This is a genomic window from Pseudomonas sp. 22490, from assembly GCF_052044465.1.
GTDB lineage: Bacteria > Pseudomonadota > Gammaproteobacteria > Pseudomonadales > Pseudomonadaceae > Pseudomonas > Pseudomonas aeruginosa.
The window spans coordinates 57110-110605 of sequence record NZ_JBQENS010000014.1 but is presented as its reverse complement, the minus strand read 5'-3'; the positions used below and the strand labels follow the sequence as shown (position 1 = coordinate 110605).

Annotated in this window: 56 protein-coding genes (1 of these 56 running past the window's edge); 30 read left to right on the top strand and 26 right to left on the bottom strand. The window is 66.8% G+C overall.

The features are described 5' to 3' along the window. The first annotated feature begins 352 nt into the window (after window positions 1-352). The 6 genes from ACTJJX_RS17370 (at window position 353) to ACTJJX_RS17345 (ending at window position 7791) form a co-directional block, all read left to right on the top strand. A complete protein-coding gene (locus ACTJJX_RS17370) occupies window positions 353-2386 on the top strand; it encodes an ABC transporter permease subunit (RefSeq protein ID WP_077688114.1) in 2034 nt (677 codons plus the stop codon). A gap of 19 nt (window positions 2387-2405) precedes the next feature. Beyond that, window positions 2406-4082, top strand: a complete 1677-nt coding sequence (gene pstA / locus ACTJJX_RS17365; protein WP_003096667.1) for a phosphate ABC transporter permease PstA — start codon at window positions 2406-2408, stop codon at window positions 4080-4082. A 15-nt stretch (window positions 4083-4097) separates the two neighbouring features. Further along, a complete protein-coding gene (gene pstB / locus ACTJJX_RS17360) occupies window positions 4098-4931 on the top strand; it encodes a phosphate ABC transporter ATP-binding protein PstB (protein WP_003096663.1) in 834 nt (277 codons plus the stop codon). Between the two features lie 95 nt (window positions 4932-5026). Beyond that, a complete protein-coding gene (gene phoU / locus ACTJJX_RS17355; protein ID WP_003096661.1) occupies window positions 5027-5755 on the top strand; it encodes a phosphate signaling complex protein PhoU in 729 nt (242 codons plus the stop codon). Between the two features lie 118 nt (window positions 5756-5873). Further along, window positions 5874-6776 carry a response regulator gene (locus ACTJJX_RS17350; RefSeq protein WP_016852268.1) on the top strand — a complete coding sequence of 301 codons (903 nt, stop codon included), beginning with the start codon at window positions 5874-5876 and terminating at the stop codon, window positions 6774-6776. A gap of 115 nt (window positions 6777-6891) precedes the next feature. Further along, window positions 6892-7791 carry a peptidoglycan DD-metalloendopeptidase family protein gene (locus ACTJJX_RS17345; RefSeq protein ID WP_003096656.1) on the top strand — a complete coding sequence of 300 codons (900 nt, stop codon included), beginning with the start codon at window positions 6892-6894 and terminating at the stop codon, window positions 7789-7791. A gap of 34 nt (window positions 7792-7825) precedes the next feature. Here the strand turns inward: ACTJJX_RS17345 and ACTJJX_RS17340 are convergent, their stop codons facing one another. From ACTJJX_RS17340 to phoB, 3 genes are all read right to left on the bottom strand, one after another. Continuing rightward, the gene (locus ACTJJX_RS17340) at window positions 7826-9166 is read right to left on the bottom strand and encodes a hemolysin family protein (RefSeq protein WP_003096655.1); all 1341 of its coding nucleotides are present in this window, start codon (window positions 9164-9166) and stop codon (window positions 7826-7828) included. A 102-nt stretch (window positions 9167-9268) separates the two neighbouring features. Further along, entirely contained in the window at window positions 9269-10600 is a 1332-nt protein-coding gene (phoR, locus tag ACTJJX_RS17335) for a phosphate regulon sensor histidine kinase PhoR (protein ID WP_003121316.1), read from the bottom strand. Window positions 10601-10672: 72 nt separating this feature from the next. Then, entirely contained in the window at window positions 10673-11362 is a 690-nt protein-coding gene (phoB, locus tag ACTJJX_RS17330; RefSeq protein ID WP_003096653.1) for a phosphate regulon transcriptional regulator PhoB, read from the bottom strand. Between the two features lie 176 nt (window positions 11363-11538). Here phoB and ACTJJX_RS17325 point away from each other — a divergent pair, with 176 nt between their 5' ends. Continuing rightward, complete coding sequence (locus tag ACTJJX_RS17325) at window positions 11539-11922, top strand: COG4315 family predicted lipoprotein (RefSeq protein ID WP_003096652.1); 384 nt, start codon at window positions 11539-11541, stop codon at window positions 11920-11922. 23 nt (window positions 11923-11945) lie between these two features. Here ACTJJX_RS17325 and ubiA read toward each other — a convergent pair whose 3' ends face one another. From ubiA to glcC, 3 genes are all read right to left on the bottom strand, one after another. Continuing rightward, window positions 11946-12836 (bottom strand): 4-hydroxybenzoate octaprenyltransferase, encoded by an 891-nt coding sequence (gene ubiA, locus ACTJJX_RS17320; RefSeq protein ID WP_003104612.1) that lies wholly within the window; start codon window positions 12834-12836, stop codon window positions 11946-11948. 26 nt (window positions 12837-12862) lie between these two features. Beyond that, window positions 12863-13399 (bottom strand): chorismate lyase, encoded by a 537-nt coding sequence (locus tag ACTJJX_RS17315; RefSeq protein ID WP_003114374.1) that lies wholly within the window; start codon window positions 13397-13399, stop codon window positions 12863-12865. A gap of 79 nt (window positions 13400-13478) precedes the next feature. Then, window positions 13479-14234 carry a transcriptional regulator GlcC gene (gene glcC, locus ACTJJX_RS17310; protein WP_004352288.1) on the bottom strand — a complete coding sequence of 252 codons (756 nt, stop codon included), beginning with the start codon at window positions 14232-14234 and terminating at the stop codon, window positions 13479-13481. 204 nt (window positions 14235-14438) lie between these two features. Here glcC and glcD point away from each other — a divergent pair, with 204 nt between their 5' ends. The 9 genes from glcD (at window position 14439) to ACTJJX_RS17265 (ending at window position 21519) form a co-directional block, all read left to right on the top strand. Then, entirely contained in the window at window positions 14439-15938 is a 1500-nt protein-coding gene (gene glcD / locus ACTJJX_RS17305; protein ID WP_003104603.1) for a glycolate oxidase subunit GlcD, read from the top strand. Further along, the gene (gene glcE, locus ACTJJX_RS17300) at window positions 15938-17017 is read left to right on the top strand and encodes a glycolate oxidase subunit GlcE (protein ID WP_016852267.1); all 1080 of its coding nucleotides are present in this window, start codon (window positions 15938-15940) and stop codon (window positions 17015-17017) included. Before glcD ends, glcE begins: the two co-directional genes overlap by 1 nt. 9 nt (window positions 17018-17026) lie before the next feature. Then, on the top strand, window positions 17027-18253 hold the full coding sequence (gene glcF, locus ACTJJX_RS17295) for a glycolate oxidase subunit GlcF (RefSeq protein WP_003136271.1): 1227 nt from the start codon (window positions 17027-17029) through the stop codon (window positions 18251-18253). A 4-nt stretch (window positions 18254-18257) separates the two neighbouring features. Continuing rightward, window positions 18258-18659, top strand: coding sequence for a heme-binding protein (locus ACTJJX_RS17290; protein WP_003098332.1), 402 nt, complete (start codon window positions 18258-18260; stop codon window positions 18657-18659). Between the two features lie 133 nt (window positions 18660-18792). After that, on the top strand, window positions 18793-18960 hold the full coding sequence (locus tag ACTJJX_RS17285) for a rubredoxin (protein ID WP_003098330.1): 168 nt from the start codon (window positions 18793-18795) through the stop codon (window positions 18958-18960). Between the two features lie 183 nt (window positions 18961-19143). Continuing rightward, complete coding sequence (locus ACTJJX_RS17280; RefSeq protein ID WP_003098329.1) at window positions 19144-19311, top strand: rubredoxin; 168 nt, start codon at window positions 19144-19146, stop codon at window positions 19309-19311. Window positions 19312-19362: 51 nt separating this feature from the next. Further along, the gene (gene alkT / locus ACTJJX_RS17275; RefSeq protein ID WP_009877267.1) at window positions 19363-20517 is read left to right on the top strand and encodes a rubredoxin-NAD(+) reductase AlkT; all 1155 of its coding nucleotides are present in this window, start codon (window positions 19363-19365) and stop codon (window positions 20515-20517) included. Between the two features lie 201 nt (window positions 20518-20718). Then, window positions 20719-20991: an HU family DNA-binding protein gene (locus ACTJJX_RS17270; RefSeq protein ID WP_003096630.1), complete on the top strand. Its 273-nt coding sequence runs from the start codon at window positions 20719-20721 to the stop codon at window positions 20989-20991. Window positions 20992-21126: 135 nt separating this feature from the next. Continuing rightward, a complete protein-coding gene (locus ACTJJX_RS17265) occupies window positions 21127-21519 on the top strand; it encodes a hypothetical protein (RefSeq protein ID WP_016852266.1) in 393 nt (130 codons plus the stop codon). A 71-nt stretch (window positions 21520-21590) separates the two neighbouring features. Here the strand turns inward: ACTJJX_RS17265 and ACTJJX_RS17260 are convergent, their stop codons facing one another. The 3 genes from ACTJJX_RS17260 to oxyR form a co-directional block, all read right to left on the bottom strand. Next, complete coding sequence (locus ACTJJX_RS17260; RefSeq protein ID WP_003114368.1) at window positions 21591-23000, bottom strand: HDOD domain-containing protein; 1410 nt, start codon at window positions 22998-23000, stop codon at window positions 21591-21593. An 89-nt stretch (window positions 23001-23089) separates the two neighbouring features. Further along, a complete protein-coding gene (gene recG / locus ACTJJX_RS17255) occupies window positions 23090-25165 on the bottom strand; it encodes an ATP-dependent DNA helicase RecG (RefSeq protein WP_003096624.1) in 2076 nt (691 codons plus the stop codon). Beyond that, entirely contained in the window at window positions 25162-26094 is a 933-nt protein-coding gene (oxyR, locus tag ACTJJX_RS17250) for an oxidative stress transcriptional regulator OxyR (protein WP_003096622.1), read from the bottom strand. The genes recG and oxyR overlap by 4 nt, the downstream gene beginning before the upstream one ends. Before the next feature lie 137 nt (window positions 26095-26231). Between oxyR and ACTJJX_RS17245 the strand changes: the two genes are divergently transcribed. The 3 genes from ACTJJX_RS17245 (at window position 26232) to ACTJJX_RS17235 (ending at window position 28570) form a co-directional block, all read left to right on the top strand. Then, window positions 26232-27083, top strand: a complete 852-nt coding sequence (locus ACTJJX_RS17245) for an SDR family oxidoreductase (RefSeq protein WP_003121310.1) — start codon at window positions 26232-26234, stop codon at window positions 27081-27083. Continuing rightward, window positions 27083-27883 carry an AraC family transcriptional regulator gene (locus ACTJJX_RS17240; RefSeq protein WP_003114367.1) on the top strand — a complete coding sequence of 267 codons (801 nt, stop codon included), beginning with the start codon at window positions 27083-27085 and terminating at the stop codon, window positions 27881-27883. The genes ACTJJX_RS17245 and ACTJJX_RS17240 overlap by 1 nt, the downstream gene beginning before the upstream one ends. A 66-nt stretch (window positions 27884-27949) precedes the next feature. After that, entirely contained in the window at window positions 27950-28570 is a 621-nt protein-coding gene (locus ACTJJX_RS17235) for a LysE family translocator (protein WP_003096613.1), read from the top strand. A 6-nt stretch (window positions 28571-28576) separates the two neighbouring features. Here ACTJJX_RS17235 and ACTJJX_RS17230 read toward each other — a convergent pair whose 3' ends face one another. From ACTJJX_RS17230 to ACTJJX_RS17205, 6 genes are all read right to left on the bottom strand, one after another. Then, a complete protein-coding gene (locus ACTJJX_RS17230; protein WP_016852265.1) occupies window positions 28577-29308 on the bottom strand; it encodes a hypothetical protein in 732 nt (243 codons plus the stop codon). 54 nt (window positions 29309-29362) lie between these two features. Next, a complete protein-coding gene (locus ACTJJX_RS17225) occupies window positions 29363-29743 on the bottom strand; it encodes a RidA family protein (protein ID WP_003096609.1) in 381 nt (126 codons plus the stop codon). 61 nt (window positions 29744-29804) lie between these two features. Further along, window positions 29805-31910 (bottom strand): bifunctional GTP diphosphokinase/guanosine-3',5'-bis pyrophosphate 3'-pyrophosphohydrolase, encoded by a 2106-nt coding sequence (gene spoT, locus ACTJJX_RS17220; RefSeq protein ID WP_003096603.1) that lies wholly within the window; start codon window positions 31908-31910, stop codon window positions 29805-29807. A gap of 65 nt (window positions 31911-31975) precedes the next feature. Further along, complete coding sequence (gene rpoZ, locus ACTJJX_RS17215; RefSeq protein ID WP_003096602.1) at window positions 31976-32242, bottom strand: DNA-directed RNA polymerase subunit omega; 267 nt, start codon at window positions 32240-32242, stop codon at window positions 31976-31978. Between the two features lie 88 nt (window positions 32243-32330). Beyond that, entirely contained in the window at window positions 32331-32942 is a 612-nt protein-coding gene (gene gmk, locus ACTJJX_RS17210) for a guanylate kinase (protein WP_003098317.1), read from the bottom strand. Between the two features lie 58 nt (window positions 32943-33000). Then, a complete protein-coding gene (locus ACTJJX_RS17205; protein ID WP_003098315.1) occupies window positions 33001-33864 on the bottom strand; it encodes a YicC/YloC family endoribonuclease in 864 nt (287 codons plus the stop codon). A 180-nt stretch (window positions 33865-34044) separates the two neighbouring features. Between ACTJJX_RS17205 and rph the strand changes: the two genes are divergently transcribed. Both rph and ACTJJX_RS17195 read left to right on the top strand, forming a co-directional pair. After that, the gene (gene rph / locus ACTJJX_RS17200; protein ID WP_003096595.1) at window positions 34045-34764 is read left to right on the top strand and encodes a ribonuclease PH; all 720 of its coding nucleotides are present in this window, start codon (window positions 34045-34047) and stop codon (window positions 34762-34764) included. 46 nt (window positions 34765-34810) lie between these two features. Next, complete coding sequence (locus ACTJJX_RS17195; protein WP_003096590.1) at window positions 34811-35182, top strand: DUF4870 domain-containing protein; 372 nt, start codon at window positions 34811-34813, stop codon at window positions 35180-35182. Between the two features lie 58 nt (window positions 35183-35240). On the opposite strand, the gene ACTJJX_RS17190 is transcribed toward ACTJJX_RS17195, so the two are convergent. Further along, the gene (locus ACTJJX_RS17190; protein ID WP_003098313.1) at window positions 35241-36020 is read right to left on the bottom strand and encodes an exodeoxyribonuclease III; all 780 of its coding nucleotides are present in this window, start codon (window positions 36018-36020) and stop codon (window positions 35241-35243) included. 80 nt (window positions 36021-36100) lie between these two features. Here ACTJJX_RS17190 and pyrE point away from each other — a divergent pair, with 80 nt between their 5' ends. After that, window positions 36101-36742, top strand: coding sequence for an orotate phosphoribosyltransferase (gene pyrE / locus ACTJJX_RS17185; RefSeq protein WP_003096586.1), 642 nt, complete (start codon window positions 36101-36103; stop codon window positions 36740-36742). A 20-nt stretch (window positions 36743-36762) separates the two neighbouring features. Further along, window positions 36763-37380 (top strand): hypothetical protein, encoded by a 618-nt coding sequence (locus ACTJJX_RS17180; protein ID WP_003161150.1) that lies wholly within the window; start codon window positions 36763-36765, stop codon window positions 37378-37380. Here ACTJJX_RS17180 and ACTJJX_RS17175 read toward each other — a convergent pair. Further along, the gene (locus ACTJJX_RS17175; protein WP_003098308.1) at window positions 37360-37824 is read right to left on the bottom strand and encodes an acyl-CoA thioesterase; all 465 of its coding nucleotides are present in this window, start codon (window positions 37822-37824) and stop codon (window positions 37360-37362) included. The genes ACTJJX_RS17180 and ACTJJX_RS17175 overlap by 21 nt on opposite strands. A gap of 173 nt (window positions 37825-37997) precedes the next feature. Between ACTJJX_RS17175 and ACTJJX_RS17170 the strand changes: the two genes are divergently transcribed. From ACTJJX_RS17170 to ACTJJX_RS17160, 3 genes are all read left to right on the top strand, one after another. Then, complete coding sequence (locus ACTJJX_RS17170; protein ID WP_003098306.1) at window positions 37998-38387, top strand: c-type cytochrome; 390 nt, start codon at window positions 37998-38000, stop codon at window positions 38385-38387. A gap of 77 nt (window positions 38388-38464) precedes the next feature. Further along, window positions 38465-39793, top strand: coding sequence for a D-arabinono-1,4-lactone oxidase (locus tag ACTJJX_RS17165; protein ID WP_003098304.1), 1329 nt, complete (start codon window positions 38465-38467; stop codon window positions 39791-39793). Between the two features lie 82 nt (window positions 39794-39875). Beyond that, on the top strand, window positions 39876-41084 hold the full coding sequence (locus ACTJJX_RS17160; protein ID WP_003125846.1) for a DSD1 family PLP-dependent enzyme: 1209 nt from the start codon (window positions 39876-39878) through the stop codon (window positions 41082-41084). A gap of 70 nt (window positions 41085-41154) precedes the next feature. On the opposite strand, the gene ACTJJX_RS17155 is transcribed toward ACTJJX_RS17160, so the two are convergent. Beyond that, on the bottom strand, window positions 41155-42105 hold the full coding sequence (locus ACTJJX_RS17155; protein ID WP_003114361.1) for a SphA family protein: 951 nt from the start codon (window positions 42103-42105) through the stop codon (window positions 41155-41157). A 223-nt stretch (window positions 42106-42328) separates the two neighbouring features. On the opposite strand from ACTJJX_RS17155, the gene sphR reads away from it, so the two are divergent. Continuing rightward, entirely contained in the window at window positions 42329-43399 is a 1071-nt protein-coding gene (gene sphR / locus ACTJJX_RS17150) for an AraC family transcriptional regulator SphR (protein ID WP_003114360.1), read from the top strand. A 45-nt stretch (window positions 43400-43444) separates the two neighbouring features. On the opposite strand, the gene argB is transcribed toward sphR, so the two are convergent. The 4 genes from argB to coaBC are packed head-to-tail and all read right to left on the bottom strand — an operon-like array spanning window position 43445 to window position 48681. After that, entirely contained in the window at window positions 43445-44350 is a 906-nt protein-coding gene (gene argB, locus ACTJJX_RS17145; protein WP_003096572.1) for an acetylglutamate kinase, read from the bottom strand. A gap of 16 nt (window positions 44351-44366) precedes the next feature. Beyond that, entirely contained in the window at window positions 44367-46973 is a 2607-nt protein-coding gene (locus ACTJJX_RS17140) for a phosphomannomutase/phosphoglucomutase (protein ID WP_016852264.1), read from the bottom strand. Between the two features lie 36 nt (window positions 46974-47009). Then, window positions 47010-47465 (bottom strand): dUTP diphosphatase, encoded by a 456-nt coding sequence (dut, locus tag ACTJJX_RS17135; RefSeq protein WP_003098293.1) that lies wholly within the window; start codon window positions 47463-47465, stop codon window positions 47010-47012. A 7-nt stretch (window positions 47466-47472) separates the two neighbouring features. After that, complete coding sequence (gene coaBC, locus ACTJJX_RS17130; protein WP_003114358.1) at window positions 47473-48681, bottom strand: bifunctional phosphopantothenoylcysteine decarboxylase/phosphopantothenate--cysteine ligase CoaBC; 1209 nt, start codon at window positions 48679-48681, stop codon at window positions 47473-47475. A 139-nt stretch (window positions 48682-48820) separates the two neighbouring features. On the opposite strand from coaBC, the gene radC reads away from it, so the two are divergent. Further along, the gene (gene radC / locus ACTJJX_RS17125) at window positions 48821-49495 is read left to right on the top strand and encodes a RadC family protein (RefSeq protein WP_003096559.1); all 675 of its coding nucleotides are present in this window, start codon (window positions 48821-48823) and stop codon (window positions 49493-49495) included. Window positions 49496-49511: 16 nt separating this feature from the next. On the opposite strand, the gene ACTJJX_RS17120 is transcribed toward radC, so the two are convergent. Together ACTJJX_RS17120 and ACTJJX_RS17115 are read right to left on the bottom strand one after the other, a co-directional pair. Further along, window positions 49512-50060 (bottom strand): hypothetical protein, encoded by a 549-nt coding sequence (locus tag ACTJJX_RS17120; RefSeq protein WP_003098290.1) that lies wholly within the window; start codon window positions 50058-50060, stop codon window positions 49512-49514. 25 nt (window positions 50061-50085) lie between these two features. Further along, window positions 50086-51666 (bottom strand): ABC transporter substrate-binding protein, encoded by a 1581-nt coding sequence (locus ACTJJX_RS17115; RefSeq protein ID WP_003098288.1) that lies wholly within the window; start codon window positions 51664-51666, stop codon window positions 50086-50088. Between the two features lie 354 nt (window positions 51667-52020). Between ACTJJX_RS17115 and rpmB the strand changes: the two genes are divergently transcribed. Together rpmB and rpmG are read left to right on the top strand one after the other, a co-directional pair. Continuing rightward, complete coding sequence (gene rpmB, locus ACTJJX_RS17110) at window positions 52021-52257, top strand: 50S ribosomal protein L28 (protein ID WP_003096556.1); 237 nt, start codon at window positions 52021-52023, stop codon at window positions 52255-52257. 11 nt (window positions 52258-52268) lie between these two features. After that, on the top strand, window positions 52269-52424 hold the full coding sequence (gene rpmG, locus ACTJJX_RS17105; RefSeq protein ID WP_003096555.1) for a 50S ribosomal protein L33: 156 nt from the start codon (window positions 52269-52271) through the stop codon (window positions 52422-52424). 139 nt (window positions 52425-52563) lie between these two features. On the opposite strand, the gene ACTJJX_RS17100 is transcribed toward rpmG, so the two are convergent. Together ACTJJX_RS17100 and ACTJJX_RS17095 are read right to left on the bottom strand one after the other, a co-directional pair. Continuing rightward, window positions 52564-52926 carry a cupin domain-containing protein gene (locus tag ACTJJX_RS17100; RefSeq protein WP_003096551.1) on the bottom strand — a complete coding sequence of 121 codons (363 nt, stop codon included), beginning with the start codon at window positions 52924-52926 and terminating at the stop codon, window positions 52564-52566. A 66-nt stretch (window positions 52927-52992) separates the two neighbouring features. Further along, window positions 52993-53496: the final stretch of an aspartate aminotransferase family protein gene (locus ACTJJX_RS17095; RefSeq protein ID WP_004352308.1), read on the bottom strand. 831 nt of this gene lie beyond the right edge of the window; only the last 504 of its 1335 coding nucleotides appear in the window; its start codon lies off the right edge, out of view — the gene reads right to left on this strand; it ends in the stop codon at window positions 52993-52995.

Genomic DNA, 53496 nt, shown 5'->3' with positions numbered 1-53496 from the left:
ATCCGCCGGCCTTTCCCGCCAGCGAGGCTCTGCTGGCGGGCTTTGTTGCGTCATGTTGCTGTCATCTGTCTGTCATACAGAGCCTTTAGGGTGTCACCCCATGAACGACATGGCCAACTCCCCGATGAACTCCTCCCTTGCTCCCGAGCGGATTGACTTCAATACGCCAGCCCTGCAACGCAAGCGCCGCATCCGTGCCCTCAAGGACCGCCTGACCCGCTGGTACGTGCTGGTCGGCGGCCTGGCCGTGCTGGCGGCGATCACCCTGATCTTCTTCTACCTGGCCTACGTCGTGCTCCCCCTGTTCCGCGGCGCCGACCTGGAGACCCGCGAAGCGCTGACTCCGGCCTGGATGCAGCAGGCGCAGGTGCCCCTGCTGCTCAGCATCGAGGAGCAGAACCAGGTGGCCATGCGCGTCGGCGGCCAGGGCGAGATTCTCTTTTTCAACGCCAAGACCGGTGTCGAACTGAAGCGTGTCGCTCTGCCGCTTCCGGCGGGCAGCGAGATCCGCTCGATCGCCCAGGACCAGCCGGGCAGCCCGACGGTCGCCCTGGGCCTGTCCAACGGACAGGTGCTGGTGTTCCAGCACACCTACAAGGTCACCTACCCGGACAACAAGAAGACCATCACCCCGGAGATCGCCTTCCCCTACGGCGAGACCCCGATCGGTCTCGATCCGCAGGGCCGCCCGCTGGAGCATGTGAGCATCAATGCCGGCGACGACAGCCTGCTGCTGGCTGGCTCCGTCGCCAAGCAACTGCTGCTGTTGAGCATGACTCGGGAAGAGAACATGCTGACCGGCGAAAGCACGCTGGACGAGGAGCGCATCGAACTCCCGCAGATCGCCGAACCGGTGAAAGCCATCTACCTCGACCCGCGCAAGCAGTGGCTGTACGTGATCAACGGACGTGCCACCGCCGATGTGTTCGACCTGCACAGCCGCCAGTTGAACGGTCGCTACAAGCTGCTGGAAGACCCCAACGCCGAGGTCACCGCGAGCACCCAGCTGCTGGGCGGCATCTCGCTGCTGGTGGGCGACTCCAAGGGTGGCATCGCCCAGTGGTTCATGGCTCGCGATACCGACGGCGAACCGCGCCTGTCGCACGTTCGCGACTTCAATCTGGATGGCGCGCCGATCAGCGCCATCGCTCCGGAACAACGGCGCAAGGGCTTCATCGCCCTGGACGAGAAGGGCAACCTCGGCGTCTTCCACAGCACCGCGCACCGTACCCTGCTGGTCCAGCCGGTCGCCGACTCTTCCGGGGTCATCACCCTGTCGCCGCGGGCCAACCGCCTGCTGCTGGAGCAGGGTGGCAAGATCCACCGCTTCGCCCTGAGCAACCCGCACCCGGAAATCTCCTGGAGCGCCCTCTGGGGCAAGGTCTGGTACGAGAGCTACGACAAGCCGGCCTACGTCTGGCAGTCCACCGCCGCGACCACCGACTTCGAACCGAAGCTGAGCCTCTCGCCGCTGACCTTCGGCACGCTCAAGGCCGCCTTCTACGCGATGATCCTGGCAGCTCCGCTGGCCATCGCGGCCGCCGTCTACACCGCCTATTTCATGGCTCCGGCGATGCGCCGCAAGGTCAAGCCGGTGATCGAGCTGATGGAGGCGCTGCCGACGGTGATCCTCGGCTTCTTCGCCGGCCTGTTCCTGGCGCCCTACGTCGAAGGCCACCTGCCGGGTGTGTTCAGCCTGCTGTTGCTGACGCCGCTGGGCATCCTTCTTGCCGGCCTGCTCTGGAGCCGCCTGCCCGAGCGTATCCGTCTGAGCCTGCCGGCCGGCTGGGAAGCCGCGCTGCTGATCCCGGTGGTGCTTGCCGTCGGCGCCTTCGCCCTGTGGCTGAGCCCGCACCTGGAGACCACCTTCTTCGGCGGCGACATGCGCCTCTGGCTGAGCCACGACCTGGGCATCACCTACGACCAGCGCAATGCCCTGATCGTCGGGCTGGCAATGGGCTTCGCGGTGATCCCGAATATCTTCTCGATCGCCGAGGACGCCATCTTCAGCGTGCCGCGCAGCCTCACCTACGGCTCCCTGGCCCTGGGCGCCACGCCCTGGCAGACGCTGACCCGCGTGGTGATCCTGACCGCCAGTCCAGGCATCTTCTCGGCGCTGATGATCGGCATGGGCCGCGCCGTCGGCGAGACCATGATCGTGCTGATGGCGACCGGCAATACCCCGGTGATGGAAGTGAATATCTTCGAGGGGATGCGCACCCTGGCGGCCAACGTCGCGGTGGAGATGCCCGAGTCGGAGGTCGGCGGCAGCCACTACCGCGTGCTGTTCCTCTCGGCGCTGGTACTGCTGACGTTCACCTTCGTGATGAACACCCTGGCAGAGCTGATCCGTCAGCGTCTGCGCAAGAAATACGCGTCGTTGTAAGCGGCGGAGGTATAGCTCTGTGAAACAGAAACAGGAAACCGTCAAAGCCTGGTTCGGCAGCGGCTCGCCCTGGGTGTGGATGAACGCCGGCGCGGTGTCGATCGCGGTGATCATGACCATCGGCCTGCTGGCGGTGATCGCGGTACGCGGCCTCGGCCACTTCTGGCCGGCGAACGTCATCGAGGCGACTTACCAGATCCCTGGCGAAGCCGCCAAGACCGTGATCGGCGAGGTGGTCCAGGCCGAGGAAGTGCCGCGCGCGCGCCTGCGCAGCGCCGGCATGCCGGTCCCGGAGGCCGGCCCCGAATTCATGACCCGCGAGCTGCTCAAGCTGGGCAACCGCGAGCTTTACGGCAGCGATTTCTCCTGGGTCGTCGGCGAGTGGCTGCAGGACATCAAGCGTCCCGAAGCGCTGATGGTTCTCGAACGCCGCGAGTGGGGCAACTTCTACGGCTACCTGCTGAGCGTCAAGGAGAACGGCCAGGTGGTCGCCGAAGGCGACGCCGCGGTAGGCGAACTGCAGAAGCGCATGCAGCGGGTGGATGACCTCTACGCCAAGCTCTACAAGCTGGAGAAGGGCGACATCGGCGGGATCAACCACGGTCTCGAGCGCCTGCGCCTGAAAGAGCGCAAGTTGCAGTTGGACGGCAAGCTGGACGCCGCCGCCCAGGCCGACCTGGCCGCCGAGCGCAGCGAGTTGCAGGCGCGCTACAAGGTCCTGGAAGAGCAGCTCAACGGCCTGCACCAGGAGTTCAACCGCGACAGCGTGGTAATGCGCGACGCCAGCGGCCGCGAGAGCGAAATCACCCTTGGCAAGCTGGTGCATGCCTACCAGCCCAACGCCATGGGCCTGGGCACCAAGATGACGGTGTACTTCAAGAAGCTCTGGGAGTTCCTCAGCGACGATCCGCGCGAGGCCAATACCGAGGGCGGTATCTTCCCGGCGATCTTCGGCACCGTGATGATGACCCTGGTGATGGCGCTGATCGTCACCCCGTTCGGCGTGATCGCTGCGGTCTACCTGCGCGAGTACGCCAAGCAGGGGCCGCTGACCCGGGTGATCCGCATCGCCGTGAACAACCTCGCCGGCGTACCGGCGATCGTCTACGGCGTGTTCGGCCTGGGTTTCTTCGTCTACGTGCTGGGCGGTTCCATCGACCGGCTGTTCTTCCCCGAGGCCCTGCCGGCGCCGACCTTCGGTACCCCCGGGCTGTTCTGGGCCTCGCTGACCCTGGCGATCCTCGCCGTGCCGGTGGTGATCGTCGCCACCGAGGAAGGCCTGGCGCGGATTCCGCGCGCGGTCCGCGAAGGCTCCCTGGCGCTCGGCGCGACCAAGGCGGAAACGCTGTGGAAGATCGTCCTGCCGATGGCCAGCCCGGCGATGATGACCGGCCTGATCCTCGCCGTGGCCCGTGCCGCCGGCGAAGTGGCGCCGCTGATGCTGGTCGGCGTGGTGAAACTGGCACCGTCGCTGCCGGTCGACGGTAACTATCCGTACGTGCATCTCGACCAGAAGATCATGCACCTCGGTTTCCATATCTACGACGTCGGTTTCCAGAGCCCCAACGTCGAGGCCGCACGGCCGCTGGTATACGCTACGGCGTTGCTGCTGGTCGTGGTGATCGCCCTGCTGAACTTCTCCGCCATCGCGATCCGCAATCGCCTGCGCGAGAAGTACAAGGCCCTGGAAAACTGATTGAGGGAGCTTCCCATGCAAAACGAGACCGCCAGCCACGGCATCAACTTCGATGCGCTCGGCCGCGACCGCCAGAGCCTCGACCTGGCTTCCGAAAGTGTCGAACTGGAAGTGCCCGGGCTGAACCTGTTCTACGGCGCCAAGCAGGCCCTGTTCGACGTCCGGATGAACATTCCGAAGCAGCGCGTGACCGCCTTCATCGGCCCGTCCGGCTGCGGCAAGTCGACCCTGCTGCGCTGCTTCAACCGGATGAACGACCTGGTGGATGGCTGCCGCGTCGAAGGCGAGATTCGCCTCGATGGCCACAACATCTTCGCCAAGGGCGTCGACGTCGCCGAGCTGCGCCGTCGCGTCGGCATGGTGTTCCAGAAGCCCAACCCGTTCCCCAAGAGCATCTACGAGAACGTGGTCTACGGCCTGCGTATCCAGGGCATCAACAAGAAGCGCGTACTTGACGAGGCCGTCGAGTGGGCGCTGAAGGGGGCTGCGCTGTGGGAGGAGGTGAAGGATCGCCTGCACGAGTCCGCCCTCGGCCTGTCCGGTGGCCAGCAGCAGCGCCTGGTGATCGCCCGGACCATCGCGGTGGAACCGGAAGTGCTGCTGCTCGACGAGCCGTGCTCGGCGCTGGACCCGATCTCCACGCTGAAGATCGAAGAGCTGATCTACGAGTTGAAGTCGAAGTTCACCATCGTCATCGTTACCCACAACATGCAGCAGGCCGCGCGGGTTTCCGACTATACGGCGTTCATGTACATGGGCAAGCTGATCGAGTTCGGCGACACCGATACGCTGTTCACCAACCCGGCGAAGAAGCAGACCGAAGACTACATCACCGGCCGCTACGGCTAGCGGCGCGTCCGGAGGCGCGGCGATACCGCTGCCTCCGGCGCTCTCCGTAGCTCGTTGATGTCACCGGTCGCAGCGGCTCCAGAAGGATTCCCCACATGATCAACAAAGACAGTCTCACCCATCACATCTCCCAGCAGTTCAACGCCGAGCTGGAGGATGTGCGCAGCCACCTCCTGGCCATGGGCGGGCTGGTGGAAAAGCAGGTCAACGACGCGGTCAACGCGCTGATCGACGCCGACTCCGGCCTCGCCCAGCAGGTCCGCGAGATCGACGACCAGATCAACCAGATGGAGCGCAACATCGACGAGGAGTGCGTGCGTATCCTCGCCCGGCGTCAGCCGGCGGCCTCCGACCTGCGCCTGATCATCAGCATCTCGAAGTCGGTGATCGACCTCGAGCGGATCGGCGACGAGGCCTCCAAGGTCGCCCGCCGCGCCATCCAGCTGTGCGAGGAAGGCGAGTCGCCGCGCGGCTACGTCGAGGTTCGGCACATCGGCAGCCAGGTACAGAAGATGGTGCAGGAGGCACTGGACGCCTTCGCCCGCTTCGATGCCGACCTGGCGCTGTCCGTGGCGCAGTACGACAAGACCGTCGATCGCGAGTACAAGACCGCCCTGCGCGAGCTGGTCACCTACATGATGGAAGACCCGCGGGCGATATCCCGCGTGCTCAACATCATCTGGGCCCTGCGCTCGCTGGAGCGCATCGGCGACCATGCGCGCAACATCGCCGAGCTGGTGATCTACCTGGTTCGCGGCACCGACGTTCGCCACATCGGCCTGACCCGCATGAAGGAAGAGGTCGAGAACAACCGCGGCGAGTGATCTTCCGCAGGCAAGGCTCCCTTGACCTGGAGCCTTGTTTCTTCGCGCGACTGCAGCAAGGCTTGGCATCCTGCCAGCAGGGGAGGCTATCCTAGGCGGACCTGTCCAGGAGAAGTCGATGAGCAAAGTCAGCGCGCTAGTGGTGGATGACGCCCCCTTCATCCGAGATCTGATGAAGAAAGGGTTGCGCGACAACTTCCCCGGCCTTCATATCGAGGAGGCCGTGAACGGCCGCAAGGCCCAGCAACTGCTCAGTCGGCAGAACGTCGACCTGATCCTCTGCGATTGGGAGATGCCGGAGATGTCCGGCCTCGAACTGCTGACCTGGTGCCGTGCCCAGGAAAACCTCAAGACTACCCCGTTCATCATGGTCACCAGTCGCGGCGACAAGGAGAACGTGGTCCAGGCGATCCAGGCCGGGGTGTCGGACTACATCGGCAAGCCATTCTCCAATGACCAACTGGTGGCCAAGATCAAGAAGGCCCTGAGCCGCAGCGGCAAGCTGGAAGCCCTGGCGGCCCACGCGCCGCGCCGGGAGATCGCCAGCGGCATGGCCAACGATTCGCTGGCCGCCCTGACCGGTGGTCGCGCCGAGGTGATCAAGCCCGCCGCCAGTCCGGCAAAACCGGCCCCCGCGCCGAAGCCGGCTTCGGCTCCCCAGGCCAGCGCGCGTCCCGCCGGCAGCGGCAACCCGCTGGGCCAGGCGCAATTGCGCCTGCCGCAGAGCAGCATGCCCTGCGTGATCAAGGCGGTCAGTCTGAAGGAAGCGCAACTGGTGGTGAAGCGCGCCGACCTGTTGCCGCAGGTGCTGGAAAGCGCGGTGCTGGACCTCGAGGAAAACAGCGACGTGGCGCGCCTGAACGGCTACCTGCACGCCATCGCCGCGCTGGAGCCGAAGCCGGATAGCGATTGGCTGCTGTTGACCCTGCGTTTCGTCGACCGCGACCCGCAGAAGCTCGACTACCTGTCGCGCCTGATCGCCCGCGGAAGTACCCAGAAGCACTACGTTCCCGGCGCCTGAGCGGTTTTTTCCCGACGATCCGTTCACAGCCCGCTCGCTGTCGTCTCGCCCTGGCAATAAAGCGCTGCTAGTCTTGCCGATTCGGGATAACCAGAACGACACGATCCGTGCAGTCATGCTAGGGCGCCTTCTCCTTCTCTGTGGCCTGTTCGCCGCGGCAGCTCCGGCTGCGGCCCTGACCATCTACAAGTACACCGACGCCAATGGCGTGGTGACCTACTCCGACCGCGCCGTGGCCGGGGCGCAGGTGTTCGTCTTCCGCGACCGGATGGTCGAGCACCTGGAACGGGAAGTGAAGCTGGAGACGAAGAAGCACGCGGGTGGCGAGACCCTGCAGGTGCGCAACGACCTCTACGCGCCGGTCGAGGTCGAGTTGCGGATCCGCAACCCGCGCAATGCCGTTGGGGTGCCCGACGGGCCGATTCGCTGGGTGGTCCCGGCGCGCAGCCAGGTGCGCCTGGCGACCCTGGCGCCGCGCAAGGCCGGCAAGCCGATGAGCTACACCCCGAAGCTGCGTTACGCGCTCGGCGACCCGCGCCAGCAGCCACTGCTCTATCGCTATCCGCTGCCCTGGCGCGGCGGGCCGTTCCGCCTGTCCCAGGGCGCCAATGGCAAGTACAGCCACTTCACCCCCAAGGGCCGCTACGCGATGGACATCGCCATGCCCGAGGGCACGCCGATCATCGCCGCCCGCGGCGGCACCGTGGTGAAGATCGAGAACAACCAGAGCGGGCGCGGCAACAATCCCTCGGGCAACTTCGTCCGCATCCTGCACGACGACGGCACCATGGGCGTCTACCTGCACCTGATGCGCCATTCGGTACTGGTCGCCGAGGGCCAGCGGGTCCAGGTCGGCACGCCGCTGGCGCGCTCCGGCAACACCGGCAACAGCAGCGGGCCGCACCTGCACTTCGTGATCCAGCGCAACGTCGGCCTGGCGCTGGAGTCGATTCCCTACGACTTCGCCCAGCCGGTCGACAGCCTGCCGAACTTCGCCATCGTCCGCGAGCCTTGAAAAGTCGCCGGCGCCGTGGCGGCGCCGGCTCGTCTCAATCGAGCTTGACCACCTTGGCCAGGACGATCTTCGGACCGCGCATCTTCTTCACGATGATCCGCAGGCCCTCGGTGTCGAGGACTTCCTCTTCCTCCGGCACCCGCTTCAGGGTGTCGTAGACCAGCCCGGCGAGAGTGTCTGCCTCGACATGATCGAGGTCGATGCCGAGCAGGCGCTCGAGCTTGAACAGCGGTGTGTCGCCGCGCACCAGCAGCTTGCCCGGCTGGTAGGCGAGGATGCCGCGCTCGGTCTTGCGGTGTTCGTCCTGGATGTCGCCGACCAGCACTTCCAGCACGTCCTCCATGGTCAGGAAGCCGACCACCTTGTGATCGGCCTCTTCCACCACGGCGAAGTGCGCGCCGCCCTTGCGGAACTGCTCCAGCAGGCGCGACAGCGGGGTGTGCTTGGTGACGATCTCCAGCGGGCGCACCAGTTCGTCGAGGTCGAAGGTCTCCGGCAGGCTGTCCAGGGCGGACAGCGCCAGCAGCAGGTCCTTGATGTGCAGCAGGCCGATGAACTCGCCCTTGTGGCTGTCCCAGACCGGGTAGCGGCTGTACTTATGGCGGCGGATCACCGCGAGGATGTCCGCCAGCGGCGCGTCGTGCTCGAGGTAGACCAGGTCTTCGCGGGAGTTGGCCCAGTCGACCACCTCCAGTTCGCCCAGCTCCACCGCCGAGGCCAGCACGCGCATGCCCTGGTCGCTGGGGTCCTGGGCGCGGCTGGAGTGGAGGATCAGCTTCAGTTCGTCGCGGCTGTAGTGATGCTCGTGGTGCGGGCCGGGCTCGCCCTGGCCGGCGATCTTGAGGATGGCGTTGGCGCTGGCGTTGAGCAGCCAGATCGCCGGGTACATCAGCCAGTAGAAAAGGTACAACGGCACCGCCGTCCACAGCGACAGCAGTTCCGGTTTGCGGATCGCCCAGGACTTGGGCGCCAGCTCGCCGACCACGATGTGCAGGTAGGAAATGATGAAGAACGCGGTGAAGAAGGAGATCCCGCGGATCAGTTCGTCGGAATGCACGCCGATCATCGCCAGCAGCGGTTCCAGGAGTTCGGCGAAGGCCGGCTCGCCGACCCAGCCCAGGCCCAGGGAGGCCAGGGTGATGCCCAGCTGGCAGGCGGACAGGTAGGCGTCCAGCTGGTTGTGAACCTTGCGCAGGATGGCGCCGCGCCAGCCGTGCTGCTTGGCGATGGTTTCCACGCGGGTGGCGCGGAGCTTGACCATGGCGAACTCGGCGGCGACGAAGAAGCCATTGAGCAGGACGAGGAAAAGCGCGAAGAGGATCAGGCCGGCATCGGCGAAATAGGTGGCGATGCTGGTACTAGGAGAAGGGTCCATGGGGGTGTGCGGTAGCCAAAAGGCCCTTAAGAATGAGGGGCTGTGTCGTCGCTTGCAAGCCTTGGCCGTGCCGACGCCGGCGGCGCGGCACTGCGACGAGGTTCACTTCGGCGCCTTGCGCTCGGCCTCGGCGACCTGCGCCGGGGCGAAATGGCAGGTGAAGGTGCTGCCCTTGCCGGGCACGCTGCTGATTTCCAGGCGCGCGCGGTGGCGGATCAGCACGTGCTTGACGATGGCCAGGCCGAGGCCGGTGCCGCCGGTGTTGGAGGCGCGGCTGGAGTCCACCCGGTAGAAGCGCTCGGTCAGGCGCGGCAGGTGCTTGGGGTCGACGCCGATACCGGTGTCCTGCACCGACAGGTGCGCGCCCTGTTCGTCGGCCCACCAGCGGATGCGGATCTCGCCTTCGTCGGGGGTGTACTTCACCGCGTTGAATACCAGGTTGGAGAAGGCGCTGCGCAGTTCCGCCTCGCTGCCCTTGAGCTGCACAGCGGGTGCGGCGTCCAGGCTGATGCGGTGGTTGCGCCCGGCGGACAGGGCCTGGGCGTCGTTACGGATGCTGGCGAGGAGAGCGTCCACCGCCACCGGCTTGTTGTCGCCGGGGTAGTCGGTGGCCTCCAGCTTGGCCAGCAGGAGCAGGTCGTTGAGCAGGTTCTGCATGCGTCCGGCCTGCTGCTGCATCTGCTGCAGGGCGCGCAGCCAGCGCGGGTTCACATCCTCGACGTTGTCGAGGAGGGTCTCCAGGTAGCCGGCGATCACCGTCAGCGGCGTGCGCAGCTCGTGGGAGACGTTGGCCACGAAGTCCTTGCGCATCTGCTCCAGCTGGTGGACGCGGGTGACGTCGCGGACCAGCATCAGGTGCTCGCGGTTGCCGTAGAGGGTGATGTGGAATTGCAGGCGCAGGCGCTCGTTGATCGGCGAGGGGATTTCCAGCGGCTCGCGGTAATCCTCCTGGTCGAAGTATTCCTTGAAGCGCGGATGGCGGATCAGGTTGCTCACCGGCTGGCCACCGTCCTGCGGGGTCTTCAGGCCGAGCAGGTTTTCCGCGGCGAGGTTCCACCATTCCAGGTTGCCGTCGCTGTCGAGCATGATCACCGCGTCACGCAGGGCCGCGGTGGACTCCTGGATCCGGTCGATCACCGCCTGCAGGCGGCCACGGGCGCGCTGGTTGCGGCGTTGCAGGTGGTAGATATTGTCGAAGACTTCGCCCCAGAGGCCGTAGCTGTCCGGCGGTGGCTCGTCTGGCTGGTGGTTGCGCAGCCACTGGTGCAGGCGCAGTAGCTGCCAGAGGGTCCAGCCGAGGTAGAGAGCCAGGCCGAGGGCCAGGGCCCAGCCGTAATGGCCGCTGACCACGCCGAGCACGAGGCTGGCGGCCAGCACGAGAAGCAGGTGGCGGATCAGCGCTCCACGCCAGTCTTGGTTCACGACGGATTGCATCCTGTCCAGTGGCGGTCCGTCACGGACCGTCCAGGGGAAACGACTCCGGCCGCTGGGCGGCCGGGAGCGGGGTCAGCTCTTGGTGGAGAAACGATAGCCGGTCCCGCGGACAGTCTGAACCAGATTTTCGTAGACCTCGCCGAGCGCCTTGCGCAGGCGGCGGATATGCACGTCGACGGTGCGCTCCTCGACATAGACGTTGCCGCCCCAGACCTGGTCCAGCAGTTGGCCGCGGGTATAGGCGCGTTCCTGGTGAGTCATGAAGAACTGCAGCAGGCGGTACTCGGTGGGGCCCATCTCGGCCGGCTTGCCGTCGATGGTCACGCGGTGGCTGATCGGGTCCAGCAGCAGGCCGCCGACCTCGATCGGCGCCTCGCTGTCGCCAGGCCCGGTGCGGCGCAGCACGGCCTTCAGGCGGGCGACCAGCTCGCGGGGCGAGAACGGCTTGGTGATGTAGTCGTCGGCGCCGACCTCCAGGCCCTGGATCTTGTTGTCCTCCTCGCCCTTGGCGGTGAGCATGATGATCGGGATGTCGACGGTCAGTTCGTCACGCTTCAGGCGTCGCGCCAGTTCGATGCCGGAAGTGCCGGGGAGCATCCAGTCGAGCAGGATCAGGTCCGGCTTGCGGTCGACGATCACCGCGTGCGCCTGCTGGGTATTTTCCGCCTCCAGGCACTCGTAGCCGGCCATCTCCAGGGCCACGGCGATCATCTCGCGAATCGGTGCTTCGTCATCAACGATGAGGATTGTCTTGCCAACCATGGTCTTGCCTCGGGTCGATCTGTCTTGCGCCGCATTAGATAACGAAATTGTGTCAGGTATGTGACACAACGGCGTAGTTTCCGCCGACTGCCCGCGGCGGGGCTATGCTCAACAGGTTCCGGTGCCGTCCCTGCGGGCGGCGAACGCTCCACCTGAAGACACAGGAGAGAGACGCGATGAACAGAATCCACCTGGCGCTGGGTCTGGCGCTGGCCCTGCCGGCGTTCGCCGCGCTGGCCCAGGAAACGGTGGCGCCGGCCACCGAGAAGGACGGCGTGCTGGTCGATGGCAAGGGCATGACGCTCTATACCTACGACAAGGACAGCGAAGGGCAATCCGCCTGTTCCGGGCAGTGCGCGAAGAACTGGCCGCCGCTGGCAGCGGCCCAGGGAGCGCAGGCCAGCGGCGACTGGAGCCTGGTCGCTCGCGAGGACGGCACCCAGCAGTGGGCCTACTACGGCAAGCCCCTTTATACCTTCATCCAGGACAAGAAGCCTGGCGACAAGAACGGTGACGGCAAGATGGGCGCCTGGCACGTCGCCCAGCCGGACATGGACTAGATGGTCGCCGGCCTGCGCGCCGCTCAACGCAGCGCGTAGTCGGCGACCGTGCCGAGGAAGATCGCCAGGCCAGCCCAGTGGTTGTGCAGGAAGGCGCGGAAGCAGGCCTGCGGGTCGCGGTCGCGGGTCGACCAGGCTTCCCAGACGAAGCAGGCCGCCGCCACCGCCAGGCCGAGGTAGAAGCACAGGCCCAGTTCGAAGCGGTTGCCGGCCAGCACTAGCAGGAGCAGGGTCAGGCCCTGCAGGCTGCCGATGATCAGGCGGTCGGCATCGCCGAAGAGGATTGCGGTGGACTTGATGCCGATCTTCAGGTCGTCCTCGCGGTCGGTCATCGCGTAGTAGGAGTCATAGGCGACCGTCCACAGCACGTTGGCCAGGAACAGCAGCCAGGCGCTGGCCGGCAATTCGCCGCGCTCGGCGGTGAAGGCCATCAGGATGCCCCAGGAATAGGCGGCGCCCAGCACCACCTGCGGATAGTAGGTGTAGCGCTTCATGAAGGGGTAGAGCGAGGCCACGGCTACCGCGCCGAACGACAGCCAGACGGTCGTTGCATTGGTCAGCAGGACCAGGCCGAAGCTCAGCGCGACCAGGACGGCGAAGGTGATCCAGGCCTCGCGCACGCTGATCTTGCCGGTGGCCAGCGGGCGCGCCTTGGTGCGTGCGACATGGCCGTCGAAATTGCGGTCGGCGAAATCGTTGATCACGCAGCCGGCGGCGCGCATCAGGATGACGCCGAGGACGAAGATCAGCAGGTTCTTCAGTTCCGGCACGCCGTCCGCGGCGATCCACAGCGACCAGAGGGTCGGCCAGAGCAGCAGGTAGATGCCGATCGGCCGGTCCAGCCGCACCAGTTGGACGAAGTCCCAGGCGCGGGGGTGCAGGCGGGCCAGCGGCTTGATCAGGGTGACGAACATGGGGACCTCCGGAGTCGACCGGGGGATTATACGTCGGCGATTCCCGCCTGGTCCCACAGGCGCGGTAGGTACACCTCCGCCACCAGCACCCCGAGCGCGCCGCGGGAAAACCGTGAGCGACGGCCCCAGAGACCCTCGGCGCGGACCTCGGCGGGCAGACCGGCCGCCGGATAGCGGCAGACTTCGATGGGCCCGCGCTCGAAGGCGCTGTCGCTGAACAGCAACTCGCCCAGCGAGCGGGTGCCGAGCAGCGCCAGGTCGAAGCCCGAGCCTTCCAGGGCGCTGCGCGCCGCCACGCTGCGGGCGAACACCCAGGGACGGTCGTGGCCATGCAGGTAGACCTCGCGGACCCAGCCGCTACTGCCGGTAGGGACGTCGAGCCCCTGGCATTCGTCGTCGCGCAGGGTCTGCCAGCCTTCCAGCAGGGGTTCGACGCGGAACGCGCCGTCGGCCAGGGCGGTCAGGCGCCGGGTCAGCGACCCCTCGTCGAACAGCCAGTCGAGGACGGCGGGGGAGACGCTGGACAGTTGGTCGGCGCGAAGCCAGAGCGCATTGCTGGGCATGACGGGACTACGAGACGGCGGCAGAAGGCGGCGAGGGTAGCACGTTCGGCCGGCGGCCGGTCTGCGACGCGGTGGCGCGTCACCCCCAGCCGTTCAGGCGCAGGGTGGCGCGGACCAGGCGCTGTTCTTCCTGCTCGATCTCCCGCAGGTTGTCGCGGATGCTGTGGATATGTTCGCGCGCCGCCCGTTGCGCCTGGTCCGGCTGGCGCTCGCGGAGGGCCGCGTAGAGGCGCGCGTGCTGGCGGTCGATCTGGCGTTTCTGCGGCGGCCGGTGATAGAGGTTGTTCACTGAGGCGAACACCGTGCTCAGCAGCAGTTCGTTGAGCGATTGCAGGGTATGCACCAGCACCGGATTGTGCGATGCCTCGCTGATCGCCCGGTGGAACGCGTGGTCGCGGCGGGCGTGCTCGCGGGGATCGATCGGCTGGGCTTCCTCGTGGCTGGCGAGCATCTCTTCGTAGCGTCGGGCGAGCAGGACGAAGTCTGCCTCGGTGCCGCGTAGCGCTGCCAGGCGGGCCGCCTCGCCCTCCAGCAGGGCGCGGACTTCGAGCAGGTCGTAGAGGGTGCGCGGCTGGGAGCCGAACAGGTGCATCAGCGGGCTGGCGTCGGCGTTGCGGTCGAGGTCGGCGACGAACGACCCACGGCCATGCTCGGTGTCGATGATGCCGCGCCCGCGCAGCGCCCGCAGGCCCTCGCGCAGGGCCGAGCGCGAGCAGCCGAGCTTGGCCACCAGGCGCCGCTCGGACGGCAGTGCCTGGCCGACCTTGAGCACGCCGTCGACGATCAACCGCTCGATACGCTCTGCGACCTGGTCGGCCACCCGCTGTTTCTGCATGGAAGCTCCCGTTGCACTGGTAGGACCAGTTGGCTGTCGTTACTCACTATAGAAGCTCAGGGACTTTCTAGCATGCGCCTCATGCCCATGGCTCCTGGTGATACTGGTAGGACCAGTTAGACGCCTGCTGGACCCCGGCGTCCGCGCGGTACAGGCTGTGGACGCTTGCTGATCCCGCCGACAACCACAACAAGGACAGCCGCCATGAACATCCTCTACGACGAGCGTCTGGACGGTCCGCTGCCGCAGGTGGACAAGGATGGCCTGCTGGCCGAGTTGCGCCTCCGCCTGCCCGACCTCGAACTGCTGCACGCCGCGGAAGACCTGCGTCCCTACGAGTGCGACGGACTCTCGGCGTATCGCTGCACGCCGTTGCTGGTGGCATTGCCGGAACGCATCGAACAGGTTCAGGGCCTGCTCGCCCTCTGCCATCGGCTGAAGGTGCCGGTCGTGGCGCGTGGTGCCGGCACCGGCCTGTCCGGCGGCGCGCTGCCGCTGGAGAACGGCGTGCTGCTGGTGATGGCGCGTTTCCGGCGGATCCTCGAGATCGATCCGCTGGGTCGTTTCGCCCGGGTCCAGCCTGGCGTGCGCAACCTGGCGATCTCCCAGGCCGCTGCCCCTCATGGTCTGTACTACGCACCGGACCCGTCCTCGCAGATCGCCTGCTCCATCGGCGGCAACGTCGCGGAGAACGCCGGCGGCGTGCATTGCCTGAAGTACGGCCTGACCGTGCACAACCTGTTGCAGGTGGACATCGTGACCCTGGAAGGCGAGCGCCTGAGCCTGGGGTCCAGCGCCCTGGACAGCGCCGGCTTCGACCTGCTGGCGCTGTTCACCGGCTCCGAAGGGCTGCTCGGCGTGGTGGTGGAGGTCACCGTCAGGCTGTTGCCGCGCCCGCCGGTGGCGAAGGTCCTGCTGGCCAGCTTCGACGATGTGGAAAGCGCCGGGCGGGCGGTGGCCGACCTGATCGGTGCCGGCATCGTCCCGGCCGGGCTGGAAATGATGGACAACCTGTCGATCCGCGCCGCCGAGGATTTCATCCACGCCGGTTACCCGGTCGACGCGGCGGCGATCCTGCTCTGCGAACTGGATGGCGTGGAAGCCGACGTGCACGAGGATTGCGAGCGGGTCCGCGAGCTGTTCGAGGCGGCTGGCGCCACCTCGGTGCGACAGGCCCAAGACGAGGCCGAGCGCCAGCGCTTCTGGGCCGGGCGCAAGAATGCGTTTCCGGCGGTCGGGCGGATTTCCCCCGATTACTACTGCATGGACGGCAGCATCCCGCGCCGCGAGCTGCCGCGGGTGCTGCATGGCATCGCCGAGCTTTCGCGCGAATACGGCCTGCGGGTGGCCAATGTATTCCACGCCGGCGACGGCAACATGCACCCGCTGATCCTCTTCGACGCCAACCTGGCGGGCGAGCTGGAGCGCGCCGAAGCGCTGGGCGGCAGGATCCTCGAGTTGTGCGTAGCGGTAGGCGGCAGCATCACCGGCGAACATGGCGTCGGCCGCGAGAAGATCAACCAGATGTGCGCTCAGTTCAATGCCGACGAGCTGACCCTGTTCCACGCCGTGAAGGCGGCGTTCGACCCGGCCGGGCTGCTCAATCCCGGCAAGAACGTGCCCACCCTGCATCGCTGCGCCGAGTTCGGCGCCATGCACGTCCGCCACGGTCGACTGCCGTTCCCCGAACTGGAGCGTTTCTGATGAGCCAGCCGTATTTCGATGCGGACGCTGGCGCCGACCATGCCGGCGCGCTGCTCGAGCGGGTCCGCGACGCCCTGGCGCGGCGCGCGCCGCTGCGCATCGTCGGTGGCGATAGCAAGGCGTTCCTCGGCAGGCCGGTTGCGGGCGAACCGCTGGCGCTCGCCGAACACCGTGGGATCGTCGCCTACGATCCCTGCGAACTGGTGATCACCGCCCGTGCCGGTACGCCGCTGGACGAGCTACAGGCCGTGCTGGCGCGCGGCGGGCAGATGCTTGCCTGCGAGGCGCCGGGTTTCGGCGGCCGGGCGACGGTCGGCGGGGTGCTCGCCAGCGGCCTGTCCGGACCGCGCCGGCCCTGGGCGGGAGCGGTACGCGATTTCGTCCTCGGGACGCGGCTGATCAGTGGCCTGGGCACCCACCTGCGCTTCGGCGGCGAGGTGATGAAGAACGTCGCCGGCTACGACCTGTCGCGGTTGCTGGCGGGCAGCTTCGGTTGCCTCGGGGTGGTCACCGAAGTGTCCTTCAAGGTGCTGCCCATGCCGCGCTGCCAGGCCGGCCTGAGCCTGGACCTGCCGGTGGCGACGGCGTTGCGCAAGCTGGCCGAGTGGGGAGGCCAGCCATTGCCGATCAGTGCGGCCTGCCACGACGGCGAAGCCCTGCGCCTGCGCCTGGAGGGCGGCGAGGGCTCGGTACGCTCGGCGCGCGACCGCCTCGGTGGCGAAGCGCTCGAGGACGGCTTCTGGGCCGACCTGCGCGAGCAGCGCCTGCCGTTCTTCGACGACCCGCGACCGCTCTGGCGCCTGTCGCTGCCGGCGCTGGCGCCGGAGACGCCGTTGCCCGGTCGTCAGTTGCTGGACTGGGGCGGGGCGCTGCGCTGGCTGAAAAGCGACGCGCCGGCCGCGGACATCCGTGCGTGGGCCGCCGCCCATGGCGGTCATGCCACCTGCTACCGCGCCGGCCATCTCGATGCGCCGTTCCAGCCGCTACCGCCTGGACTGCTCGGCCTGCACCGGGCACTCAAACGCCAGCTCGACCCGCAGGGCATCTTCAATCCCGGGCGGATGTACGCCGAACTCTGAGGAGGCGCGATGCAAACCAACCTCTGCGATTCCGCCCGGCAACGCGCCGAGGCCGCCGAAGCCGAGCGCATCCTGCGCAGCTGCGTGCACTGCGGTTTCTGCAACGCCACCTGCCCGACCTACCAGGAGCTGGGCGACGAACTCGACGGCCCGCGCGGACGGATCTACCTGATCAAGCAGTTCCTCGAGCGCGACGAGGCCAGCGAGCGCACCCGCCTGCACCTCGATCGCTGCCTGAGCTGCCGCAACTGCGAAACCACCTGCCCATCCGGAGTCGAGTACCACAAGCTGCTGGATATCGGCCGCGACCTCCTCGCCGAACGCCTGCCGCGCGGCTTCCGGCAACGCCTGCTGCGCGACGGGCTGCGCCTGCTGGCCCCGCGCCCGGGGTTGTTCGGCGCGCTGGCCGGCGCTGCCGGGCGGCTGAGGCCTCTGCTGCCTGAGGCGATGCAGGGCAAGCTGCCACGTCGGGTCGCGGCGCCGGGCAGGCGGCCGCAGCCCCGGCATGCGCGGCGCGTGCTGCTGCTCGAAGGTTGCGTGCAGCCGGCGCTGTCGCCGAACACCAACGCCGCCGCCGCGCGGGTTCTGGACCGCCTGGGAATCAGCGTGACGCCGGCGGCCGCGGCCGGCTGCTGCGGCGCGCTGGATTTCCACCTGGATGCGCAGGAGCGCGGCCGCCAGCGCGCGCGGCGCAATATCGACGCCTGGTGGCCGTTGCTGCGCGAGGGTGCCGAGGCCATCGTGCAGACCGCCAGCGGCTGCGGCGCCTTCGTCAAGGACTACGCCTACCTGCTGCGCGACGACCCACGGTACGCGGACAAGGCGCGCGAGGTCGCCGCCGCTGCCCGCGACCTGGTGGAAGTGCTTCGCGACGAGCCGCTGGAGTCCCTCGGCCTGCGCTGCGACCAGCGCCTGGCGTTCCACTGCCCATGCACACTGCAGCACGCGCAACGACTGGGCGGGGCCGTGGAGGCGGTGCTGCGGCGACTGGGCTTCCATCTCACCGAGGTGGCCGACGGTCATCTCTGCTGCGGGTCCGCCGGCACCTACTCGCTGACCCAGCCGGCGCTGTCCCGGCGTCTGCGCGACAACCGCCTGGACGCCCTGGAAAGCGGCGCGCCGGATGTCATCGCCACGGCCAACGTCGGTTGCCAGGCCCATCTCGACGGGGCCGGACGGACCCCGGTACGCCACTGGATCGAGCTGCTCGACCAGGCCTTGCCCGGAGGAGAGTGAAACCATGCACAGCAAGCCGGTACTCGGCCGCGAGGAGGTCGCCCGCGTCCTTGGCGCGGCCCGCGAGGAGGCACAGCGCCAAGGCTGGGCGGTGAGCATCGCGGTGGTCGACGACGGCGGCCACCCGCTGGCGCTGGAGCGCCTCGACGGCTGCGCGCCGATCGGTGCCTACATCGCGACGGAAAAGGCCCGCAGCGCCGCCCTGGGACGCCGGGAAACGAAGCGCTACGAGGACATGATCAACGGCGGACGCAGCGCCTTCCTCTCGGTGCCGCTGCTGCAGGCCACCCTGGAGGGCGGTGTGCCGATCCTGGTGGACGGACAGGTGGTCGGCGCGGTCGGGGTTTCCGGCGTACGCGCCGAAGAGGACGCCCGGGTGGCGCGGATCGGAGCCGAGGGGTTGTGAGGCGACCGGTGGGCACCACCCATCTTTGGTTGGCCCGTTCGGCACCACCTTGCCTTTCGGGCAGGTTGGCGGACAGGGTGGATTTGTTATAGGTTGCCGGCGCTGAACCGTGGTAACCCGCCCGAGGTAAACAATGAAGAAGTGGCAATGCGTGGTGTGTGGACTGATCTATGACGAGGCCAAAGGCTGGCCGGAAGAAGGCATCGAGGCGGGAACGCGCTGGGAAGACGTGCCTGAAGACTGGCTGTGCCCCGACTGCGGCGTCGGCAAGCTGGACTTCGAGATGATCGAAATCGGCTGAGCCCCGCTCGCCGGCGAAGAAGGCGGCCCTGGCCGCCTTTTTTCATGCCTGGCCAGCGGCCGTCCAGGAGTTATCCTTGGGACTTGGGTCCGGTCATTGACTGTCCTGCCGGGAACGCCCGGCAGCCTTGCCGTTGGCCGGCCACCGACGCTGAGCTAGGTTCGACGAACGAGGAGGGTGGCTATGCGCAAGTGGCAATGCGTGGTCTGCGGCTTCATCTACGACGAAGCCCTGGGCCTGCCCGAAGAAGGCATTCCGGCGGGAACCCGTTGGGAAGACATCCCGGCGGACTGGGTCTGCCCGGATTGCGGTGTCGGCAAGATCGATTTCGAGATGATCGAGATCGCCTGAGCGAAATCCACAGAAGCGGCGCCCGGCGCCGGCAATCACAGAGGAACGGAAATGAGCGAGCGTGCGCCCCTGGTAATCATCGGAACCGGCCTGGCGGGCTACAACCTGGCCCGCGAGTGGCGCAAGCTGGACAGCGAGACGCCGCTGCTGATGATCACCGCCGACGACGGCCGTTCCTATTCCAAGCCGATGCTCTCCACCGGCTTCTCGAAGAACAAGGACGCCGACGGCCTGGCCATGGCCGAACCGGGCGCCATGGCCGAGCAACTGAACGCACGCATCCTGACCCATACCCGGGTCACCGGTATCGATCCCGGCCATCAGCGGATCTGGATCGGCGAGGAAGAGGTGCGTTATCGCGACCTGGTCCTGGCCTGGGGCGCGGAGCCGATCCGGGTGCCGGTCGAGGGCGATGCCCAGGAAGCGCTCTACCCGATCAACGACCTGGAAGACTACGCGCGCTTCCGCCAGGCGGCTGCCGGCAAGCACCGGGTACTGCTGCTCGGTGCGGGGCTGATCGGTTGCGAATTCGCCAACGACCTCTCCAGCGGCGGCTACCAGCTCGACGTGGTGGCGCCTTGCGAGCAGGTGATGCCGGGCCTGCTCCACCCGGCCGCGGCGAAGGCCGTGCAGGCAGGCCTGGAAGGCCTCGGCGTGCGCTTCCACCTGGGGCCGGTGCTGGCCAGCCTGAAGAAGGCCGGCGAGGGGCTGGAAGCGCATCTTTCGGATGGCGAGGTGATTCCCTGCGACCTGGTGGTCTCCGCCGTCGGCCTGCGTCCGCGCACCGAATTGGCCTTCGCCGCCGGGCTGGCGGTCAACCGCGGGATCGTCGTCGACCGCTCGCTGCGCACCTCCCACGCCAACATCTACGCGCTGGGCGACTGCGCCGAAGTGGACGGCCTCAACCTGCTCTATGTGATGCCGCTGATGGCCTGCGCACGCGCGCTGGCGCAGACCCTCGCCGGCAACCCCAGCCAGGTGGCCTACGGTCCCATGCCGGTGACGGTGAAGACCCCGGCCTGCCCGCTGGTGGTGTCGCCGCCGCCCCGCGGAATGGATGGCCAATGGCTAGTGGAAGGCTCTGGAACGGACCTCAAGGTCCTGTGCCGGGATACCGCTGGTCGAGTGATCGGTTATGCCCTGACCGGAGCGGCGGTGAACGAAAAATTGGCCCTGAACAAAGAGTTACCCGGCCTCATGGCTTGAATGCCATTGGTTCCGGCCGTTATGCCGTCGAGACTTGCGGCAAAATTGTCGGACGATACTGGCGCAGTCCTCGGGAGCATGCCATCCTCCATCGCGTCTACCGCAGTCTAGAGCCTATGGTTCCGGTGGACTGCGGTGCCTTTGAGCGCTGCTGGGAAGACAGCACGGACACAAAAACAACAAACCGTCAAAGAGGCAACTATGCGTAAACCAGAACTAGCCGCCGCTATCGCCGAAAAGGCCGATCTCACCAAGGAACAGGCCAATCGCGTTCTCAACGCCCTGTTGGATGAAATCACCGGCGCGCTGAACCGCAAGGACAGCGTGACCCTGGTCGGTTTCGGCACCTTCCTGCAACGCCATCGCGGAGCCCGCACGGGGAAGAACCCGCAGACCGGCCAGCCGGTGAAGATCAAGGCCAGCAACACCGTCGCCTTCAAGCCGGGCAAGGCCCTGCGCGACGCGGTCAACTGACCGCCGAGAGCCCGGAGTCAGAGCGGCTCCGGGCTTCGTCGAAGACGCTTCCGCGCTCATCGAAAGGACAGCTGTAGTCCTCCTCGCGAACAGCTACAATGCGCCGCTCATCTCCCCGGATATCGAGGCGCGTGCATGAAATTTCGTCTTCTCCTGTGGATGCTTGGTCGCCTGATGGCCAAGGCCAGCCGCGACAATCCCGCTTTCCAGAAGCAGCTCGAGGGCAAGGACCTGGTGTTCCAGTTGCATACCCTCGACGGCAAGGTGGCGCGCCACTACCTGGTCAGGGACCTGCGCGTCAGCAGCAAGCGCGGTACCCATCCGCAACCGGCATTTTCCCTGGGGTTCAAGGACGGAGCCTACGGTTTCGCCGCGATGACTTCGAAGAACCCGCAGTTGGCCTTCATGCAGGGCATCCAGAACAAGGACATCCAGATAAAGGGCAATCCGGCGCTGGTGATCTGGTTCCAGGGTCTGGTGAAGTACCTCAAGCCGAAGAAGAAGGCTCCGGAGAAGAAAGCCGCCTGAGGGCGGCTTTCGATCTCATCCGGGCTGCGGCCGCAGCCTTTCGGTAGTGCGTTTCGCAGCGGACTACCCGGTCACCCCGGCAAGCGATTGAACTGGGCCGCCAGTTCGCGCAGGGCCGCTTCCGCTTCCAGCACCTTTTTCACGGCGTCCCCGGCCTTCTCCGGGGTGATCCCCAGGCGCTCGTACAATGCCGCCGGAATCGCTTGCTGCGTGCCATCGCCGATGCCGCTGTTGCGCAGCAACCGGTTGGTCAGGCAGATCAGGTTGGCGTAGACCGCGTTCGGCCCGGTGTAGCTGGGGTCCTGCTGGAAGCGCAGGGCGCAATAGAGGTCGTCAGGCATGTCCCAGACGCGCATCAGCCAGGCGCCGATCTGCTCGCGGGTGATCCCCAGCAGGTGCTGTTCGATATAGGCATGGCCGAGGTGCGGGTTGACCTCCAGGTGCCGGCAGATCAGCGAGAAATGCGGCGGGAAGACATGCGCCAGGACCAGGTAGCCGAAATTGTGCAGCAGGCCGCCCAGGTAGCTCAGGCCGGACTCCGGGCGCAGCTCGCGCGGCATGGCGCGGGTCAGGCCCTCGATCACCGCGGCGGTGTAGATCGCTTGCTGCCAGTAGGGCGTGGCCTGCTGTGGCTGGTCCTTGGGCAGGCTCAGGCTCTTGCCCAGGGCGAGGCCGAGGGCCAGGTTGATCACCAAGTCGAAACCGAGGACGCGGACGATCGCGTCTTCCACCGAGCGGATCTTGCCCGGAGCGGCGTAGTAGGGCGAGGCCGCCCAACTGACCACCTGGGCGGCGAGCGCCGGATCGGTTTCCACCAGACCGGTGATGTCGTCGACGCTGGCGTTGGGGTCGACCCGCAGCTTGATGATCTTCTGCGCCGTCTGCGGCAGCGGTGGAATCTCGATGGTCTGCTCCAGGCGCTGCTGGATGCGCCGGGCGGTGAAGGCCTGCACGGCCTGGCTGATTTCCGCGCGGTCGTCGTCCGGGCGGTCAAGGTTCAGGTTGATGTTTTCCAGCGGTTCGCCGAAGCGCGCGGCGCTGGCCTTGCCCAGCAGGCCGCGGAAGTCGTTGCTGGCGATCTCCAGGAGGATGCCGGGCTGGCCGGACTCGATCAGCAGGCGCGGTTCCTGCAACAGGCGCTCGTCGTACAGGCAGGGCGAACTGGTCAGGGGCGGCAACGCCGGCAGGCGGTGCAACTCGTGCTTGCCGAGCATTCGTTCCAGGCGCTCGGGCTTGATCGCCAGCAGCTTGCGGCCGGTCAGTTCGGTGAGCCGGGCGAGGTCCAGCAACTGGCTCTGCGGGAACAGCACCAGCAGGGTGCCGACGGCGTCGTCCAGCAGCACCGCCTGGACCCGGCGGGCGGCAGGCAGCTCCGCGCTGTCGCTGACCTCGCGGCAGGCGATGCCTAGCTTGGCGAGCAGCTGGAGGATGACCTGGGGGGCGTGCGGAGCATCGGCGGAGGCCAGGGCGGCTTCTGTCATGACGAGACCATGCGAGCTGGATTTTCCCTCAGTATAACCAGAGCTGCTTCAAGACTGAGACCTACGCCGGTCAGCGAGAGCGAAATAGATCACACTTGACCGTATTGCTGGCCGTGGCGCAACCACCGTTCGAGCAGCGGGCTGACATGCTGCGGCCAGTGCGCCAGGAGGGATTGGGCGGCATCGCGGACCGCCGGCAGCAGGTCTGCGTCGCGCATCAGGTCGGCGACCTTGAATTGCAGCAGGCCGGTCTGGCGGGTGCCGAGCATTTCGCCGGGGCCGCGCAATTCCAGGTCCTTCTCGGCGATGACGAAGCCGTCGCTGGTTTCGCGCATGATGCCCAGCCGCTCGCGGCCGATCTGCGACAGCGGTGGGTGGTAGAGCAGCACGCAGTGGCTGGCGGCGCTGCCCCGGCCAACCCGGCCGCGTAGCTGGTGCAGTTGGGCCAGGCCAAGGCGCTCGGGGTTCTCGATGATCATCAGGCTGGCGTTGGGCACGTCGACGCCGACCTCGATCACCGTGGTCGCCACCAGCAGTTGCAACATGCCTTCCTTGAAGGCCTCCATCACCACGGCCTTGTCCGCCGGCTTCATGCGCCCGTGGATCAGGCCGACACGCAGTTCGCCCAGCGCCGAGGAAAGCTCTTCGTAGGTGGTCTCGGCGGCCTGGCAGGTAAGCTCCTCGGACTCTTCGATCAGGGTACACACCCAGTAGGCCTGGCGCCCTTCGCGGCAAGCCGCGCGGACTCGCTCGATCACCTCGATACGGCGGCTGTCGGCCACCAGCACGGTATTCACCGGGGTACGCCCGGGCGGCAGCTCGTCGAGGATCGAGGTGTCGAGGTCGGCATAGGCGCTCATCGCCAGGGTCCGCGGGATCGGCGTGGCGGTCATGATCAACTGGTGTGGGCAGAGCCTGCCGTCCACGCCCTTCTGGCGCAGGGCCAGGCGCTGCTGCACGCCGAAGCGGTGCTGTTCGTCGATGATCGCCAGTGCAAGGCGCTTGAATTTCACTTCATCCTGGAACAGCGCGTGGGTGCCGACCACCATCGGCGCGCCGTCGCCGATGCGTTCCAGTGCCGCCGCGCGGGCCTTGCCCTTGAGCTTGCCGGCCAGCCAGGCGACTTCGATGTCCAGCGGCTGGAGCCACTTGCTGAAGTTGAGGAAATGCTGCTCGGCGAGGATCTCGGTCGGCGCCATCAGCGCCACCTGGTAACCGGCCTCTATGGCTTGCAGGGCGGCGAGGGCGGCGACCACGGTCTTGCCGGCGCCGACGTCGCCTTGCACCAGGCGCAGCATCGGTTCGTCCTGGGCCAGGTCGTAGGCGATCTCCGCGCCGACCCGGCGTTGCGCGCCGGTCGGCTGGAAGCCGAGGTTGGCAAGGAAGCGTTTCGGCAAGCGGCTGGCCGCCGGCAAGCGCGGCGCTGCCTGCGAGCGCACGGCTTCGCGCAGGCGCTGCAGGGATAACTGGTGGGTCAGCAGTTCTTCGAAGGCCAGGCGCAACTGCGCCCAGTGCCGGCCTTCGGCCAGTTCCTCGATGTCGGCATCCGGCGGCGGCCGGTGCAGGTAGCGGATCGCCTGGTCGAGCGGGCCAAGTTGGTAGTCGCGGGCCAGTTCCGCCGGCAGCCAGTCGGGCAGGCTGCTGGGGCCGAGCATGGCCAGGGCCTGTTGGCTCAACTGGCGCAGGCGCTGCTGGGTGAGGCCCTCGGTAGTCGGGTAGATCGGCGTCAGGGTCTGCTCCACCGGAATCGGCTCGTCGCCGTTCAGCGCGCGGTATTCCGGATGGTAGATCTCCAGGCCCGAGGCACCCGGCCGGACTTCGCCGTAGCAGCGCAGGTGGGTGCCGCGCTTGAGACCGTCCTTCTGCGCCTGGCTGAAATGGTAGAAGCGCAGGCTCAGGGTGCCGCTGCCGTCCTGCAGGCGCACCAGCAGGCTGCGGCGGCGCCCCATCACCACGTCGGCGCCGGCCACCACGCCCTCGACCACCGCGTCGGCCCCTGGCCGCAGGGCGCCGATGGCGGTGACGCGGGTACGGTCCTGGTAGCGCAGGGGCAGGTGGAACAGGATGTCCTGCAGGGTTTCCAGGCCTACCCGAGCGAGCTTCTCCGCCAGCGCGGCGCCTACGCCCTTTAGCGCGGTAACCGGGACCCTGGACAGCTCGGTCATGCGATTTGCGGTTGTTCCTGGGTTTGCGGACGGGCCACCGAGCACAGGCGGATCGAGTCGGCCAGCACTTCGATGGCGCGTGGACGCGGGAAGCTGGCGCGCCAGGCGATGGCAACGGTACGGAACGGCACCGGCGCGCTGAACGGGCGCACTTCGATGACGCCCGGCGCGTAGTGGTGGCTGTCCACCGCGGAGAACGGCAGCACCGAGACGCCCAGTCCGGAGGCGACCATGTGGCGGATGGTCTCCAGCGACGAGGACTCCACCGTGGTGTGCTTGTTCTCGTCGCCCTTGCGCACGGTCGGGCAGGCTTCCAGCACCTGGTCGCGGAAGCAGTGGCCTTCGCCGAGCAGGAGCAGGCTCTTGTCGTTGAGCAGCTCGGAATCGATGCTGGCCTTGGCGGTCCAAGGATGGTCGGCCGGCATCAGCACATAGAAGGGCTCGTCGAACAGCGGCTTGGTCAGGACGTCGGCTTCCTGGAACGGCAGGGCGATGATGATCGCGTCGAGTTCGCCGGTACGCAGCTTGTCGCGGAGGATATGGGTGAAGTTCTCCTCGATGTACAGCGGCATCTGCGGCGCGACCCGGTGCAGCTGGGGAATCAGATGCGGGAACAGGTAGGGACCGATGGTGTAGATGGCGCCGACCTTCAGCGGCGCGGCCAACTGGTTCTTGCCGGCCTGGGCCAGCTCGCGGATGCCCTGGGCCTGTTCGAGGACCTTCTGCGCCTGGGCGACGATGCCTTCGCCCACTGGCGTCAGGCGCACGGCGCTCTTGCTGCGCTCGAAGATCAGCACCCCCAGCTCGTCCTCGAGCTTCTTCACGCCGACCGAGAGGGTCGGTTGGCTGACGTGGCAACGCTCGGCGGCGCGGCCGAAGTGTTGTTCCTGGGCGAGGGTGACGATGTAGCGCAGTTCGGTGAGGGTCATGGCTGCTCATCCGTTAAGATCGGCCAAGCATAGCGGCTGCACCGCCGCGAACCAACCTCCGGGGGCATGATCGGGCGTGCATTGCAGACGATTCGACGCCTACACTGCCCGCCTTGTTGTAGGAAGGAGACGGCTTCATGTCGCAAACAGTGATGATCGCCGGCTGCGGCGATGTCGGCGGGCGCCTCGGCGAGGCGCTGCTGGCCGATGGCTGGCGGGTCCATGGCCTGCGTCGCTCGGTGGACGCCTTGCCGCAGGGGATCCTGCCGGTGGCTGGCGATCTGCAGGCTCCGGAGTGTCCCGCGCAGTGGCCGAGCGAGCCGCTCGACTACCTGGTGTACAGCGCCGCCGCCAGTCAGCACGACGAGGCTGGCTACCGTGCCGCCTACGTCGACGGCCTGCGCCATGTGCTGGGCTGGTTGCAGGCCCGCGGCCAGCGGCCCAGGCGCCTGCTGTTCGTCTCCAGCACCGGGGTCTACGCGCAGACCGATGGCGGCTGGATCGACGAGGAGTCGCCGGCGCTTTCCCAGGCCTATTCCGGACGGATCATGCTCGACGCCGAGCAGGTCGCGCTGGACAGCGGGATACCGGCTACCCGCGTGCGCCTGGCCGGCATCTACGGTCCGGGGCGGGAGTGGCTGCTCAACCAGGTGCGCCAGGGTTACCGGGTGGTCAGCGAGCCGCCCCTGTATGCCAACCGGATCCACGCCGACGATGCGGCCGGGCTGCTGGCCTTCCTGTTGCGCGCCGATGCCGGCGGCCAGGCGCTGGAGGACTGCTACATCGGTGTCGACGACGCGCCCGTGGCGATGCACGAGGTGGTCGACTACCTGCGCCAGCGCCTGGGCGTCAGCCAATGGGCCGACGAACATTCGGTACGCCGCGCCGGCAGCAAGCGTTGCAGCAATCGCCGCGCCCGGGCGCTCGGCTGGGTGCCGCGCTATCCCAGCTACCGCGAGGGCTACGCGGCGGTACTCGGGGACGCCTGATGGCTGCCAACCGGTTGTTGGCGCGTCCCTGGCTGCCTGGCGTGGAGCTGTTCCATGCGGACTTCTCCGGCCAGGCGTTCGGCCGCCACAGCCATTCGGCCTTCGCCATCGGCTCGATCCTCCACGGCGTCGGCGGCTACCAGTGCCGCGGGCGGCGCCATGCGCTGCCGGCCGGCACCCTGTCGCTGATGAACCCGGAAGAGCCACATACCGGGCACGCCGAATCCGAGCGGCTGGTCTACCGGATGCTCTATGTCGAGGAAACGCGCCTGCTCGGCCTGCTCGGCCGCAAACAGTTGCCGCGCGGCTTCGGCGAACTGAACCCGGCCGACGACGGCAGCGTGGCGGCTGGCCTGGCGTGGCTGGCCGAGGATTTCCAGCGCAGCGACGCATTGGGGTTGGAAAGCCGCCTGCTGGCCTTGCTCGAACAGGTCTTCGTGCGCCACGGCGGCTTGCGCCCGGCGGCTGCGGCGCCCCGCGACGGCGGAACCACCGCACGCCTGCGCGATTACCTGGAAGCGCATGCCACCGAGGCGCTCGGTCTGGACCAGCTGGCGCAGTTGCTGCAGCGCCACCCGCGCCACCTGATCGAGGCTTTCCGGCGTGCCTACGGCGTGCCGCCGCATACCTACCAACTGCAATGCCGGGTGCGCCAGGCCAAGCGCCTGTTGCTGGAAGAACGGCCGCTGGCGGAACTCGCCCAGCACCTCGGCTTCTACGACCAGGCGCACTTCTCCACGACCTTCCGGCGTTTCACCGGGGTCACTCCGGGGCAGTTCCGGCGCAGCGCCAAGACCTGAGTTTTTTCCAATACGGCGCCCGCCGTGCTGCACAGACTGGAGGCCTTCGCGTTTCGAGGGGCCTTCATGTTCGCTGCGTTCGTCCTTGTCGCCAGTACCCATTTCGCTGCCCTGCTGTCGCCGGGGCCGGACTTCTTCCTGTTGGTGCGCGCCGCCCTGCTGCGCGGCCGGCGCCAGGCCGACGGGGTGGCCGCCGGCATCGCCCTGGCCAACCTCCTGAGCATGCTGCTGGTGCTCGGCCTGCTGGCCAGCGTGCCGGACTCGGCGCACAGCGCCTTGCGCTGGCTGCAGGCGCTCGGCGGACTGTACTTCCTCTGGCTGGCGGGCCAGGCGCTGCTTGCGCAGAGGCGACTGGAAATGCCGGCGCAGCGCGACGTCCCGTCCCGCGGCGGCTATCTGCGCGGGCTGCGCGACGGCCTGCTGGCGAGCAGCCTGAATCCCAAGCTGCCGATCTTCTATGCGGGGCTGTTCGGCGTGCTGGCGCGCTTCAGCCTGCCGGGCTGGGCGCTGGCCCTGTGCCTGGCGTGGATGAGCCTGGCGGTGCTGTGCTGGGACATGGCGCTGGTGCGCCTGCTGGACAGGCCGCGCTGGCGCGGCTGGTTGCAACGGCGGGTAGGTGCGCTGGACCGGCTGTGCGGCGTCCTGCTGCTGGCGCTGGGCGGCTGGCTGGTGCTGGCCGCCCTCTGAGAGGCGTCAGCGCTCCAGCAGCCAGACGCGCTTGCCGGGCACGTAGCTGGGCATCTCGTTGGCGCCGGCGGTATTGACCGCTTCGAACAGTTGCAGCTCGTCGTCGTCGAGGCTGAACAGCAATTCGCGGCCGCGGTTGCCTTGTTGCAGCCAGATGCTGTCGTTGTCGCCGCTCATCGCTGCGCAATCGCCGGCCAGACACAGCGCGTAGCGTTCGGCGCCGGGCAGACCGCTGACCAGGCCATTGGCCTGGAACTCGACCTTGCCGCCCTGGCCCTGGCCTTCGCGGATCTTCCAGCTGCCCTTCAGATAGCTGCCATACAAGGCCCGCTCGAAACCGCTGCCGGCAGGGCTGTTGGCCGCGGGTTGCGGGTCGAGACGGCGGAAACGCTGTTCCGGGCCGTTGGCGCTGGCCTGCTGGATCAGATCCTTGCCGTCCAGTTCGAGACTCTCCTGGTTGTCGTCGCCATAGAAGGCAACCTTCCAGTGCTCGTCATCGCTCTTGCTCAGGGTCCCTTCGCCCAGTTCGAAGCCGTTGCTGAAGGTGGCTTCGCCTGCCTTGCTGTCGAGCTTCCATTCCAGGTTCGGGCCATAGGCGAGCAGGGCCTCGCGCAGCTTGCCGTCCTTGCTCGCGGCGTCGATCGCGGCCTGGTTGATCCAGGTGCCGGACGGATCGGCCGTGCCGGCGCAGCCGGCCAGCAGGGTGGCGGCTGCGGCGAGGAAAATCACGCGGCGCATCGTGCTACTCCATGCAGAGCGACGGGGCCTTGGGCCCCGTCGCGAACATCCGGCTTATTCGAGGACGACGATGGCGTCCATTTCCACCTGTGCGCCCTTCGGCAGGGCGGCTACGCCGATAGCGGCGCGCGCCGGGTAGGGTTGGGTGAAGTAGCGGCCCATGATCTCGTTGACCTTGGCGAAGTGCGACAGGTCGGTGAGGAAGATGTTCAGCTTGGCGACGTCGTGCAGGTAGCCGCCGGAAGCCTCGATCACCGCCTTGAGGTTCTCGAACACCTGGACGGTCTGCTCCTCGAAGCCTTCCACCAGTTCCATGGTCTTCGGGTCCAGCGGGATCTGCCCGGACACGTAGACGGTATTGCCGGCCTTGATGGCCTGGGAGTAGGTGCCGATGGCGGCCGGGGCGTTGTCGGTGTGGATAACGGTCTTGGTCATGGGAACTCCTTGCTGAAATCGAGTGGGCGCGGGGGCGCCGGATGACACAGGAAAAAGCGGGTCAGCTACGCAGGCGGGTGATCCGGATCACTCCCTTGAGGGCGCGCAGCTTCTTGATGACGCGGGCCAGGTGGACGCGATCGTGCACGCTGACGACCAGCTGGACTACGCTGATGCGGCCGTCGCGCTCGTCCATGCTGATCTTCTCGATGTTGCCGTCGGCCGCGTTGACGCTGGTGGCGAGCAGGGCGATCAGGCCACGCTGGTGCTCCAGCTCGACGCGCAGTTCGACATTGAATTCGCCGGTGACATCCTTGGCCCAGCTGAGCTGGATGCATTTTTCCGGGTTGTGGCGTACTTCGCTGATGTTCTTGCAGCTTTCCAGGTGCACCACCATGCCCTTGCCGGCGGACAGGTGGCCAACGATCGGGTCGCCGGGAATCGGCGTGCAGCACTTGGCGTAGCTCAGGACCAGGCCTTCGGTGCCGCGGATCGCCAGCGGACCCTCGGCGCTTGGCGCTTCCTCGCCCTCGCTGGACAGCAGGCGGCGGGCGACCACGTAGGCCATGCGGTTGCCCAGGCCGATCTCTTCCAGCAGGTCCTCGAAGACTTCCATGCGGTACTCGGCGAGCACGGCCTGGATGCGTTCCTGGGGAATCTTCTCGAGGTGGCTGTCGAAGCCGGTAAGGGTCTTGTTCAGCAGGCGCTCGCCGAGGTTGATCGACTCGGAGCGGCGTTGCAGCTTGAGCGCATGGCGGATATGGGTGCGCGCCTTGCCGGTGACCACGAAGCTCAGCCAGGCCGGGTTCGGCCGGGCGCCCGGGGCGGTGACGATTTCCACCGTCTGGCCGCTCTGCAACGGCTCGGAGAGCGGCGCCAGGCGACGGTTGATGCGGCAGGCGATGCAACTGTTGCCGACGTCGGTGTGCACCGCGTAGGCGAAGTCGACCGCGGTGGAACCCTTGGGCAGTTCCATGATGCGGCCCTTGGGCGTGAACACGTAGACCTCGTCCGGGAACAGGTCGATCTTCACGTTCTCGATGAATTCCAGCGAGTTGCCGGCGCGCTGCTGCAGTTCCAGCACGCCCTTCACCCATTGCCGGGCGCGGGCATGGGTGCCCTTGGGCGTCTCGTCGTTGGACTTGTACAGCCAGTGAGCGGCGATCCCGTGGTTGGCCATCTCTTCCATCTCGCGGGTACGGATCTGGATCTCGATGGGCACCCCGTGCATGCCGAACAGGGTGGTATGCAGCGACTGGTAGCCGTTGGCCTTGGGAATCGCGATGTAGTCCTTGAAGCGTCCGGGGAACGGCTTGTACAGGCTGTGCACGGCGCCCAGCACGCGATAGCAGGTATCGACCTTGTCGACGATGATGCGGAAGGCGTAGACGTCCATGATCTCGTTGAACGCCTTACGCTTGCCGCGCATCTTCTGGTAGATGCTGTAGAGGTGCTTCTCGCGGCCGATCACCTGGCCTTCCATGCCTTCCCGGGCGAGGCAGTTGACCAGCGACTCCTGGATCTTGCCGACGATCTCGCGGCGGTTGCCGCGGGCCTTCTTCACCGCCTGGCGGATGCGCTCGGCGCGCATCGGGTGCATGGCCTTGAAACCGAGGTCCTCGAACTCCACGCGCATGGTGTGCATGCCCAGGCGGTTGGCGATGGGCGCGTAGATTTCCAGGGTTTCCTTGGCGATGCGCCGGCGCTTTTCGCCGGACAGCACCTCGAGGGTGCGCATGTTGTGCAGGCGGTCGGCCAGCTTGACCAGGATCACGCGGATGTCGCGGGCCATGGCCATGGCCATCTTCTGGAAGTTCTCGGCCTGGGCCTCGGCCTTGGTCTCGAAGTTCATCTGGGTCAGCTTGCTGACCCCGTCGACCAGTTCCGAAACCGTCTCGCCGAACTGCGCGGTGAGCGCTTCCTTGGCGATGCCGGTGTCCTCGATCACGTCGTGCAGCATCGCGGCCATCAGGCTCTGATGGTCCATGTGCATGTCGGCGAGGATGTTGGAGACCGCCAGCGGGTGGGTCACGTACGGTTCGCCGCTGCGGCGGCGTTGCCCGTCGTGGGCCTGCTCGGCGTAGTAGTAGGCGCGGCGGACCAGGTTGACCTGGTCCGGCCCGAGGTAGCTCGACAGTCTGTCGGCGAAGGCGTCTATGCCCGGCAAGGGTTCACCCCCTGCCCGTAGGCGGGTTGCGGCGCTCGCAGGCGACGTCGAGCCGAGGCCATGGCTTACAGGGCCTCGGTGTTGGCCTCGTCGTCGAACGCTGCGAACAGCGGTTCGTCCTCGACGATGTCTTCCTGCTGGACGACGTTCTCATCGACCAGGCCGGAAGCGATCTCGCGCAGGGCGACGACGGTCGGCTTGTCGTTTTCCCAGGCCACTTTCGGCTCCTTGCCGCCGGTAGCCAGCTGACGGGCGCGCTTGGTGGCGAGCATGACCAGCTCGAAACGGTTATCGACGTTGTCCAGGCAGTCTTCAACGGTGACGCGGGCCATGGTGTTCCTCGTAACGAAAAGTGAGCCCGACGTTTGCCGGGCGGACTGAATAGTCTAAAAAATCGCCAATCTTTATGGAAGAGCCGATTTAGGCGAGCAGACGACCGAGCAGTTCGGCGTGGCGTTGCTGCTGGGCGTCCTGGCGCAACTGGCGGGCGCGGAAGATCGCCTTGAGGTCGTCCAGGGCGTGGGCGAAATCGTCGTTGATCACCAGGTGATCGTACTCCACGTAGTGGCTCATTTCGCTGACGGCTTCGCGCATGCGCCGCTCGATCACCTCGTCGCTGTCCTGGCCGCGGTTGGTCAGGCGCTGGCGCAGGGCTTCCTGGCTCGGCGGGAGGATGAAGATCGATTGGGCCTCGGGCATCAGCCGGCGCACCTGCTGGGCGCCCTGCCAGTCGATCTCGAGGATCAGGTCGAGGCCTTCGGCGAGGGTTTTCTCGACCCAGCGCTGCGAGGTGCCGTAGAGGTTGCCGAAGACTTCGGCATGCTCGAGGAACTCGTTGCGCTCGAGCATGGCGAGGAATTCCTCGCGGCTGGTGAAGTGGTAGTTGACCCCGTCCACCTCGCCCGGACGCATGCCGCGGGTGGTATGGGAGACGGACACGCGGACCTCGGGGGCGGCGTCGAGCAGGGCCTTCACCAGGCTGGTCTTGCCGGCGCCGGAGGGAGCGGAAACGATGTACAGGGTGCCGGACATGAGGTGTTCCTGGTGCTTCGTACGGGTTGGAAAGAGATCGGGCGGAGGCGCCCGCGGGTCATTCGATGTTCTGGACCTGCTCGCGCATCTGCTCGATCAGGACCTTGAGGTTGACCGCCGCCTGGGTCGAGCGCGGGTCGAACGCCTTGGAGCCTAGAGTGTTGGCTTCCCGGTTGAGTTCCTGCATCAGGAAGTCCAGGCGCCGACCGGCGGCGCCGCCGGCCTTGAGGACCCGGCGGACCTCGCCGACGTGGGTGGCGAGGCGGTCCAGCTCCTCGGCGACATCGCTCTTCTGCGCCAGCAGGACCAGTTCCTGCTCCAGGCGCTGCGGATCGAGTTCGGCCTTGAGTTCGGCGAAGCGGTCGAGGATCTTCTGCCGCTGGTTGGCCAGCATGGTCGGCACCAGTTCGCGCAGGTTGCCGACTTCCACCAGCATCGCGTCGAGCCGATCGTTGAGCAGCTTCGCCAGCTCCAGGCCTTCGCGCGAGCGGCCGGCCTTGAGTTGCTCCAGGGCCTGGCCGAAGGCTTCCAGGGCGGCGGCGTTGAGCGCCTGCGGATCGGCCGAGTCGGCCACCAGTACGCCGGGCCAGGCCAGCACGGCGAGCGGATCGAGCGGCGCCGGCTGGCGGATCAGGGCGGCTACGCCTTCGGCGGCGGCGACCAGTTGGCGGGCGCGCTCCTGGTCGACCTGCAGGCTCTTGCCGGCGGTTTCCTCGGCGAAGCGCAGGGTGCATTCCACCTTGCCACGCGACAGGCCCTGGCGCAGCGCCTCGCGCACCGCGCCTTCGAGGTCGCGGAAGGCGTCGGGCAGGCGCAGGTGGGGCTCCAGGTAACGGTGGTTGACCGAGCGCAGCTCCCAGCTCAGGGTGCCGTGGGTACCGGCCTGCTCGACGCGGGCGAAGGCGGTCATGCTGTGCACCATGGGTCTACCTCGATAGTCGTGTGGGGAGTGCGTTCGGCGCCAGACGCGCGCGGCTGCCGTGATTCGAGCCGGGCATTGTAACCCACGTCCGGCGGGGCCCGCACGCCGACGGTGGTTGAGAGCCCGGGCTGGCCTCTATAATGGCGGCCAATTCCGCTTTCTCAGTACAGGATATCCACGATGAATCGTCCCAGTGGCCGTGCCGCCGACCAGCTGCGCCCGATCCGCATCACCCGCCATTACACCAAGCACGCAGAAGGTTCGGTGCTGGTCGAGTTCGGCGATACCAAGGTGATCTGCACCGTCAGCGCGGAGTCTGGGGTGCCGCGCTTCCTCAAGGGCCAGGGCCAGGGTTGGCTGACCGCCGAGTACGGCATGCTGCCGCGCTCCACCGGCGAGCGTAACCAGCGCGAGGCCAGCCGCGGCAAGCAGGGCGGTCGTACCCTGGAGATCCAGCGCCTGATCGGCCGCTCCCTGCGAGCGGCGCTGGACCTCAGCAAGCTCGGCGAGAACACCCTGTACATCGACTGCGACGTGATCCAGGCCGACGGCGGCACCCGCACCGCCTCGATCACCGGCGCCACCGTGGCGCTGATCGACGCCCTGGCGGTGCTGAAGAAGCGTGGCGCGCTCAAGGGCAATCCGCTGAAGCAGATGGTCGCCGCCGTTTCCGTGGGCATCTACCAGGGCGTGCCGGTCCTCGACCTGGACTACCTTGAGGATTCCGCCGCGGAAACCGACCTGAACGTAGTGATGACCGATGCCGGCGGCTTCATCGAGGTGCAGGGAACCGCCGAAGGCGCGCCGTTCCGTCCCGCCGAGCTGAACGCCATGCTCGAACTGGCCCAGCAGGGCATGCAGGAGCTGTTCGAACTTCAGCGCGCCGCGCTGGCCGAATGAGCAGACGCCCGGCACTGCCTGCCGGGCCCCGGAGAAGGAGCGCTACATGAACGATGTATCCGAAGAGGTCGCCGCGACCCCCGGCCAGGAAGCCCGGCAATGGGCGATGTTCTGCCATTTCGCGGCGTTCATCGGCCTGGTGTTTCCCTTCGGCAGCCTGCTCGGGCCGCTGATCGTCTGGCAACTCAAGCGCGAGAGCGATCCGTTCGTCGACGCCCAGGGCAAGGAAGCGCTGAACTTCCAGATCACCGTGGCGCTGGCGATGTTCGTCAGCTTCCTGCTGATGCTGGTGGTGATCGGCTTCTTCCTGCTCGGCCTGGTCTGCCTGGCGGCGCTGGTGTTGACCATCATCGCCGGCATCAAGGCCAACGAAGGCAAGGCCTATCGCTATCCGTTCTGCCTGCGGCTGATCAAGTAGGCCGCACGGGAAATAGAAAAGCCGGCGCATGCGCCGGCTTTTTCGTGTCTGACAGGGCTCAGATGCTCAACTGCCAGTCGTAGTCGACGATCAGCGGCGCATGCTGGGAGAAGCGCGGCTGGCGCGGCAGCTTGGCGTTGCGCACGAAGCGGCGCAGGCCGGGGGTCAGCACCTGGTAGTCGAAGCGCCAGCCGAGGTTGAGCATCTCGGCCTGTTCGCTGTCCGGCCACCAACTGAACTGGTCGCCTTCGCGGCTGACTTCGCGCAGGGCGTCGGCATAGCCGAGGTTGCCGAACACTTCGTCCAGCCAGGCCCGTTCGGGCGCGAGGAAGCCCGGCATCTGCTGACATTCGCGCCAGTTCTTCACATCCATCTTCTGATGGGCGACGTACAGCGAGCCGCAGTAGATGTATTCGCGGCGCTTGCGACGCTGCTTGCTCAAGTAATGGGTGAAGTCGTCCATGAACTTGAATTTCTGGTTCAAGCTCTCGTCTCCGCTCTGCCCGGAAGGCAGCAGCAGGGTGGCGATACTCACCTTGTCGAAGTCGGCTTGCAGGTAGCGCCCGTAACGATCGGCCGTTTCGAAACCTAAGCCGCTGATCACAGCTTTGGGCTGCAAACGGCTGTAGAGTGCGACACCGCCCTGTTCGGGTAGCTCGGCATCGCAGGCATAAAGGAAGTAGCCGTCCAGTTGGAAGGACGGGTCATCCAGATCGAAGGCGGAGGCTCGGGTGTCCTGCAAGCAGATCACGTCGGCATTCTGTGCTTGCAGCCAACTGAGCAAACCGCGCTCGGCCGCAGCCTGAATACCATTCACGTTCACACTGATGATCCGCATAAATGGCCCCCAAAATCACGTGCGTGTATGATACCCGAGCTCAAACGGTTTAGCTAAATTCATGCGGCTTGGTGTCATTCATGCAGGCGTATCAGCGCGATTTCATTCGTTTCGCCATCGAGCGCGGGGTTCTGCGCTTCGGTGAGTTCACCCTCAAGTCCGGGCGCACCAGCCCCTATTTCTTCAATGCCGGCCTGTTCGACAGCGGCCTGGCGCTGGCCCGCCTGGGACGCTTCTACGCCGAGGCGGTGATCGACAGCGGAATCGACTTCGACGTCCTGTTCGGCCCGGCCTACAAGGGCATTCCCCTGGCCGCCACCACCGCGGTGGCCCTCGCCGAGCAGCACCAACGCGACCTGCCCTGGTGCTTCAACCGCAAGGAAGCCAAGGACCACGGCGAAGGCGGCACGCTGGTCGGCGCGCCGCTGAGCGGCCGGGTGCTGATCATCGACGACGTGATCACCGCCGGCACCGCGATCCGCGAAGTGATGCAGATCATCGACGCCCAGGGCGCCAGGGCCGCGGGCGTGCTGATCGCGCTGAACCGCCAGGAGCGCGGCAAGGGCGAGCTGTCGGCGATCCAGGAGGTCGAGCGCGACTTCGGCATGCCGGTGGTGAGCATCGTTTCCCTGGAGCAGGTGCTGGAATATCTTGCCGAAGATGCTGAACTGAAGAAGCATCTGCCGGCGGTAGAGGCCTATCGCGCCCAATACGGTATCTGAACCTTTCACAAGGGACTGGCATGGTCGGACAGGATGTAATGCGTTGCCTGATGGCCCTGGGGCTGGTGCTCCAGGGGCTTTCCTTCGGCGCCCAGGCGGCGCCGGGCGGAGCGGTGGAGCTGTACCGCTACGTCAACGACAAGGGCGTGGTGGTGCTCGACCGCCAGGGTGTGCCGCCGCAGTACATCGGCAAGGGCTACCAGGTCCTCAACGACCAGGGCCGGGTTATCCGCACCGTACCGCCGGCGCCGACCGCCGAGGAACTGCGGCAGCGCAAGGCGGCCCAAGCCCAGGCCAGCTCCGATGCGCAGCTGCTGCGCCTGTATTCCAGCCTCGAGGACGTCGACCGCGCTCGCGAACGGCGCCTGGCGGAACTGGACGGGCTGAGCAGCGTGGCGCGCGGCAACCTGCAGTCGCTCAAGCTGCAACAGGCCAACCTGCAAGGCCAGGCGGCCAACCAGGAGCGTGCCGGACGTCCGGTGGCGCAGGCGCTGGTGGACCAGTTGGACGATCTCAAGCAGGAGGAAAAGCGCCTGCAGGGCGAGATCGGGCGTTTCCAGAAGGCCCGCGAAGACGCGGAAAGAACCTATGCCGCCGACCGCGCGCGGCTCTCCCAGCTACTCGGCGTGAGTCCCTGATTCCACTGGCGACTGTCGCTCGAACGCCCTGATCTTCTCGCGCAGCCAGTCCGGCAGGGGCTGGCTCTGTCGCTCGTTCGCATCCGCATAGACGTAGACCAGCTCGCCGACGGTGAGCAACTGCTCGTCGCGCCAGATGCCCAGCTCGAAAACCAGGCTGCTGCGCCCCAGCCGCGCCACGCGGGTGCCGATGTCCAGCCAGTCGTCGAAATGCGCCGGGGCGCGGTATTCCAGGGTGCTCTTCACCGCGAACAGATCGCCTCCGCCGCGCAGCAGGTCGGCCGGGTAGGACATGCCGAGCTGGCGGTAGTACTCGGTGGTGGCGACGTCGAGATAGGTCAGATAGTTGCCGTTGAAGACGATGCCCTGCGGATCGACCTCCGCCCAGCGAACCCGCAGGGAATGGAAGAAGGTGTAGTTCTGGCGCTGTGCTGCGCTGCTCATGCCGGCTCCTCGACGCTGCTGCAGACATCGACTCTAGACCGCCATCGCGCGGTGCGAAAGGGCTGGCCGCAGAACCCCCCGTCGCTGGCCCGCATTGCCCTCATCCTCGGGGCGTCGCGGCCTTAGTGTTGTTCGACGAGAACGCACGCCGTGCGCAACGAGAGAGGAACACCATGTCGTCCACGCTCCGCCCCGGACCGGGCAACTCGCGCCTTTGCCGCCCGGGGTTGCTGCTTGCCCTGGGCCTGATGCTGGTGGCCTGCGGAGAATCCACGGAGCCGCCGGCGCGGGCCGCCGATTCCCAGCGTGTCCCTGCGGACCCTGCGTTGGCGCAGGTGTATTCCGCCAGTTGCAAGCTCTGTCACGCCAATCCCGCCTCCGGCGCGCCGCTGACCGGCGATGCCGCTGCCTGGGCGCCACGCCTGGCGCAGGGCATCGACACCCTGCTGGACCACAGCATCAACGGGTACAAGGGCATGCCACCCATGGGCATGTGCATGCAGTGCTCGGAAGAACAGTTCCGGGCTTTGATCGATTTCATGTCCGCAGCGCAGGACCGATAGGGGATACCGGCATGCCAAGTCATCTGTCGCGACGCCAGCTCCTGCAACGGGCGGGAGCGCTCGGTGCGTTCGCCGCCATGGTGGGAAACCCCGCGCTGGCGGAGTTGCTCCGCGCACCGCGCCTGATTCCCTGGCGCAACTGGTCCGGCGCGCAAAGCTGCCTGCCCCTGGCGCGGGAGGCACCGAAAGACCTCGACGAACTGGTCCGGATCATCCGCCAGGCGTCCGGCAGGATCCGCCCGGTGGGCTCCGGGCATTCGTTCAGCGCGTTGGTCCCGACCGACGGCACCCTGCTCTCGCTCGCCTACTTCAGCGGCTTGCTCAGCCACGACAGCGCGACCCTCCAGGCCGAGTTCGGCGGCGGTACGCCGATGTCGCAGATGGGCGCTCCGCTCAAGGAGATCGGCCAGGCGCTGGTGAACATGGCCGATATCGATTACCAGACCCTGGCCGGCGCCATCGCTACTTCCACCCATGGCACCGGGGTCGGCTTCGGTTCCTATTCCGCCCAGGTTCGCGGTTTGCAACTGGTCACCGCGAGCGGCGAGGTGCTCGAGTGCGACGCCAAGCGCAACGTGGAGGTGTTCGATGCCGCGCGGGTCTCGCTGGGGGCGCTGGGCGTCGTGACCCGGGTGCGCCTGCAGAACCGCGCGGCCTACCGCCTGCGTGAACGGCAGTGGATCGCCCGGACCGAGGAGTTGCTGGAGGACGTGGAGAAGAACACGCGCGAGAACCAGCACTGGGAGATGCTGGTGGTGACCCACTCCGACTACGCCCTGTCGATCGCCCTTAACGAGACCGACGAGCCGAAGACCCCGCCCCTGGACCCGGCGAAGGAAGGCGGCAACGAGTTCGTCGGCCTGATCGAAGGTCTCGACAAGTATCTCAGCGACTTCCCGGAGACCCGCCGCACCCTGCTCAACAGCCTGCGCCATTTCGCCCGCTTCGACGAGCGGGTCGACGATTCCTATGCGGTCTACGCCAACGTGCGCAACGTGCGCTTCAACGAGATGGAGTATTCGGTCCCCGCCGAGCATGGCCCCGCCTGCCTGCGGGAAATCCTCGCGCTGATCCGCGACAAGGACCTGCGCACCTGGTTTCCCATCGAGTATCGCTACGTGAAGGCCGACGACATTCCCCTGAGCATGTTCGAGGGCCGCGACAGTTGTTCCATTTCCGTGCATCAGCACTACAGCATGGACCACCACAACTTCTTCGCCGCGGTGGAACCGATCTTCTGGAAATACGCCGGGCGTCCGCACTGGGGCAAGCTGCATGGCCTCAACGCGCACCAGTTGCAGGGGCTCTATCCGCGCTGGAAGGCGTTCGCCGAGGTGCGCCAGGCGCTGGATCCCCGCGGGCGGTTCCTCAATGCGCACCTCTCTTCCATCCTGGGCGTGACCTGAAAGGAGCGACGCCGTGAATCGACGCAAGTTCATGTTCGCCGGCCTCGGGGCCGGCGCGCTGCTGGCGGGAACTGCCGCCTGGATGCGTCCCGCCGACCGTGGCGGGCCGTACGACGACTATTTCCGCGCGCTGAACCGCGAACTCAAGGCCAATGGCCCGATGTGCCCGGTGCTGCTCATCGACCTCGATCGCCTGGACCACAACATCGATGTGGTGATGCGTTCGGTCCGCCGCGGCGGCAAGCATCTGCGGCTGGTGGAGAAGTCGCTGCCCTCGCCCGGCCTGCTGGCGTACATCGCCAGGCGCGCCGGCACCCGGCGGCTGATGTCCTTCCACCAACCGTTCCTCAACCACGACGCGGTCGCTTTTGCGGATGCCGACATCCTCCTCGGCAAGCCGTTGCCGGTGCGTTCGGCGGAACTGTTCTACCGCGAGCACAAGGGCGCGTTCGACCCGGCGCGGCAGCTGCAATGGCTGATCGATACGCCGCAGCGCTTGCGTCAGTACCTGGCGCTGGCCCAGGGGCTGGGGACCCGGATGCGCGTCAACATCGAACTGGACGTCGGCCTGCATCGCGGCGGGGTGGCCGACCAGGCCGCGCTGGGTGAATTGCTGGCGCTGATCGCGGCGCATCCGCAGCACCTGGAGTTCGCCGGCTTCATGGGCTACGACCCCTTCGTCGGAATGGGTGTGCCGGGCATCCTCGGTTCGCCCGAAGAGCTGTTCGCCAAGGTCATGGCGCTCTACCAGGGACATGTCGACTTCGCCCGCCAGCGCTTCGCCGCGCTGTGGACGCCACAGCTGACCTTGAATACCGCCGGCAGCCCCAGCTATCGCATGCACGAGAAGGAAACGCTGAGCAGCGAGGTCTCGGTGGGCACCGCCATGCTCAAGCCGAGCCACTACGACCTGGCGTCCCTGGCCGAGCATGTGCCGGCCGTCTACATCGCCACGCCGGTACTCAAGAGCACCGGCGCGGTGCAGATCCCGGCGCTGGACGGCAAGTCGCGGCTGTTTTCCTGGTGGGACCCCAACCAGCGCGGCACCTTCTTCATCTACGGCGGCAACTGGATGGCCGACTTCGCCTCGCCCGAGGGACTGCGCAGCAACGGCATCTACGGGCGCAGCTCGAACCAGGAAATGGTCAACGGCTCGCCTTCGGTGGGCCTGGAGGTGGACGACCAGGTCTTCCTGCGGCCGACCCAGAGCGAGTCGGTGCTGCTGCAATTCGGCGACCTGCTGGCGCTGCGCGGCGGGCGGATCGTCGAGCGCTGGCCGGTTTACGCCTAGGACGCCTGGCGCTTTTCCTCGTCGATGGCGGCAGCCCGCGGATACCGGGCTGCCGCTTCGTTCCGATGCCTCAGAGTTCGAACGGAATGGTCAGCTTGGCCCAGAGCATGTCGCCCTCGGGGCGGTTCTCCACGTCGAATTCCTTGGCCCAGCGGATCTCCGCGCTGGCGTACTTGAGGAAGGTCAGGTGCACGGCCGGGCCGATGGCGAAGACCTGGCCGCGTACGCCATCGTCGACTTCCTCGCCGAAACCGAACACCCGTACGGTCTCGCCGTTCTGTTTGTCGTCGGTGGTCTGCTTGAGGTAGTAGCCGTTCAGGCCGAGGCGCAGGTTGTCGGTCACCCGATAGCTGGCGGAATAGTCGAAATGGAAGATCTGCCCCGAGCGATAGTCGGTGTCGTGGTTTTCCATGTTGAAGCTGTAGGTGGCCTTCAGCGACAGCTCGGTGCGTTCGGTGGGCAGCCAGGTGAAGGAGAACAGCGGCTTGTAGGTGTAGAAGTTGTTGCTGGTGTTGGCCAGCCGCTCGGCATCGTACTTGCCGGTGGGCACGGTGACCTCCACGGCGGCGGCCAGGGTCAGGTCCTTGCCCATGTCCCAGAGGATGATTGGCGCGAAGGTGGTGTCGCCCATGCTTTCCCGTTCGTCGCTCAGGCCGAACGCGGCCACCCGTTGGCGGAGATAGGGCTGGGCGATGTAGCCGCCCAGGCGCCCGCCGAAGATCCGCAGCGGGCTCAGGTAGTCCAGGCGAGGGATGATCGCATCCGAGCTGATCTTCACGTCGGACACCTTGCCGCCGAAGGAGCTGATGTTCAGCTTCCTGGCTTCGTAGTGGTTGTAGTAGACGTTGAAGGCGAACATGTGGTCCGGGAGGTTGTCGACGTCCAATGGCAGGGTGAAGAAACCGTCGGTTCCTGGACCAATGTTGTCCACGCCGCCTTCGCTGGCGTGGGTGCAGCAGCTGACGGCGAGGGTGACGCAGGCGGCCAGGCGCAGGGGCCTGTGGGGGCGGATCGGGTTCATGGGCGGGCTCTTATTATTGTTGGCGTGGCTCGGGGCACGGCATAGGAATAAGCCCTAACGGCAGGCCGAGGCAGGGCATTGACGGTCAGCGAGGGGGGATTTGCGGACACTGCGCAATGCTTTGTTACATCTGTGCGGAACGCTATATGATGGGACGCTCATCCCATGTCGCGATCCACCGCCAGAACAAGAACGAAGCCGAGACCGGCTCAGGATTTCGCCCATGCACAACAATGCCGCCGATGCGCGCTACGAACTCGCCCAGGTATCCACCTTCCTGCTGCAGACGCTGGCCGAGGTGGTCGAAGGCCATGGTGTCGATCCCGCGCGGTTGTGCCGGGGCCTGGGCTTCACCGTCGAAGACCTGCAGGACCCTACCCAGCGCATCTCCTACCGCCAGGCCGTGAGCATGATCCAGCGTGCCCTCCAGGCCCTGCCGGAGCGGGGACTGGGGCTGTGGGTCGGACACCAGAACGTGCTCGGCACCCTTGGCCTGCTGGGCCATGTGCTGTCGCTGTGCCGGACCCTGCGCGACGCGTTCGACATCGGCGTGCGCTACCAGCACAGCTCGGGCGGTATCGTCACCTCCAGCGTCTACCAGCAGGGCGACACCTTCTTCGTCGAGGTTGAATGCCACCTGCCCAGCAGCGAGGTGCAGGTGTTCGCCATCGAGGAGTTCTTCGCCAGCCTGCTGGTGTATGGGCGTGCCCTGGTCAGCCCGGCGTTCGAACCGCTGGGCATCGAACTCATCCATGCCGCTCCGCCCTACGCGGGCGAATACCTGCGCCTGCTGGGCCCCCAGGTACGCTTCGGCTGCCTGCACAACCGCATGGCGATCGCCAGCCACTGGCTGGACATGCGCCTGCCCAACCACAACCTGCCGGCGTTGCGCCAGGCGCTGGCCCTGCTGGAGCAGGAAAGCACCCAGGTGCACCGGAAACTCGACTTGGTCCAGGCGGTGGAACGGGCCATCGCCCGCGACCTAAGCCTGGGCAGCCAGATCGAAAGGATTTCCGCCGAACTGAACATGAGCAGCCGCACCCTGCGGCGCCGGCTGGCCGAACACGGGCTGACCTTCGAGGCGTTGCTGGAGCAGGTGCGGCGAGGGCGGGCGATGAGCCTGCTGGGCAACCCCGGGATGTCCATCGAACGTATCACCGAGGAAGTGGGATATCGTGATATCCGCAGTTTCAGGCGCGCGTTCAAGCGCTGGACGGGAGTGAGCCCGGCGACCTTCCGTAGCGAGGGCACGAGCCCGTTGGACCAGGTCTTCACGCTGGCCGCGCGACGCTAATGGAGGAACCGCCATGGCGCGCCGGAGCGCGCCGTGGCGGGCGGATCAGTGACGCTTGCGGTTGCTGATCAGGGTGCCGACGCCGCTGTCGGTGAAGATTTCCAGCAGCACGGCATTCGGTACCCGGCCATCGATGATGTGCGCGCTGGTCACGCCGCCCTGCACCGCTTCCAGGGCGCAGCGGATCTTCGGCAGCATGCCGCCGTAGATGGTGCCGTCGGCGATCAGCTCGTTGACCTGTTCGGTGGACAGCCCGGTCAGCACCTGGCCCTGCTTGTCCATCAGGCCGGCGATGTTGGTCAGCAGCATCAGTTTCTCGGCCTTCAGCGCTTCCGCCACCTTGCCGGCCACCAGGTCGGCGTTGATGTTGTAGGACTCGCCGTTGCTGCCCACGCCGATCGGCGCGATCACCGGAATGAAGTCGCCCTTGACCAGCATGTTCAGCAGCCCGACGTTGACCCCGGTGACTTCGCCCACGTGGCCGATGTCGATGATCTCCGGCTTGGTCATCTCCGGGGTCTGGCGGGTCACGGTGAGCTTCTTCGCGCGGATCAGCTCGGCGTCCTTGCCGGTCAGGCCGATGGCGCTGCCGCCGTGGCGGTTGATCAGGTTGACGATGTCCTTGTTCACCTGGCCGCCGAGGACCATCTCCACCACGTCCATGGTCGCCGCGTCGGTGACGCGCATGCCGTCGATGAAGTGGCTCTCGATCGACAGGCGCTTGAGCAGGTCTCCGATCTGCGGGCCGCCGCCATGCACCACCACCGGGTTGATGCCGACCGCTTTCATCAGCACCACGTCGCGGGCGAAGCCGGCCTTCAGCTCCTCGCTCTCCATGGCGTTGCCGCCGTACTTGATCACCAGCGTCTTGCCGACGAAGCGGCGAATGTAGGGCAGGGCCTCGGAAAGGACCTTGGCAACCTGGGCGGCGTCATCGCGACTCAGGGTCATGGGGAGCTCCGACATGTCAGAAGGGCACGGGCAGCGAGGAATCCACTGCCTTCAGTTGGTTACGGAAGACGGTCTTGATGCGCTCCAGCTCTTCCTCGGTGTCCGCTTCGAAGCGCAGGACCAGCACGGGAGTGGTGTTGGAGGCGCGTACCAGGCCCCAGCCTTTGGGGTAGTCGACCCGCACGCCGTCGAGGGTGGTGATGTTGCCTTCGCCCCATTGGGCGTCGCGTTGCAGCGCCTCGATGATGGCGAACTTGCTGTCCTCGGTGACGGTGATGTTGATTTCCGGGGTGGAAATGTCGCTCGGGAAGGCCGAGAACACGTGCTCGCTGTCACGCTGATCCTGGCTGAGGATTTCCAGCAGGCGGGCGGCGCTGTAGATGCCATCGTCGAAGCCGAACCAGCGCTCCTTGAAGAACACGTGGCCGCTCATCTCGCCAGCCAGCAGGGCGCCGGTTTCCTTCATCTTCTTCTTGATCAGCGAGTGGCCGGTCTTCCACATCACCGGACGGCCGCCGTAGCCGCTGATCAGGGCGATCAGACGGCGGGTGCACTTGACGTCGAAGATGATGTCGGCCCCCGGGTTGCGCGAGACCACGTCCTTGGCGAACAGCATCAGCAGACGGTCCGGATAGATGATGGTACCGGTATTGGTGACCACGCCGACGCGATCGCCGTCGCCGTCGAAGGCCAGGCCCAGGTCGGCGTTCTCGGCCTTGACCTTGGCGATCAGGTCCTTCAGGTTCTCCGGCTTGCCCGGGTCCGGATGGTGGTTCGGGAAGTTGCCGTCGACCTCGCAGTACAGCGGGATCACGCTGCAGCCCAGGGCCTCGATCAACTGCGGGGCGATCACCCCGGCCACGCCGTTGCCGCAGTCGACCACCACCTTCATCGGCTTGGCCATGGCGATGTCGTCGCGGATCTGCTTGAAGTAGCGCGGCAGGATGTCGACCTGCTCTACGCTGCCGACGCCGGATGCCAGGTCGTTTTTCTCGATGCGCTCGCGCAGGGCCTGGATCTGCTCGTTGGCCAGGGTCTCGCCGGCGACCACGATCTTGAAGCCGTTGTAGTCCGGCGGGTTGTGGCTGCCGGTCAGCATCACCCCGGACTTGCCCTCGAGCACGTTGGCCGCGTAGTACAGCACCGGGGTAGGCACCATGCCCACGTCGCTGACCTGGCAACCGCAGTCCACCAGGCCCTGGATCAGCTGCTTGACCAGCTCGGGACCGGACAGGCGGCCATCGCGGCCGACAGCGACGCACGGTTCGCCGCGGGCGAGGCTTTCCGAGCCGATGGCGCGACCGATCCAGTAGGCGGTCTCGGCGGTGAGGGTATCGCCTACCACGCCACGGATGTCGTAGGCGCGGAAGATGCTGGCGGGCAGCGTCGGTGCTTTTGCAGTGCTCATGATGGGGGTTTGCTCCAATCCCAGGAGGTCCTGGTCTTCATCGAGAATGTCGATATCCAGAATGTCGGTGTTCTGGAACAACGGATCTGCCAATGCCGGCTCCTCGCGAGGAGGCGCTTTCGCCACCGCCACCGGCGCCACCGGCGCTGCCTTGGCAGGGCTGGGCACGCTGGTCGGCTCCGGCTTGCGCCGCGGCTGGCGGGCCAATGCCTGGATCAGCGGGGCGAAGCCCGGCAGGCTAGGCACAGGGGGTTTGGCAGTGCGTTGCCCGCCGAGTTCCTGAAGATACTGACCGAGGGTCAGGACATCCTGATGCAGGCGGCGCAACAGCGACGAACGGGTGAGGTAGGTGCCGAGGATGCCGCCGAGCAGCGCCAGCAGCGCCGCGAGTGCCAGCAGCAGCGGCGAGGCCTGGGTCGAAGCGACGCTGCCGGGCGTGTAGTTCAGTTTCCAGTTCGGATTGCCGCTGTCCAGCGCTTGCGCACCCTTGCCCGGCGCCGGCGTACCGCGTTGCAGCAGCACCTGGGCCGGTGCGCCGGAGAACTGCTGGACCAGTTGTACCTGGCCGGCATCGCCCGGCAAGGGCGGCAGGGCGCGCAGCAGCCGTTGCAGGTCGACCGCCAGCAGCAGCGTGCCTTGCAGGCTCTGGTCGGCGCCGCGCACCGGCGCGGCGCTGTACAGCAGCCAGCGCTGGCCGACCTTGTAGGCTTCGGCGGCGACGTTCTGGCCACTTTCCACCCGGTGCAGGATATCCAGGGCGGCGAAGCTGACCGGGCCGGGGCTGTCGTTGTCCTGGGCGGCCTGGCCGGGCGCGTTCAGGTGGGCATCGACCACGCCGTCCCAGGCCAGCAGGCTGCGCTGGGCGGCCTCGATGCGGGTGGCGTCGCCGCTTTGCAGGGCTTCGAGGGCGAGGGGGCTGGCCGCGGCGGCGCGGGTGTCGGCGGCGAGTTGCTGCAAGGCCTGGCGCAAGGCGCCGGCCTGGCCTTCGGCCCAGGCCGCGTCCAACTGGCGCTGCTGCGCCTCACCGGCGCCGCCGAAGACGCCGAACCAGAGCAGGGCGCCGGCGGCCGCCACGCCCAGCAGGCTGGCGCCTATGCCGGGCAGCAGGTCCTTGCCGTCAGCGCGTTCGGACGCTGCCTTGAGCGGCTTCTTTTCCGGTTCGAGCAGGTCGCCCAACTCGTTCCCATCCTTGGCGGTGCGCTGGAAAAGCTTCATGCCGCGTCTCCTCGGCGTCTTGTCCTGTGTTCGGGGTCAGTGGCTGCCGGAATGGCCGAAGCCGCCGGCGCCGCGCTGGCTTTCGTCGAACGCCTCGACCAGCTCGAAATGCGCCTGCACCACCGGCACCAGTACCAACTGCGCGATGCGCTCGCCGACGGCGATGGTGAACGGCGACTCGCCGCGGTTCCAGCACGACACCATCAGCTCGCCCTGGTAGTCCGAGTCGATCAGGCCGACCAGGTTGCCCAGCACGATGCCGTGCTTGTGGCCCAGGCCGGAGCGCGGCAGGACCAGGGCGGCGAGGCCGGGATCGGCGATGTAGATGGACAGGCCGGTGGGAATCAGCAGGGTCTGGCCCGGGCCGAGGACGCTGTCCTCCTTGAGCATGGCGCGCAGGTCCAGGCCGGCCGAGCCCGGCGTGGCGTACTGCGGGAGCGGGAAGTCGGAGCCCAGGCGGGGGTCGAGGATCTTGGCTTGGAGAGAGTGCATCAGTAACTCATTGCTGGTTGAGGCGGTCGGCGATGAAGGCGACCAGCTGGCGAGCGATCTTGCCCTTGCTGGTCTGGGCGAAGGTGCTCGGATGCAGGTCGCGGTCGATCACCGTGATCGCGTTCTCGTCGCTGTTGAAGCCGATCGAGGGGTTGGCCACGTCGTTGGCGACGATCAGGTCGAGGTTCTTGTCCTTCAGCTTGCGTGCAGCATAGTCCAGCAGGTTTTCGGTTTCTGCGGCGAAGCCCACGCTGAAGGGACGATCCTCGCGCTGTGCGAGGGTGGCGAGAATGTCGGGATTGCGCACCAGCTGCAAGAGCAAGCCCTCGCCGCTGGTAGGGTCTTTCTTCAGTTTGTGCGCGGCGACCACTTCCGGGCGGTAGTCGGCGACCGCCGCGGAGGCGATCAGCAGGTCGCAGGGCATCGCCGCCTCGCAGGCGGCCAGCATGTCGCGGGCGCTGACCACGTCGACGCGCTGCACCCGGTCGGGCGTGGGCAGGTGCACCGGGCCGGTGACCAGGGTCACCCGTGCGCCGGCTTCCACCGCCGCCTCGGCGAGGGCGAAGCCCATCTTTCCGGAACTGTGGTTGGTGATGTAGCGCACCGGGTCGATGTTTTCCTGGGTCGGGCCGGCGGTGATCAGCACATGCACGCCGGTCAGCGCCTGGCGCTGGAAGCAGTCGGCGGCGCGCTGCGCCAGTTCCTCGGCTTCGAGCATGCGTCCGAGGCCGACGTCGCCGCAGGCCTGGCTGCCCGCTGCCGGACCGAACAGGTGGAAGCCGCGCTGGCGCAGCAGCTCGGCGTTGGCCTGGGTCGCGGTGTCGCGCCACATGGCCTGGTTCATCGCCGGTGCCAGGGCGATTTGCGCGTCGGTGGCCAGCACCAGGGTGGTCAGCAGGTCGTTGGCCACGCCCTGGACCAGGCGCGCCATGAGGTCGGCGGTAGCCGGTGCGATCAGCACCAGATCGGCCCAGCGGGCCAGTTCGATGTGGCCCATCGCGGCTTCCGCCGCCGGGTCCAGCAGATCGGTATGCACCGGATGGCCGGACAACGCCTGGAGGGTCAGGGGCGTGATGAACTCGCGGCCGCCCTGGGTCATCACCACTCGGACTTCAGCGCCCTGGTCGCGCAGGCGGCGGACCAGTTCGGCGCTCTTGTAGGCGGCAATGCCGCCGCCCACGCCGAGGACGATGCGTTTCCGATAGAGCCGCTGCATAGGCTTGCCTTAATAAGGAAATGGATGACATGCGCTTCGGCAAACGCGCCTCCCCAGGTCGTCTGCCGCGCAAAAAGGATGGGCTAAGATAGCACAGCGTCCGCACGGGAACAGCGGGCGGGCTCGATGGGGAAAGCGAATGAGCATCCGCGATTGGCCCGAAGCCGAACGGCCTCGGGAGAAGCTTCTGGAGCAGGGCGCGGCGGCCCTTTCCGATGCCGAGCTGTTGGCGATCTTCCTGCGTACGGGAGTGACCGGTTGCAGTGCGGTCGAGCTGTCGCGGCGGCTGTTGAGCGAGTTCGGCGGGCTGCGTGCCCTGCTCGAGGCGGACCTCGCCTCGTTCTGCGGCCATCTCGGGCTCGGCGTGGCCAAGTATGCGCAATTGCAGGCCGTGCTGGAGATGGGCCGGCGCCACCTGGCCGAGCGCCTGCGTCGCGATTCGATACTGGAGAGCCCGCAGGCGGTGCGCGACTATCTCAAGGCGCGCCTGCGCCACGAGCAGCACGAGGTGTTCGCCTGCCTGTTCCTCGACACGAGGCACCGGGTCCTGGCGTTCGAGGTGCTGTTCCAGGGCAGCATCGATGGCGCCAGCGTCTACCCGCGCCAGGTGGTCAAGCGCACCCTGGCGCACAACGCGGCGGCGCTGATCCTGACCCATAACCACCCTTCCGGCGACGCCCGTCCGAGTCTCGCCGACCGCCAGCTCACTGCGCGCCTCAAGGAAGCCTTGGCGCTCATCGACGTGCGGGTGCTCGACCACTTCATCATCGGCGACGGCGAGCCGCTGTCGCTGGCCGAATACGGTTGGCTGTGAGCGTTCGACGAAGGGCTCAGCCCAGGCGCCGCTCGATGCCCGCCAGCAGGCGCCGGCGGATCAGCCCGCTGACCGGGCGGATCGCCAACCAGTAGGGGGTGAAGCGCAGGCGGCTGGCGCGATCGGGGCAGAACACCCGGGTTTCCGTGTGCAGCAGGGTACCGCTGGCGCTGGGCGTGCAACGGAAACACAGCACGAGCTTGGCCACTCCGGGCTGGTCGTAGCAGCGGAAATGCTCGCCGTCCGCGATGCGTTCCAGGGCGAAGTCGGCGCGCCAGAAGCGGCCGACCAGGCCGTAGGCGATGGCCTGGTCGGCGCGGCGCTCCAGGCGGGTGAACTCATGCAGGCCGAAGCGTGGGCGGCCGGCCAGGTCGTTGCGCCGGCCCAGCAGGCCGGCCAGCCTTCCCGGCGCTTCGCGCAGGACGAGGAAGGCGCGCACCAGCGGGTCGTCGAAGCGCAGCAGGTCTTCCACCGCGTCGAGTACCGCTGCGGCCGGCGCGTCGATCAGCCGCTGGTGGTGTTCGCTGAACTGCCAATGCGGCAGGTAGAGACGGTCGAGATCCATCGCTGGGTTCTCCCGGGCGTGGCCTTCAGCGTTTCACGGCGACCCGAGAGAAATCCTGGCGACCGAACGGATTGACCTGGTAGCCCTGCACCTCCTGGCGGGTAAGGGCGAAGGCGGTCGGGTGGGCCAGGGGCAGCCAGAGCGCCTGTTCGTGGATCAGTTTCTGCGCCTGGTGGTACAGGCCGGTGCGTTGTTCCTGGCTGCTGGCGGCCTTGCCGTCGGCAATCAGCTTGTCCAGGCCGGGGTCGCAATAGCGCGCGAAGTTGAGCCCCGACTTGACGCTGGCGCAGCTGAATTGCGGAGTGAGGAAGTTGTCCGGATCGCCGTTGTCGCCTGCCCAACCCATGAACAGCAGGTCGTGTTCGCCGTTCTTGGCGCGACGGATCAACTCGCCCCATTCGATGACGCGGATGTTGGCCTTGATCCCGGCCTCCGCCAGGTCGGCCTGGAGCAGTTGGGCGCCGAGGCTCGGGTTGGGGTTGAGCAGGCTGCCGGACGGGCGGGTCCAGATGTTCAGCTCGGGAAGCTGCTTGCCGGCCAGCAGCTTGCGCGCCTGTTCGGGGGCGTGCGGGTAGGCGGGAATATCCCTGGCATAGCTCCAGGTGTTCGGCGGATAGATGCCGGTGGCGGCACTGGCGCTGCCTTCGAATACCGCCTGCAGGTAGCTGGTGCGGTCGAAGGCCAGGTTGATCGCCTGGCGCACCTTGGGATCGTCCAGCGGCGGATGCTGGGTATTGAGGGCGACGAAGGCGGTCATGAAGGCCGGCGTCTGCTCGACCTTCAGGCTGGCGTCCTTGCGCGCGCTCTCCACGTCCAGCGGCTTCGGCGACAGGGCGATCTGGCATTCGCCGCGGCGCAACTTCTGCAGGCGCACGTTGGCGTCCGGGGTGATGGCGAAGATCAGCGCGTCGACCGCCGGCTTGCCGGCGAAGTACTCGGGGTTGGCGGCGTAGCGCACCACCGCGTCCTTCTGGAAGCGCTTGAACACGAACGGGCCGCTGCCGATCGGCTCGGCGTTGAGCTTTTCCGGGGTTCCGGCCTTCATCAACTGGTCGGCGTATTCCGCCGAATAGATGGAGGCGAAGCCCATGCTCAGCATCGGCAGGAAGGTCGCGTCGGGGTGGTCGAGAACGAACAGCACTTGGTGGTCGCCGCTTTTCTCCACCCGCTTGATCAGCTCCGGCAGTTGCATCGACTGGGCGTGCGGGAAGCCGTTCTGCGCCACCTTGTGCCAGGGATTGGCCGGATCGAGCATGCGCTGGAAGCTGAACACCACGTCGTCGGCGTCGAGCGTACGGCTCGGCTTGAAGTAGGCGGTGCTGTGGAAGTGCACACCCTGGCGCAGGTCGAAGCGATAGCTCAGGCCGTCGTCGGACACCGACCAGCGCTCGGCCAGCGAGGGCACCACCGTCCCCTTGCCGGCGTCGAACTCGACCAGGCGATTCATCAGCACATCGGCCGAGGCGTTGGTGGTGGTCAGCGAGTTGTACTGGACCACGTCGAAGCCCTCGGGGCTGGCTTCGGTGCACACGCTCAAGGCGGCAGCGGCGGCGGGCTGGGCGAGCAGCAGGGGGGCGAGGAACAGGGAGAAAGCGGCGAGGCGCATGACGGGCTCCATTCGAACGGTTAACATGCCCATCCGCAGCGGTTGGGCGCAGTCATGCAAGGCCGTTGGCGACCTTGAATCGCTACCCTAGACCATGCGGCGGGCAGCGACAACGAGGCAAGGCGACGAACGGCCGCGGTGCGAAGCCCGCAGTGAGGCGGGCCGCGGCTGCGCCATGGTCTTCACCCTTGCGGCGCGGGGCGCCTTTCTGATATAAAGCTGCGCTCTTTTCTGGGGCCACGCTCTCCTTCGTCGGGATGCAGCGGGTAAGACCCCGGTGAAACTGAGTATCGAACTTGAGTTAAAGCAGCCAACCCATGCCGGGTTGGGCATGAGGTTATAGAGGGCTGAGGCATGTCTAGAGTCTGTCAAGTAACCGGTAAGGGTCCGGTTACCGGGAATAACATTTCCCACGCACACAACAAAACCCGCCGCCGTTTCCTGCCGAACCTGCAGCACCACCGTTTCTGGGTCGAGTCCGAGAAGCGCTTCGTACGTCTGCGCGTTTCCGCCAAGGGCATGCGTATCATCGACAAGCGTGGCATCGAGGCCGTCCTGGCTGACCTGCGTGCCCGCGGCGAAAAATTCTAAGGAGCTGAATCATGCGTGAATTGATTCGTCTGGTGTCCAGCGCCGGTACCGGCCACTTCTACACCACCGACAAGAACAAGCGTACCAAGCCTGAGAAGATCGAGATCAAGAAGTACGATCCGGTTGTTCGTCAGCACGTGATCTACAAGGAAGCCAAGATCAAGTAATTGATCCGGCACCTTGCGAAAAGCCCGCCCCTGGCGGGCTTTTTCATTTCCGGCGTACGAACCCCGGGCCCGGGCCGCGCACAAAAAAGCCCGCCAGGTGGCGGGCAAGGGTAACAAGCATTCTGGATGAAGCCGGGGCTCAGGCCTTGGCTTCGAAGATCACATACACCTTGCGACAGGCTTCGAGCACTTCCCAGGTGCCCTGGAAGCCGGCAGGGATCACGAAGCGGTCGCCGGCGCGCACGGTCTTGGCGTTGCCGTGCCGGTCGCGCAGCACCGAGACGCCCTGGATGATCTCGCAGTACTCGTGTTCGGTGTAGTTCACCGTCCACTGGCCCACGGCGCCTTCCCAGATACCGGCGTTGAACTGCCCGCAGGGGCTGCCATAGTGGTTGCGCACGCTCTGTTTCGGGTCGCCCTTGAGGATTTTCTCCGGCGCCGGGCTGTAGTGCTCCGGGGCGCTGTTGGCCTGGGCGAAGTCGACGATCTGTTCGATGTTCATGCTGACTCTCGGTTCTTGTGGTTCTGGCCAGTTGGGGGGCAGGGCGGCGCCAGCCGCCCGCCTGGATCAGACGCTGGCGCGGATGGCCTGGGCCAGGCGCTCGACGATCTGGTCGATGTGGGGCTTGTCGATGATCAGCGGCGGCGACATGGCGATGATGTCGCCGGTCACCCGGACCATCAGGTCGTGCTCCCAGAAGCAGCGCTCGAAGACGTCGTAGCCGCGCTTGCCGGGGCCGTCCGCGTGCGGCGCCAGTTGCACGCCGCCGACCAGGCCTACGGCGCGGATGTCGACCACGTTGGGCAGGTCGCGCAGGCTGAACAGCGCGTCCTGCCAGTAGCCTTCCAGTTCGACGGCCCGCTGGAACAGGTCGTCGCGACGGTAGATGTCCAGGGTCGCCAGGGCGGCGGCGCAGGCTACCGGATGGCCGGAATAGGTATAGCCGTGGAAGAACTCGATGGCGCCCTGCGGGCCTTGCATGAAGGCAGCGTGGATCTTCTCGTCGACGAATACGGCGCCCATCGGGATGCTGCCGTTGGTCAGCCCCTTGGCGCAGGTCAGCAGGTCCGG

What these genes read in the sequence shown, in the direction of transcription:
- ACTJJX_RS17370 (WP_077688114.1), top strand. Translation starts at nt 353, where the DNA reads ATGCAGCAGGCGCAGGTGCCCCTGCTGCTCAGCATCGAGGAGCAGAAC.
- pstB (WP_003096663.1), top strand. Translation starts at nt 4,098, where the DNA reads ATGCAAAACGAGACCGCCAGCCACGGCATCAACTTCGATGCGCTCGGC.
- phoU (WP_003096661.1), top strand. Translation starts at nt 5,027, where the DNA reads ATGATCAACAAAGACAGTCTCACCCATCACATCTCCCAGCAGTTCAAC.
- ACTJJX_RS17350 (WP_016852268.1), top strand. Translation starts at nt 5,874, where the DNA reads ATGAGCAAAGTCAGCGCGCTAGTGGTGGATGACGCCCCCTTCATCCGA.
- ACTJJX_RS17345 (WP_003096656.1), top strand. Translation starts at nt 6,892, where the DNA reads ATGCTAGGGCGCCTTCTCCTTCTCTGTGGCCTGTTCGCCGCGGCAGCT.
- ACTJJX_RS17340 (WP_003096655.1), bottom strand. Translation starts at nt 9,166, where the DNA reads ATGGACCCTTCTCCTAGTACCAGCATCGCCACCTATTTCGCCGATGCC.
- phoR (WP_003121316.1), bottom strand. Translation starts at nt 10,600, where the DNA reads ATGCAATCCGTCGTGAACCAAGACTGGCGTGGAGCGCTGATCCGCCAC.
- phoB (WP_003096653.1), bottom strand. Translation starts at nt 11,362, where the DNA reads ATGGTTGGCAAGACAATCCTCATCGTTGATGACGAAGCACCGATTCGC.
- ACTJJX_RS17325 (WP_003096652.1), top strand. Translation starts at nt 11,539, where the DNA reads ATGAACAGAATCCACCTGGCGCTGGGTCTGGCGCTGGCCCTGCCGGCG.
- ubiA (WP_003104612.1), bottom strand. Translation starts at nt 12,836, where the DNA reads ATGTTCGTCACCCTGATCAAGCCGCTGGCCCGCCTGCACCCCCGCGCC.
- ACTJJX_RS17315 (WP_003114374.1), bottom strand. Translation starts at nt 13,399, where the DNA reads ATGCCCAGCAATGCGCTCTGGCTTCGCGCCGACCAACTGTCCAGCGTC.
- glcC (WP_004352288.1), bottom strand. Translation starts at nt 14,234, where the DNA reads ATGCAGAAACAGCGGGTGGCCGACCAGGTCGCAGAGCGTATCGAGCGG.
- glcD (WP_003104603.1), top strand. Translation starts at nt 14,439, where the DNA reads ATGAACATCCTCTACGACGAGCGTCTGGACGGTCCGCTGCCGCAGGTG.
- glcE (WP_016852267.1), top strand. Translation starts at nt 15,938, where the DNA reads ATGAGCCAGCCGTATTTCGATGCGGACGCTGGCGCCGACCATGCCGGC.
- glcF (WP_003136271.1), top strand. Translation starts at nt 17,027, where the DNA reads ATGCAAACCAACCTCTGCGATTCCGCCCGGCAACGCGCCGAGGCCGCC.
- ACTJJX_RS17290 (WP_003098332.1), top strand. Translation starts at nt 18,258, where the DNA reads ATGCACAGCAAGCCGGTACTCGGCCGCGAGGAGGTCGCCCGCGTCCTT.
- ACTJJX_RS17285 (WP_003098330.1), top strand. Translation starts at nt 18,793, where the DNA reads ATGAAGAAGTGGCAATGCGTGGTGTGTGGACTGATCTATGACGAGGCC.
- ACTJJX_RS17280 (WP_003098329.1), top strand. Translation starts at nt 19,144, where the DNA reads ATGCGCAAGTGGCAATGCGTGGTCTGCGGCTTCATCTACGACGAAGCC.
- alkT (WP_009877267.1), top strand. Translation starts at nt 19,363, where the DNA reads ATGAGCGAGCGTGCGCCCCTGGTAATCATCGGAACCGGCCTGGCGGGC.
- ACTJJX_RS17270 (WP_003096630.1), top strand. Translation starts at nt 20,719, where the DNA reads ATGCGTAAACCAGAACTAGCCGCCGCTATCGCCGAAAAGGCCGATCTC.
- ACTJJX_RS17265 (WP_016852266.1), top strand. Translation starts at nt 21,127, where the DNA reads ATGAAATTTCGTCTTCTCCTGTGGATGCTTGGTCGCCTGATGGCCAAG.
- ACTJJX_RS17260 (WP_003114368.1), bottom strand. Translation starts at nt 23,000, where the DNA reads ATGACAGAAGCCGCCCTGGCCTCCGCCGATGCTCCGCACGCCCCCCAG.
- recG (WP_003096624.1), bottom strand. Translation starts at nt 25,165, where the DNA reads ATGACCGAGCTGTCCAGGGTCCCGGTTACCGCGCTAAAGGGCGTAGGC.
- oxyR (WP_003096622.1), bottom strand. Translation starts at nt 26,094, where the DNA reads ATGACCCTCACCGAACTGCGCTACATCGTCACCCTCGCCCAGGAACAA.
- ACTJJX_RS17245 (WP_003121310.1), top strand. Translation starts at nt 26,232, where the DNA reads ATGTCGCAAACAGTGATGATCGCCGGCTGCGGCGATGTCGGCGGGCGC.
- ACTJJX_RS17240 (WP_003114367.1), top strand. Translation starts at nt 27,083, where the DNA reads ATGGCTGCCAACCGGTTGTTGGCGCGTCCCTGGCTGCCTGGCGTGGAG.
- ACTJJX_RS17235 (WP_003096613.1), top strand. Translation starts at nt 27,950, where the DNA reads ATGTTCGCTGCGTTCGTCCTTGTCGCCAGTACCCATTTCGCTGCCCTG.
- ACTJJX_RS17230 (WP_016852265.1), bottom strand. Translation starts at nt 29,308, where the DNA reads ATGCGCCGCGTGATTTTCCTCGCCGCAGCCGCCACCCTGCTGGCCGGC.
- ACTJJX_RS17225 (WP_003096609.1), bottom strand. Translation starts at nt 29,743, where the DNA reads ATGACCAAGACCGTTATCCACACCGACAACGCCCCGGCCGCCATCGGC.
- rpoZ (WP_003096602.1), bottom strand. Translation starts at nt 32,242, where the DNA reads ATGGCCCGCGTCACCGTTGAAGACTGCCTGGACAACGTCGATAACCGT.
- gmk (WP_003098317.1), bottom strand. Translation starts at nt 32,942, where the DNA reads ATGTCCGGCACCCTGTACATCGTTTCCGCTCCCTCCGGCGCCGGCAAG.
- ACTJJX_RS17205 (WP_003098315.1), bottom strand. Translation starts at nt 33,864, where the DNA reads ATGGTGCACAGCATGACCGCCTTCGCCCGCGTCGAGCAGGCCGGTACC.
- rph (WP_003096595.1), top strand. Translation starts at nt 34,045, where the DNA reads ATGAATCGTCCCAGTGGCCGTGCCGCCGACCAGCTGCGCCCGATCCGC.
- ACTJJX_RS17195 (WP_003096590.1), top strand. Translation starts at nt 34,811, where the DNA reads ATGAACGATGTATCCGAAGAGGTCGCCGCGACCCCCGGCCAGGAAGCC.
- ACTJJX_RS17190 (WP_003098313.1), bottom strand. Translation starts at nt 36,020, where the DNA reads ATGCGGATCATCAGTGTGAACGTGAATGGTATTCAGGCTGCGGCCGAG.
- pyrE (WP_003096586.1), top strand. Translation starts at nt 36,101, where the DNA reads ATGCAGGCGTATCAGCGCGATTTCATTCGTTTCGCCATCGAGCGCGGG.
- ACTJJX_RS17180 (WP_003161150.1), top strand. Translation starts at nt 36,763, where the DNA reads ATGGTCGGACAGGATGTAATGCGTTGCCTGATGGCCCTGGGGCTGGTG.
- ACTJJX_RS17175 (WP_003098308.1), bottom strand. Translation starts at nt 37,824, where the DNA reads ATGAGCAGCGCAGCACAGCGCCAGAACTACACCTTCTTCCATTCCCTG.
- ACTJJX_RS17170 (WP_003098306.1), top strand. Translation starts at nt 37,998, where the DNA reads ATGTCGTCCACGCTCCGCCCCGGACCGGGCAACTCGCGCCTTTGCCGC.
- ACTJJX_RS17165 (WP_003098304.1), top strand. Translation starts at nt 38,465, where the DNA reads ATGGTGGGAAACCCCGCGCTGGCGGAGTTGCTCCGCGCACCGCGCCTG.
- ACTJJX_RS17160 (WP_003125846.1), top strand. Translation starts at nt 39,876, where the DNA reads ATGCGTCCCGCCGACCGTGGCGGGCCGTACGACGACTATTTCCGCGCG.
- ACTJJX_RS17155 (WP_003114361.1), bottom strand. Translation starts at nt 42,105, where the DNA reads ATGAACCCGATCCGCCCCCACAGGCCCCTGCGCCTGGCCGCCTGCGTC.
- sphR (WP_003114360.1), top strand. Translation starts at nt 42,329, where the DNA reads ATGCACAACAATGCCGCCGATGCGCGCTACGAACTCGCCCAGGTATCC.
- argB (WP_003096572.1), bottom strand. Translation starts at nt 44,350, where the DNA reads ATGACCCTGAGTCGCGATGACGCCGCCCAGGTTGCCAAGGTCCTTTCC.
- ACTJJX_RS17140 (WP_016852264.1), bottom strand. Translation starts at nt 46,973, where the DNA reads ATGAAGCTTTTCCAGCGCACCGCCAAGGATGGGAACGAGTTGGGCGAC.
- dut (WP_003098293.1), bottom strand. Translation starts at nt 47,465, where the DNA reads ATGCACTCTCTCCAAGCCAAGATCCTCGACCCCCGCCTGGGCTCCGAC.
- coaBC (WP_003114358.1), bottom strand. Translation starts at nt 48,681, where the DNA reads ATGCAGCGGCTCTATCGGAAACGCATCGTCCTCGGCGTGGGCGGCGGC.
- radC (WP_003096559.1), top strand. Translation starts at nt 48,821, where the DNA reads ATGAGCATCCGCGATTGGCCCGAAGCCGAACGGCCTCGGGAGAAGCTT.
- ACTJJX_RS17120 (WP_003098290.1), bottom strand. Translation starts at nt 50,060, where the DNA reads ATGGATCTCGACCGTCTCTACCTGCCGCATTGGCAGTTCAGCGAACAC.
- ACTJJX_RS17115 (WP_003098288.1), bottom strand. Translation starts at nt 51,666, where the DNA reads ATGCGCCTCGCCGCTTTCTCCCTGTTCCTCGCCCCCCTGCTGCTCGCC.
- rpmB (WP_003096556.1), top strand. Translation starts at nt 52,021, where the DNA reads ATGTCTAGAGTCTGTCAAGTAACCGGTAAGGGTCCGGTTACCGGGAAT.
- rpmG (WP_003096555.1), top strand. Translation starts at nt 52,269, where the DNA reads ATGCGTGAATTGATTCGTCTGGTGTCCAGCGCCGGTACCGGCCACTTC.
- ACTJJX_RS17100 (WP_003096551.1), bottom strand. Translation starts at nt 52,926, where the DNA reads ATGAACATCGAACAGATCGTCGACTTCGCCCAGGCCAACAGCGCCCCG.